Source organism: Allosalinactinospora lopnorensis, from assembly GCF_000981225.1.
Taxonomy (GTDB): Bacteria; Actinomycetota; Actinomycetes; order Streptosporangiales; family Streptosporangiaceae; genus Allosalinactinospora; species Allosalinactinospora lopnorensis.
This window is the reverse complement of the sequence record NZ_LAJC01000009.1, coordinates 56,416-105,007: the sequence shown is the minus strand read 5'-3', so window position 1 is coordinate 105,007 and position 48,592 is coordinate 56,416. Positions and strand designations below refer to the sequence as shown.

The window sequence follows — 48,592 nt, the reverse complement described above, 5'->3', positions numbered from 1 at the left end:
AATAGGGGCGCTCTGCGCGGCTCGCGGGCACGGAAAACGCCGCCCCCGTCCGCGCGCCGTTCACCCGTCCGAGCGCAGGGCCACGATGAGCCGACCCAGGTACACGGCGGCCGTCCGCAGCGACGCGTCGTCGGACGAGATCCGGCTGAGCACCTCGGCGCCCTCAAGCGCGCTGAGCACCGTGCACGCGGCCTCCTCGGCGGTCCGCGCCGGCATGCCGCAGGTGCGGAGCTTGGCCGCGATCTGCTCCTGCCAGGCGGCCAGCGACTCCTCCCAGGTCCGCTGGATTACCGGCGAGCGGCCGACTTTCTCCAGGGCGGTGGCCGCCACCAGGCAGCCGTCGAGCCAGTCCGACTCCTTCAGCCGGTCCGCGAGCAGGTGCGCGCACGCCGCGACCGCCTCCGCCGGATCGTCGCTGCTGCGCAGCCCGTCCCGCAGGAGCTCGGTGTAGTGTTCCGAGTCGCGCCGCAGCGCCTCCGCGGCCAACTGCTCCTTGCCCTCGGGGAAGAAGTGGTAGACGGACCCGAGCGTCGCACCGGCGTCTCGGGCGATCTGCTTGACGCCGGTGCCCTCATATCCCTGGCGCCGCAGCAGCGCAGCGGTGGCGTCCACGATCCGTGTCCGCGTGTCGCCCCCGGCCCGCGCCGTTCTGCCGCCCATACCCCGACTTTACTGGATAGAGCGGTCGTTCTAGAGTTCTAGAACGACCGCTCTATCCAGAGCTGAGAACCGTGGTATCGGAGACGGGACCTGCCATGACGGAACACCCCCCACCTCGGGCGACCGCCTGGGAATGGCTGGGACTCGCGGTGCTCGCCCTGCCCACCCTTCTCGTCGCCATCAACATGACGGTGCTCTTCCTCGCACTGCCCGAACTGAGCGCGGATCTCCAGGCCAGCGGTCCCCAGCAGTTGTGGATCACCGACATCTACGGATTCCTGGTCGCCGGCTTCCTGATCACAATGGGCACGCTGGGCGACCAGGTCGGACGGCGCCGGCTGCTGCTGGTAGGCGCCGCCGCCTTCGGTCTCACCTCGGTGCTCGCCGCCTACTCCGGCACCGCCGAGATGCTGATCGCCACCCGCGCGCTGATGGGGATCGCCGGGGCGACCCTGATGCCCTCCACGTTGTCCCTGGTGCGCACCATGTTCGCCGACCCGCGCCAGCGCACCGCGGCTATCGCCGTATGGATGGTCACCCTGTCCGTCGGTACCGCTCTGGGGCCGCTCCTCAGCGGAGTACTGCTGCAGTACTTCTGGTGGGGTTCGACACTCCTGGTCGGCGTTCCGGTACTGGCACTGCTCCTGGTGGCCGGGCCGGTGCTGCTGCCCGAGTACCGCGCCCCGGACGCGGGGACGCTGGATCTGGTCAGCGTGGCACTGTCGTTGGCCTCGATACTCTCGGTGGTCTACGGCCTCAAGCAGTTCACCACGGACGGGCTCACCGGGACGACCGCTCTTGCCGTGGTGATCGGCCTGATCACCGGGGCCGTGTTCGTGCGGCGGCAGCGCACGCTGCCCGATCCGCTGCTCGACCTCCGGCTGTTCCGCGACCGCGCTTTCAGCTCCGCCCTGGTCCTGATCACGCTCACGCTGTTCGCCTTCGCGGGAAACCAGCTCCTGTTCTCGCTGTACCTTCAGCACATAACGGGCCTGTCGCCGTTGTGGGCGGGGGTGTGGATGGCGCCCTCGGCCGCGGCTCTCCTCGTCGGCTCGCTGCTGGCCCCGCTGGCCGTGCGCTGGATGCGGCCCGCGTTCGCGGTCAGCTCCGGGCTGGTGGCCGCAGCCGCCGGCTTCGCCCTGCTCACCCAGCTCTCCGCTCCGTACGCGGGCGGCACCGCCTCCCTGTCCTTCCTCCTGCTCCAGATCGGCATCGCCGTCGCGTTCTTCGGCCTCGGTCCGCCTTTCGTCCTCGGAGCCGACCTGGTGGTCGGCACGGCACCGCCGGAGAAGGCCGGATCGGCCTCGGCGATGGAGGAGACCGCGGCCGAGCTGGGGGATCGCGCTCGGGGTCGCGGTCCTGGGCAGCCTCAGCGCCGCTGTGTACCGCGGCCGGATGGCTCCTCTCCTCGGTCCCGATGTGCCACCGGAGGCGGCCGGGCCCGCGCGCGACGGCATCGACGGTGCGATGGCCGCGGCCGACCGGCTGGAGCCGGGGCTGCTGGACGCCGCTCGCGCGGCGTTCACGGACGGCTTCGCGCTGGCCGGCGGTATCAGCGCCGTCGCCATGGCCGCGCTCGCCGTTGTCGGGACGGTTCTGCTGCGCCACGTGGGCGCCGAGGCCGGGCGCGGACCTTCGGAGAAGGCAGCGGACGAGGAGAGGACCGCGGCCGGGGAAGGGGCCGTCTCCTCCTGAGTGGAGCGCCAAGGGGCGCGGCCGTTCCGCCGGAAGGGGCACCGGCCGGACACAAGTGATGGCCCGCGCCGGACTCGCGGGCCATCACTTGGCTCTTGATGATCCGGCGGGACCTACTCCAGCCGCTTCAGCAGGGCGTTGTACTCGTCCCAGAGCTCGCCGGGCAGGCGGTCCCCGAAGATCTTGAAGAACTCGGGGATCATCGCCGCCTCCTGCGTCCAGGTGTCGCGGTCGACCGACAGCAGGAAGGCCAGTTCGTCCTCGTCGATCTTCAGCCCCTCGGTGTCGAGCGAGTCCCGGGTCGGGACGTTGCCGATCGGGGTCGGCTCCACGTCGGTGCGGCCCTCCAGCCGCTCGACGATCCACTTCAGGACACGGCTGTTCTCCCCGAAGCCCGGCCAGACGATACGGCCCGCGTCGTCCTTGCGGAACCAGTTGACGTAGAAGATCCGCGGCAGTTTCGCCTCGTCGGCGCTCTGGCCGATCCTCAGCCAGTGGCCGAAGTAGTCGCCCATGTTGTACCCGCAGAACGGCAGCATCGCGAACGGGTCGCGCCGCAGCTCACCGACCGTGCCCTCGGCCGCGGCGGTCTTCTCCGACGCGACGTTGGCACCGAGGAAGACCCCGTGCTGCCAGTCGAAGGATTCCGTGACCAACGGCACAGCGCTGGCGCGCCGTCCCCCGAAGAGGATCGCCGAGATCGGCACGCCCGTCGGATCCTCCCACTCGGGCGCCATGGTCGGCGCCTGTCCCGCCGGCGTGGTGAAGCGGGCGTTGGGATGCGCGGCCGGTTCGGGCGACTCCGGTGTCCAGGGCCGGCCCTTCCAGTCGGTCAACCGCTCGGGCTGCTCGTCCGTGAGCCCCTCCCACCAGACGTCGCCGTCCTCGGTGAGCGCGACGTTGGTGAAGATGCTGTTGCCCCAGAGCGTCTCGACGGCATTGGCGTTGGTGTCCGCGCCTGTGCCGGGGGCCACGCCGAAGAAACCCGCCTCGGGGTTGATGGCCCGCAGCCGGCCGTCCTCGCCGAAGCGCATCCAGGCGATGTCATCACCGATCGTCTCGATCTTCCATCCGGGGACGGTCGGCTGCAGCATCGCGAGGTTGGTCTTGCCGCACGCGCTCGGGAAGGCCGCGGCGATGTAACGAGGATCACCATCGGGCGGCGTGACCTTGAGGATGAGCATGTGCTCGGCCAGCCACCCCTCGTCCCGGGCCATGACCGAGGCGATACGCAGCGCGTAGCACTTCTTGCCGAGCAGCGCGTTCCCGCCGTAGCCGGACCCGTAGGACCAGATCTCGCGGGTCTCCGGGAAGTGGGAGATGTACTTGGTCGGGTTGCACGGCCACGGTACGTCGGCCTGGCCGGGCTGCAACGGGGCACCGACGGAGTGCACGGCCTTCACGAACGAGCCGCGCTCCTCGATCAGCCGCAGCGCGGGCTCGCCCATGCGGGCCATGATGCGCATCGAGACGACGACGTAGGGCGAGTCGGTGATCTCCACGCCGAGCTGGGAGATGTTCCCGCCCAGCGGCCCCATGCAGAACGGAACGACGTACATGGTGCGGCCCCGCATGCAGCCGCGGAAGAGCTCGCCGAACGTCGCGCGCATCTCGGCCGGGTCGATCCAGTTGTTGGTGGGACCCGCGTCCTCTTCGCGCTCAGAGCAGATGAACGTCCGGTCCTCGACACGTGCGACGTCGTCGGGGTCGGAACGGCAGTAGAAGCTGTTCGGCCGGAGTTCGGGGTTGAGTCGCGTGAAAGTGCCCTGTTCCACAAGAAGACCGGTCAGGCGCTCCCATTCGGCCTCGGAACCGTCACACCAGACGACCTTGTCCGGCTGGGTCAGGGCCGCGATCTCGCGCACCCAGTCGATCAACTCCTGATTGCTAGTGGCGATACCTTCATCCGGTACCAGGACAGACACAGCGGATCCTCCCAGACTGTCGAGTCCCCGCATCATCGACGACGATGCCCGCCCAAGGCCAGTTGGTCTGGACAGGTGGTATAGACCAATGGTCTATTCAAGCGCGGTATGCGGGTTCTTTGTTCGACAGTAACGGCCCGGCGGCCGGGAGGAAGAGTAAGGGCCGGCCGCCGGGCGTTTCCTGAGAGGGGGTTGTTACTGAGGGGCTACGAGCAGTCTTGGCCCTCGTTGATGCAGTCGACTGCCTCCTGCATGACGTCCTCCGGCATCACGTTGATGAAGTCGGAGTGGTCGGTGATGGGAGCGTGCTGCTCCTCAGGGAAGCCGTCCACCGCGAAGTTCGGCCCTTCCGGCACGTCATAGACCAGAGTCTGGCGCAGCTGCGGCACCGGCTGGGTGTCGTCCGGGCAGGAGCCGTCTTCCTCATCCGGGAACACGATGTGCGACCTGTTGTCCTCGCTCTCGATGTTCTCCCCGTCCCAGCAGCTCGGGAAGTCCATGATTCGCATCACATCGCTGCCCTCGGGGCACAGGGGGTACTTGTCCCCGCTGATCTGGTCTTCGAACCCGGTGCAGGTCCACTGGGCGTTGGCGTTCTCGCCGTCCGTGGTGAACGCGCGGGCGTTACCGGTGATGATCTGCAGGAACTCCGGCATCGGCACGACGTCTTCCTGGGCGTTGCCACGGAACTCGATCGTGGCCTCCAGCGGAGTGAGGATCCGGCCGACGTTGCCGTCCAGGCCGCCGCCCTCCTGGTTCGCGTCACGCCCTTCCTGGGTGCGGTCGCGCAACACCGGCCAGTAGTGCATGGACCGGTCGTTGTTGTCGCAGGTGGTGTTGCCCTGCGCCAGGATCTCGTTGTTCGCGTCGACGTCCTCGCTGAACCTGTTGACGTCCTGGTTGCCGACGTAGTCGTGGACGTGCTGGGCGCCGTTGGGGGCACCCGGGTTCACGATCACGTTCTCGGAGTTGAAGAGCCCGTTCGCGTTGACGCCGCAGTCGACGGTGAAGGTACCGGTGTCGCCCAGGTCGAGCTCGTCGTTGTCGGCTTCGATCTCCTCGATGTCGACGAAGTCGTCCTCGACGGGGCCTTCGTTCACGACCTCGCCGTCTTCTCCGTCGCCGTCGTTGTCCTGGTCGTCTCCGTCGTTGTTGTCGCCGTCGTTGTCCTGGTCGTCTCCGTCGTTGTTGTCGCCGTCGTTGTCCTGGTCGTCTCCGTAGCTGTTCTGGCCGCCGCCGGTCAGGAGTCCGACGCTTCCGTCACCACTAGGGGACGTCACGAGGAACGTCAGCCCCAGTACTCCGGCGGCGGCGGCCGCCACCACTGGTATGACAAGCCTCTGGCGAGGTCTTTTCCGGCTACTCCGGGTGGAACGGTTGGAATCAGGCATCTCCTTGTCCTTTCTCAGGGGGACATGCGTGCCTCAGGGGACACGCGTAACGGATCGGTCTGGTTCAGCGGCTGGGGCGCCGCTCAGGGGGAAGAGGTTCGGGGAGTTCCTCGAACTCGACTAGACCCGTACTTTCCAGATGCGTCATATGCCGCAGAACCACGACCAGTCCGTGCTGCACAAAGGAGCGGACGAGCTCGTTGCGGGTTCCCGCTCGTACCTCGGCGAGGAGTTCGAAGACCTGGCCGTGCGCCGCGCGCAGCCTGTTGGCGAACGCCAGGTCGAACTCATCGCCGGATAGTCCTTCGAGCTCATCCATCCAGCGCTGCTGCTGAGAGCTGGGCAGGCTGGGCAGCTCCACATCGAGCTGCGCCGCAACATCCCGCGTCTGTTTGTCGAGCAGGATGTGGTCTCTTGCGAGGAGGGCGCCGACCTCCCGGACGCGTTCACTGCGCCCGCGGTCCGCGGCTTGCTGGCCCGTCGGGATCTCCCACAGGCCGGCCTGCCTGACCTTGATCAGGATCTCCCGGTCGGCGGGGCCGAGGGGGCCGGAACTGGTCGTTCTCCAGTCTTGCCAGAACACCCCCTGTACCGAGGTGGCACCGTTCGGCATGATCATGAAGATGGTGACGGAGGAGACGATCAGGAATACCAGGACTCCGGCGTACTCAATTGATCTGAAGGACCTGACCTGCAACCGGCGCACAGCCCTCTTCTCCCTTCGGTCATCGTGAATCGGTCATGGGGAATCGTCAGTGAAGCCGTCATCGAGCTCCTCTTGCGCCCCCGTGTCGTCCTGGCCGTCACCGGTATCTCCGCCGCCGCCGCCGTCGTCGATCATCGAGCCGTCAGGAGCGAGCGCGAACCACTTGGCCGCATAGGCATGGCCGTTGAGGAAACCGGCCCCACCGTCGCCGGTGTAGGTATAAAGCGGCCACCCGTTCAGGGTGAGCTGCGAGTCACCTCTGGGATCGTTGTCCCGCGAGACCTCGCCAACGAGGCTCTGGTCCACTCCGTTCGTGCTGATCTCCCCGTTGGCCCAGACCGGCGGCCATTGCTCGGCGCACTCGCCTGCGCAGTTCGACGTGGGCGGCTCATTGGAGTCCTCCGTGAAGACGTAGACCGTTTGACCATTGGCATCAGCGATGACGTCGCCGAACGGTGTGCCTTCCTGGACGGTCAAAGCCGCGCCCGATCCGGTTTCGGGTGTCGGGACCTCCTCTTCGATGTCTTCGGCTTGAGCTCCAGGGCTGTCGGGAGCGCCACCATAGCCGCCCACCTCGCTACCGCCGCCGCCACAACCAGTGGCGGTCAGCAGCGCGACAAGCCCTCCTGCCAGGAGCAAGGTGCGTTTGCTGGGGGCTTCCAAGATCCTCTCCCGTTCAACTGTGGGTCGAGTTTTCGGCCCGCATTGCGGCCGTTATTGGTTAGAGATACGCAGCCGGGGCCCCACTGGTTCAACACGAGTGACGGAAATTCTGTCAAGTTTCTGGTGTGACCCCCCTTTGCGTAGAGGAGCCTGACCAGCTATAACAGGCAAGCGATCCCTATCGCCGCGGGTCAGCGCCGGGGGCGGCGACTGAGGACTTTGGTCCCGCCAATCCACACGATCGAGTGCTACTCTGCACACCGCGCGCAGCTCTTCACGTGGACCCGCGAAGGCATCTCGCGGTGCCCAGCCAGGAGGTTCTACCTACAGTTGTGGAGGGCAAGAGCAGTGTCCGCTGTGTTCAACGGGTTCCGCGAGCGAATGAACCCCACGGCGCCATCGCACCGGCGTCTCCAGAAACCCGTACAACAACCCTGGGTGCGAGCTTCTTTCCTGATCGGATTGCTTTTAGCCGCCACGGTGGTCGCCGTGGCGGCGCCTCAGCACATGAAATTCATGCGAGTGGCGCAGGATTTCCTCTGGGAACTCTCCGGCGTCCTCGCTCTTCTCGGCCTGACCGGGGCCGTGGTAGGGGGGCTCATCGCCACCGACCGCCTGGTGCTCTACTCGGAGCACCGGCTCCTCTTCCAGACGCTCCACCGCTCGGCCGCCATCGGGTCGGTGGGGTTCCTGTTCGCACATGTCACGCTGCAGATCGCCTTCGGGCAGGCGGGGATCGCCAACGTCCTCTCGCCTTTCGGCCTCAACGTGGCGGTGGCGTTCGGCGTAATCGCGTCCGACCTGATGCTTGTGATCATCATCACCGGGATCATGCGTCGACGCTTCGCCTCGGGCACCCGCCCGAGAGTCTGGCGGCTGATACACGCCACGGCCTACCTGTGCTGGCCGTTCGCGATCGTGCACGGCCTCACCGCGGGTAGGGCCCCCAACGGATGGGTGATCCTGGGCTACGCGCTGTGCCTCTTGGCCGTGGGGCTCGCCCTTGTGCTCCGGATGGCCGTGATCCTCCGCGGCGGGAACCCGCGCAGGAACGCGGAGGAGGCGTCCGGCAGGCGCAGGGAGCACAGCGCGGAGCAGACCGCGGTCGAGCAGCCCGTCCGGGAGCGGGAACGCAGGGTCGGTGTGCAGGCCGGCCAGGAATGGGAGCAGCCCCTCGGCGGCGCCCAACCCAACCGAGAACAGGAGCGCACCGTCGGTGTGCAGGCCGGCCAGGAATGGGAGCGACCCCTCGGCGCCCAACCCGGCCAGGAGCAGCGCACCGTCGGCATGCAGGCCGGCCAGCAGAGGGAGCGGCCCTTCGGTGCGGAGAACAACTGGGCCCGCGACCGGACGATCACCACGCCGCAGCCGAAGGTGCCTGACGACATCCTTGACGTCGGCAGTGCCGCGGAGGGATCGGCGCTCCAGAACGACCTGGAGTTCTGGTCCACGATCCGCGGGGAGAGGAATTAACCATGAGCATCCGCGACGGCGTGCCCCCCGTGCTCGCCATGGGGCCCCAGCGACTCACCGCCGGCTTGTCGGTGAGTGAGCGCCTCGACTGGGTGGCGCACCGCGCACTGCACGGGGATATCCCCGATCTGGCCGTTGACGATCTGGTCACGCTGGCCGGCATGGGCAACCTCCGCGGCCGGGGCGGCGCCGGCTTCCCCTTCGCCCGGAAGATCAACGCGGTCATGAGCGCGGCGGAACGGCGCAAGTCGCCGGTGCGGGTCGTGGTGAACGCCACCGAGGGCGAGCCGGCGAGCGCCAAGGACGCGATGCTCCTGACACGCGCGCCGCACCTCGTCCTCGACGGCGCGGAGCTGGCGGCACGGGCGCTCGGGGCCTCCGACATCACCATCGGCATCGAGAACGGCGGGCAGCGTGAGGAATCGCTGCGCAAGGCGATCAAGGAGCGGGACGGCAGGATACGCATGCGCGTGTTCCGCATGCCCGAGCGCTTCATCTCGGGCGAGGGGGGCGCGCTGATCCAGGGCATCAACGGCAGGGAGCCGATCCCGCCCGGACAAAAGACCCGGGCCAGCGAGAAAGGGGTCGCCGGAGTACCTACGCTGCTCTCCAACGCCGAGACCTACGCCCAGCTCGCCCTGCTCGCCCTGCTCGGCGCCGACCGGTACTCCTCGGTGGGGCTACCGACGGAGCCCGGAACGATCCTGATGACGGTGACCGGCACGGCCCGCACGCACACCGTGATCGAGGCCCCCAGCGGGGTGCCACTGCGCGAGGTGCTCGATCTGTGCGGGGCCACAGTGGGCCGGGGTGTGCTGGTCGGCGGATACCACGGTCGGTGGTTGGGCCCCGAGGCAGCGTCGGAGGCGACGATGTCGCGCGCCGGAATGGAGGAGGTCGGCGGCGCGCTCGGGGCCGGTATCGTCATCCCGATCGGCGACGGCTGCCCGCTGGAGGAGAGCACGCGCGTGCTGCGCTACCTGGCGGCTGAGAGCGCCCAGCAGTGCGGTCCGTGCATCCGCGGACTACCGGAGCTCGCCAACGCGTTCGCCGACCTCACCGCTGGCGAGGGGGACCGCGAGGCGGTCGTACAGGCCGCTGCGATCGGAACGGGCCGCGGCGCCTGCGCGCACCCCGACGGCGCCGGGCGGATGGCTCTGTCGGCGATCGAGACGTTCAGCGACGACATCAGCGTCCACGCGCTGGCCGGAACCTGCCGGGCGACGGCCAACGACGTGCTTCCCACGCCGGACGAGTCCAGGAACAAGCAGGAAGCGCGCCTGATGGTGGACTGGAGCCGCTGCGACGGCCACGGACTCTGCCTGCACCTGGCGCCCTCGCTGATCCAGCTGGACCCGAACGGGTACCCCGACAACACCTCGTTCCCGGTCCCGGATCAGTTCCTGGAGACCGCCGAGCGGGCGGTGCACATGTGTCCCGCCCTCGCTCTCCGTCTCGACAGGGGGTAGGTCGGCCAGGACGTCTTTCATCCGTCTCGACAGGGGGTGGCCGCCGGCCACCCCCTCTTCTTGTCCCGGCGGGCAGGTCGTCCCGGCAGGGGCCGGCGGGCGGGCAGGGCGGCTAGGCCGCTCCCTCCTCCCCCAACTGGGTGCGGAGGGCGCGCAGAGCGTAGTAGACGCGGGATTTCACCGTTCCCGGAGGCACCTCCAGCGACTCGGCCACCTCGTTGACCGTGCGGTCCCGCAGGTAGATCTCGACGAGTACCTCGCGGTGCCGATCGGAGAGGCCGAGCAGGGCCTGCGATACGACGAGGGACGACAGCATCGTTTCGGAGACGTCGGGAACGGGAGGCTCCTCCCCGCGCTCCGCCTCCACCTCGTGGGGGCGGGTTCCGCGGTACCGCCAGTCGTCGATCACGATGCGCCGGGCCACCGTCATGAGCCAGGCCCACAGCGAGCCGCGTTCCCATCGCAGCCGGCGCGCGTGCCGCCAGGCCCGCAGAACCGTTTCCTGCACGACGTCCTCAGCCCATTGCCGGTCTCCTCCGGTCAATTGGGACACGTTGCGCAGTAGGGGCACCCGGAACTCCTGATAAAGGGATCGCACCCATTGTTCTTCCGGGTCGTTTCTGAGAGTAGTTCTGTGATTACGGAAGTGGGTCTGTAGCCGCACAGGCACATACTGGCCGAAGCGTCAGGGCGAAGTAAAGGAAATCCGGAAATCTCGCCATTAGGAATGCTTACGGACTTTGAGCCTCTGAAGTGGGACGATGCAAACTTACTGAACGGTAAAACAGTTCACTACCAGCGTTTCTGTTGGGATTCCGGGAGCGTGGAGCCCCTTTACCGCACCGCAAGGCCAGAACGGAAAGCATCAGGGATTCCATCGCAACAATCTTTCCTCCGGCAGAGGTAAAACAGGCGTCGAGCAGCGTGGATGTGCTGCCCCGCAGGGCAAACGGCGGACAGGACGCCGCGCGGCCCCGGGTGACACTGTGTGATGCCTCTCATCGACGCCGAGGAGGCGGTCGGCTCCGCCGAAAGGGAGCCACGTCACCCCTCAAGGTGACCGGTGTTACTCCCGCTGTTCCTTACTGGCCAGGGGAAACGTCACCGCGGCGAGGGTGTGGAGCGCACCGGGGACGGTCGCGGAGACGTCCCCGCGCCGGCCGTGGCCGGGTGCCGGACCGCCGCGGGGCGGTCCGGCACCCGGTGCCCTCCCTGCCGTTAGGGCCCCGCCGAAAAACGGTGATCAGCTCCGGCCGGTCCCAGCGTTCCGGAGCTTGGCCCAGGCGCGGCGCATGCCGCCGATCCAGCGGTCGCGGTCCTCCACGCGCCTCAGCTCGTAGGCGGCGGCCTCGGGGTGCGGCAGGATCAGAAAGCGGCCCTCACTCAGGGCGACGGCGACCGACTCGGCGACGTCCTCCGGTTCGATGTAGTCGCCGCCCAGACGGGTCGCGGAGTCCGGGCCGTCCCCGGCGGTCATGTCGGTGTTCACGCCCTGGGGGCACAGGCAGGAGACGCCGATGCCGTCGTCGGCGTAGCGGATCGCCATCCACTCGGCGAGCGCGACCGCCGCGTGCTTGGTGGCCGAGTAGGGAGCGCTGTCGAGATTGGTAAGCAGACCCGCGGCCGAGGACGTGACGAGGAGGTGCCCCCGACCGCGTTCCGCCATGCGGCCGGCCAGTGCGCGGACGGCGTAGACGTGCGCGAGGACGTGGATCCGCCACGAGAGGTCCCACTCGGCGTCACCGCCGAGGTCGGCGCCCGAAGCGACGCCCGCGTTGGAGCACCACAGGTCGATCGGCCCGTGTTCCTCCTCTATCCGGGCGACCGTGTCGGCGACGGCGGCCTCGTCGGCCGCGTCGAAGGCCATCGGGTGCGCGCGCTCCCCCAGAGCGGAGGCGGCACTGCGGGCCTCCTCCGCGTCGCGGTCGGCGACCACCACACACGCGGCGCCGTCTTGGAGAAACCGTTCGGCCATCGCCCTCCCGATGCCTCTTGCTCCACCCGTGACAACGATCGTGGTACCGGGGACGGAGAACGGTCCGGCCATGTGCGACTCCTTATTTTCTCTGCGGCCTCTGCGGTTCGGGGCGGGGGACGGGCTCGCGGCTCAGCGCGCGGGCAGGAAGACCAGCCGGCCGACCGTCGCCCCGTCCGCCAGCCGCTGGACTCCATCCGCCAGCTCGGCCCGGCCAAGGCGTTCGCTCACCAGCGGCTTCACGAGCCCCTGCTCGGCGAGTTCGGTCAGCCGCAGGTGCGCCTGCCCGATGAGCTCCGGCGCGCGCTGCCGGTACAGGCCCCAGTGCAGGCCCAGTAGCGAGTAGTTCTTGACCAGGGCGTGGTTGAGAGCCGGTTGGGGGATGGTCCCGCTCGCGAAGCCGATGATGACGATGCGCCCCTCGAAGGCGATGCACTTGGTCGACCGCGTGAAGGAGTCGCCCCCGACAGGGTCGAACACGATGTCGGCGCCGCGTCCCTCGGTCAGCTCCTTGGTCACCGCCACGAAATCCTCGGTGTTCCGGTCGACGACGGTGTCCGCACCGAGGCCGGCGGCCACCTTCGCCTTCTCCGGACCGCCCACGACGCCGATGACCCGGGCCCCGGCCGCCTTGGCGAGCTGGACAGCGGCGCTGCCGACCCCGCCCGCGGCGGCGTGCACCAGCACGGTCTCGCCGGAGCGCAGGCCGGCCCTGCGGTGCAGCGCGAACCATCCGGTCTGGTAGCCGATGAACAGCGAGGCCGCTTCCTCGTCGCTGAGCGACGCCGGAGCCGGGAAGAGGGTGTCGGCGCTCATAAGGGCGTACTCGGCGAACGCGCCCGTCGGGAGCTCGGTGGTGCCGAGCACCCGGTCGCCGACACCGACACCGGTGACGCCGTCGCCGAGTTCGGCGACCTCCGCGCTCAGTTCCAGGCCGGGGGTGAACGGCAGCGGCGGTTTCGACTGGTACGTCCCCCGACACAGCAGGGCGTCGGGGAAGTTCACCGCGGCGGCGCGGACCCGTACCAGCACCTGGCCCGGCCCTGGGCGCGGGGGATCGACCGATTCGAGCCGCAGCACCTCTCCTGGCTCGCCCACCTCATGGACCCGAAACGCGTGCATTTCCGCCTCCACTCCTCGGATACCAACCGGTCGGTAGATCCTAACACCCCTCCCCGCCCCGGGTACGGGCCCGCGCCCAAGGCGGGGCACTCCCGGTCAGTGCACGACGGCGACCGGGCTGTGCGCGTTGTGCAGGACGGACTGGCTGACCGAACCGAGCAGCAGGCCGGTGACCCCACCCCGGCCCCGGGAACCGACGACGATCAGATCCGCCGGTGTGCTCTCCTCCAGCAGCGCCACAACAGGATGGGCCCGGACAGCCCGAACCGCGACGGCGACATCGGGGTAGCGCGGGCGCAGGTCGGCGAGCTCGGAGTCGAGCAGCCGCCGAGCCGCGGACGCCACGGCTCCGTCGTCGAACACCTCGGGCGGAACCGGCCCCATCGACGAACCGAACGCCGCCATGGGCTGCCAGGCACACACCGCGACGACCTCGGTACCGCGCCTCGACGCCTGGGCGAACGCGAACTCGGCGACGCGGCGTCCCGGCCCGGACCCGTCGACACCCGCGATGATCCGCCCCTTGATCCCCTCGGCCACCTCATGCGTCTTCGGCAGGACCACGACGGGCACGGGAGAGTGCGCGGCGAGTTCGACGCCCACCGATCCGAAGAACGCCGCGGCCAGCCCGCTCAGGCCGCGCGAACCGACGACGACGAGCGCCGCCTCCGGCCGCGAGGCCTCCGAAAGCAGCGCCCGGCCCGCGCGCCGCCGGGCCAGCCGTGTCTCGACAGCCAGATCGGGAAAGATCCGCCGGACCCGGTCACGCGCGTACTCCAGCAGCGACCGGGCCTCGTCGGGCTCGATCGCACCCGCGGTGCTGCCGTAACGCACGAGGCCACCGAAAGACCTGTGCGGCTCGGCCGGCGACGCGGCGGCGACGATCCGCAGCCCCAAGTCGTGCAGCGACGCCTGGTATGCCGACCATTCGAGGGCGTACCGGCTGGAATCGGAACCGTCCACACCAACGATCACCCAGCGAGGCTCAGACGCCCTCTCCATCCCGGGTTCCCTCCTTCGCCTGCCGCGCATTGCTCACCGCGGAGTCACTCGCCATGCCAGTGTCGGGACTGAGCACGGCCAGTGGGCGCAGTCGGCCTTTCCCGCCCCCTTGCGGTCCTCCTTCCCGGGCGTCTCAGCCGCTGAGTCGCCCGGGAGGCAATGGGCGCCGTGCGCTCCGACCTTCGTCGTGACCAGGGGCGAACCGCTGATCGGGACGCGGATGCGCCGGCCCACCGAATGTGGGGATTCTCACACGCGGATATCTGGTGCAACCTCTCGAAATCTCAAAGGACCTGCGAATACGCCGTGCGAGGGGTCATGTCTGATGCCGACGGCGGGACCTCGCGACCGGCATCCGGCTGTTGCCCTATGCATGCCGTTCCCATGGACGCGCAGGCGGCACGCGCCAACACGATGTCCGGCTGGAGCGGACCGCGCCGCAGGTTCGGGACGATCGCGCCCATCGAGTTCGAACCCGGCATCACGGCGTGGCTGCCGCTCGGATACGCCGAGAACCCGCGGGTGATTCGGGACTCCGGCAGCTTCGCCAGTGCCCCGCGCCAATGGCGGGCGCAGCAGGCGGGGCGGATCCCCGAGTGTCCTGTACCGGGTGTGATGGAGGCCGGCTACGAATCCACCGTCGCCACCATGGCCGGCACCCTGCGCGCGCTGCTGACGAATCCGCGGCTGCGCTCCGACCACGCCGCGTCGAGCCTGCCGATCGAGGAACCGCTCGACCACGTGTTCTGGACCGATCCTCCGCTCGGCATGCCGGCGGCCCGCTATGCCGAGCGCGACGTCGTGCTCGGTGGTGCGCCGGCCCGGAGCGGCGACGCCCTGGTGCTCTGCTGGACGGCGGCGCACTCCGATCCGGCGATGCGCCACATGAATCGCACCTCCTCCTATGGGATCGCCGACAGCCGGGCACACCTGGCTTGGGGGGCCGGAGCGCGCCACTGCCCCGGACAGGAGATCGCCGCGCGGATCGTCACCGCCGGGGCCGAGTTCCTCCTGGACCGGCTTCCCGACATGGCGCGCCGTCTCCGAGCAGGCGCTGGTCCCGCGTCCGGCACTGTTCTCCCAATGCCTCACCGGGCTGCCCGTCCGCTTCGCCCCCATCCGAGCGGGGACGCACCACCGGGCGGCGGGAGCCGGCGGCGATCTCCTTCCGGCCCACCCGGTGGAGGAGGACCTGCTCTCGCGCCTTCTCACCTGGCAGCGCTTCCCTCCGCGGCTGGAAAGGCGCGGATAATGGCGGGCCGATCGTCCGGTCGGGTGACCACGGCCGTGTTCGCCGGAGCACGGCATCCCTTACGTACCAACACGATCGACACCGCATTAGAGCGTGCGCCCTAAACCGCTACCGTCCGTACGGCAATCGCCTTTCCCTCTCTTAATTCTCCGTTCTTCCGTTCCCCCCGTGAAGCCGTCGGAAACATTAAGAACAGCACGTTTCACGCTATTCTCCTGTCACGGTCGAGTAAACAGCCAATCGTCTCCGAAGAACATTCATGAACAGTGTCTGACACGGGTATGCGACCGGTATTTCTGCCTTGGTGATTCGGAGGCACTAGTGACACCGGCAACGATCTTCGTGGGAGAGTTCTTCGGAACGATGCTCCTGCTCCTGTTCGGGTGCGGCTGTGTGGCCGCCCACGTGCTGAACAAGAGCAAGGCACAGGGAACCGGCTGGCTCCTCATCGCGTTCGGCTGGGGTTTCGGCGTTATGGTCGGAGCCTACTTCGCCCTCCCGCTCTCGGGCGGGCACATCAACCCCGCCGTGACCCTCGGCCTCGCCGCGTCCACCGGCGAATGGGTGAACGTCCCCGTCTATCTCATCGCACAACTACTCGGCGCGATGGTCGGTGCCGGGCTCGCCTGGCTGGCTTTCCTGGGCCAGTTCCGCGCCTCGTACGGTCCATTTCTCGGCATCTTCTCCACCGAACCGGAAGTCCGCAATCCGTGGATGAACCTGGCGACGGAGATCATCGCCACCGCCGCCCTGCTTTTCACCGTGGTGGCGACCGGCCAGAACGAGGCCCTGGCGCTGTCCGGACTGGGAATCCTGATCGTGGCCCTGGCGGTCGCCGGAATCGGTATATCGCTCGGTGGCCCCACCGGGTACGCGATCAACCCCGCGCGCGACCTCGGCCCTCGCATCATGCACCAACTGCTGCCGATCAAGGGCAAAGGCAGGTCGGACTGGAACTACTCCTGGATTCCGGTTGTCGGCCCGATCATCGGCGGCATTATCGGCGGCGTTCTCGGCACTCTGGCGCAGGAGATGATCTAGAAGCCGCACGGCGCCGAGCCCGGGGGCGGCGGACGGTTCCGCGGCCGCCCGGATTTCGTGTGCACGGAAGCAAGTACTACGCTATGTAGTGCACTTTGGCACACCGCCGGTACAATGCGCGCCGGAACGGTTCACACGGCAGCTCGAACGGCAGGGCGGAGGTACTCGTGATCGACGGGCTGACCACCACCATCCAGCTCGCATCGCTGGCCATGGCGGTATGGTGCCTGATCTCCGCTTTCCGCGGCCAACCGATGTTCGTGCCGCACCTGATCGGAATCGGCGTGCTGTGGCTGCTGCTTCTCGGTCAGGGGGTGGTCTCCGGCCTGCTGATGGCGAACGGCGAGCAGCCCGCTGAGAGGGTCGTCTTCATCGGCTACTTGGCCACCGTCATCCTGCTGCCGCCGGCGTGCGCCGTCTGGGGGTTCATGGAGCGCAGCCGCTGGGGGCCCGCGGTGATCGCCTTCGCCTGCTTCATCCTCCCGGTCCTGATGGTCCGGCTCGAGCAGACATGGAGCCCTGCTCTTGCCTGAGAACCCCGCTACGCGCAGCGGCCCGGGCCGGCTCCTGGTCGCGGTATACGCCCTCTTCGCGCTGGCCGCCACCGCCCGCGCCACCGTGCAGATCCTCACCCGGTTCGAAGAGGCGCCCCTCGCCTACCTCCTCTCGGCCCTCGCCGGGGGCGTCTACATCGTCGCCACGGTGGGCATCGCCCGCGCCGACCGCACATCGCACCGTGTCGCCGCGGTCTCCTGCACGGTGGAACTGCTCGGTGTGCTGATCATCGGCGCGCTCAGCCTGCTCGATCCGGCGGCCTTCCCCGACGACACCGTCTGGTCCCGCTTCGGCAGCGGGTACTTTTTCATCCCGCTGGTCCTCCCGGTGCTGGGCCTGCTGTGGCTGCGCCACGTGGAGCGGCTCGGCCGGACGCGGGTTTCCGGCGCTGTTACTGGCGAATCCTCCTGACCAGCGGAACCGGGCTGGTATAGCCTGGCGGCTATGGCACAGCAGGAAACCCCCTCCCCGTTCCCCGTCGCGGTCACTCCCGAGTGGCTGAACGAGAATCGGGTCGAGGGGAGCCGGATCGTGGTGGCCGACGTCCGCTGGTACCTCGACGGCAGGTCCGGGCACGCCGCCTATCTCAGAGGGCATCTGCCTGACGCGGTGTTCGTCGACGTGGACACCGACCTCGCGGGGCCCGCGACGGCCGAGGTCGGGCGCCACCCGCTTCCCGACCCGCAGATCTTCGCCACCGCTCTCGGCGAGCTCGGCATCGGAGACGACACGACCGTCATCGCCTACGACGACTCCGGAGGATCCACCGCGGCACGGCTGGTGTGGATGCTGCGGCTGATCGGCTCGCCCGCGGCACTGCTCGACGGCGGTATCCAGGCGTGGACCGGTCCCCTGGAAACCGGGCAGGTGACGCTGAAACCACAGCGCCGAACCCCGGTCCCCTGGCCCGGCGACCGCGTCGTGGACACCGCCACCGTGCACGCCGAGCTCGGCGACCCCTCCAGGATGCTGCTGGACGCGCGGGTACACGGCCGCTACACGGGTGAGGCGCCGGCCCCGGTCGATCCCCGCCCCGGCCACATCCCGGGAGCGCGCAGCGCCCCGTGGCAGGACAACCTCACCGAGGACGGCCGCCTCGCCGCGCCGGAGCGCCTGCGGGAACGGTTCTCCGCGCTGGGCGCCGACTCCGCCCGAACCGTCACCGCCTACTGCGGTTCCGGTGTGACCTCCTGCCTCGACCTGCTGGCCATGGAGCATGCGGGTCTCACCGGCGCCCGCCTCTACCCCGGCTCCTGGGGGGCGTGGGCCTCCGACCCGGAACTTCCCGCCGAAACCGGGACAGGCACCACGGGCTGACCGCGGCTCCACCGGTAAGAGCAGCGCCTCCTGTCATTGGACGCACGCCGCACCTCGCGGGTTCCCAGGTGACCGGCATCGGCCCAGGTGGTCTTCACACGGCGCAGGATCGGTAGGCTCTATGCGCCGATATGAGCTGATATGAACCGTGTCCGCGTCACGGGATCGGGCCGACCGGGAAGCGAGGCGTGGCAGTGGAGAAACTACTGCTGTTGTTGATCATCGGCGCACTGATCGCCTTCGTGATCTACCTCTGGCGCCCCAACCGCCCATCGTCACCCCACGCCGCCCCTCCCCCGCCGCCCCCACCGCAGGACCCGTTCGCCCAGACGCACGACCTGCAGGGCGACCCCCGCTCGCTCAAGGCCGGGGACATGCTGGACTTCGGCGTCGAACGCACCTGGATCCGCGGCACGCTGCGATTGTCCGAGGGCGGCTATGCGTGGGCCGAGCACTTCCTGGAGATACCCGAGGGCAAGCGCTGGCTGTCGGTCGAGGCCGACCCCGACGTCCAGATGGCGATGTGGACCGGCCGCCCCGAGCTGGACCTCACCCCCTACAGCGACACGATCGACTTCGAAGGCGCCCGGTACCGGATGGTCGAGCGCGGCTCCGCCGCCTACCGCTCCGAGGGCACCACGGGCCTCCCGGCCCAGGGCGGGATGGACTACGTGGACTACGAAGCGCCTGACGGAAGCCACCTGGCATTCGAGCGGTTCGACCACGGCCGCTGGGAGGTGGCCATCGGCACCACGGTGCCCAACGGCAGTTTCACGATCTACCCGGGAGGCTGAACCGTGCGCGCCGGAATCCGCGCGCCGTTCGTCGACACCCGTGCCGCCGATCTCACCTGGACGCTTGGACACGCGCCCATCGCCCCTCTCGCGACACGGGTGGTGCGCGCCGGCCCCGCCTTCGCCGAGCTCCGGGTGCTCGGCGCCTCCCACCAGGTGCGGGCCGGGATCAGCGACGACGGCCCGGAAACGCTGCTGGAGACCGTCGCTTGCCTGCCGGGGGCGAGCGGCGCCCTGCCGGAGCGGGCCACCGCCGATGTCGACGGCGCCTCCCGCTACCTGTTCGCCTCCACTGTCGAGACTCTCGCTCCCGGCGAGTTCACCGCGCGTGTAACCCGCCTGAGCAGGGCGATATCCGCGCACCCGGACGGGTTGCTCGCCACGTTCCCCGGCGACCTCCTCGCGATCACCGCCATGGCGGTGATCGCCGGCCCGGCGGAGAGGGAACCGCTCTCCTGGCGCACCTGGCACGCCTACCCCCAAAGCGGCGAGCTGGTCACGACCACGACCTCTATCGCCCTCGGGCGGCCACATCCCCGCAGCAGAGGACAGACCAATGGATGACAACCTGAACGAGGCCCAGAGGAAGATCATCACGGCTGTGGCCGTGGTCGCCGCGCTCTTCCTGCTCCTCATCCTGCTCGGCAGCTGCTCCAGCAGCAGTGGCGACAGCAGCGGCGGCGGTGGCGGTGGCGGAGGCGGAGGAGGATTCTTCTTCTTCGGCGGCATGGGCGGTGGAAACACCAGCACCACCGGCGGCGGCGGAAGCGACTACCGCGGCGGCGGCCCCGGCTTCGGCAAGTGACCCCTTCGCGCGCGCCCGGTCCCAGGTGAGCGGGAGGGCGGTCTGGCGCCGCCCGCCGCCTCCGGCACCAGGACGACCGCCTCCCGGTCCGGTCGGCGGTACCGGACAGACGAGACGCACTCCGGCCCCCGGCCTCCCCGTTGAGGCCGGCGCCGCGACGCCAGCGGCTCCGGAGAACAACCGAATGGCCCCTGACCCCTCACCCCAAGAATGACGAGGAACATATGGAAACCCTGTTCAACGTCGGTGCGGCGCTCGCCTACGGCGCCGTCGGCCTGCTGATCATGATCCTCGGTTACCTGTTGGTGGACCTCATCACCCCCGGCCGGCTGCACAAGCTCATCTGGGAGGAGCGGAACCGGAACGCGACCCTCATCCTCTCGGCCAACACCCTCGGCGTGGCGATCGTCGTCGTTTCGGCGATCTACGCGAGCGAGGTGGGGCTGGTGACCGGCCTGTTCACCACCGTCGTCTACGGCCTGGTCGGCCTGTTCATGATGACGGCCTCGTTCCTGATCATCGACCTGCTGACCCCCGCCAAGCTGGGCGACGTCCTCAGCGACTCCGAGCTGCACCCGGCGGCCTGGGTCAACGCCGCCACGCACTTCTCCATCGCGCTGGTCATGGCAGCGGCGATCTCCTGATGACCGATCCGGTCACCGTATCCGAGGAAGCGGGCCAGACCCGGCTGAGACTCCCCGTCCCGCCGCGGCCGGCCCGCTTCCTGGTGCTGTTCGCGGTCTTCGTCTGCGCCGCGTGCGGCCTCGTCTACGAACTCGCGCTGGTCTCGATCGGCAGCTACCTGCTCGGCGACACCATCACCCAGGCCTCGATCGTGCTGTCGGTCATGGTGTTCGCGATGGGAATCGGCTCCCTTGCCTCCAAGCGGCTGCAGGCCCGGCCCGCCTTCTCCTTCGCGGTGATCGAAGGGCTGCTGTCGCTCATCGGCGGCCTTTCGGTGCTCCTGTTGTACGCGGCCTTCGCGTGGTTCTCGATGTACCAGCCGGCGCTGGTCCTCCTGGCGTTCGCGATCGGGGCGCTTATCGGGGCGGAGATCCCGCTGCTGATGACCCTGATCCAGCGCATCCGGAAACAGGACGCCTCCCACGCGGTCGCCGACCTGTTCGCGGCCGACTACGTGGGCGGCCTCCTCGGCGGCCTGGCCTTCCCGTTCCTGCTGCTGCCGCTGTTCGGGCTGCCGAAAGGCGCCCTCATGGTCGGTGCGCTCAACGCGGTCGTGGGTGTGGCCGTCGTGCTGTGGCTGTTCCGCGAGGACCTGAGCGGCAGGGCGCGGCTGCTGCTGGGCGGCGGGCTCAGCGTGGTGCTGGTGCTGCTCACGCTGACACTGTTCGCTTCGGACCGGTTCGAACTCACTGCGCGCCAGGCCCTCTACCGCGATCCCGTCGTCTACGCGGAACGCACCGACTACCAGGAGATCGTCGTCACCGAGTCGCTGGACGGCAGGGACGTCCGGCTCTTTCTGAACGGGGACCTGCAGTTCTCCTCCCTCGACGAGTACCGCTACCACGAGTCGCTGGTCCACCCGGCCATGGCCGGGGAGCGCGAGGATGTACTGCTGCTCGGCGGCGGCGACGGCCTCGGAGTGCGTGAGATCCTGCGCTACGACGACGTCGAGAATGTCACGCTGGTCGATCTGGACCCGGAGGTGGTCCGGCTCTCCCGGACCGACCCGGTGATCCGCGAGCTGAACGACGGAGCGTTCGAGGACCCCCGTGTCGATGTGGTCAACGCCGACGCGTTCACCTGGCTGCGCGAGAACAGGCAGCGGTTCGACGTCGTCATCGGCGACCTCCCCGACGGTCAGGACGTCGGAACCTCGAAGCTGTACACCGTGGAGTTCTACTCCCTGGTGCGCGAAGCCCTCTCCGACGGCGGACGCGCCGCCATCCAGGGCGGCTCGCCGTACTTCGCCTCCGCTGCCTACTGGAGCGTGGGCCGGGCGCTGGAAGAGGCGGGCTTGCCCAACACCCCCTACAACGTGGACGTGCCCAGCTTCGGCAACTGGGGTTTCTTTCTCGCCACCTCTGGCGGGGCCCCCGATGTCGAACTCCCCGAAGACCACCCCAGACTGCGGTTCCTCGACAGCGATGTGCTGCGGGCCGCGCTCGTCTTCCCGAAGGACCGGCGCCCTGAGGACCCCAAGGCCTCCACTCTGCTGCACCCGCACATCATCGGCTACCACCAGCAGGGATGGCGCGGATACTAGACCGGCCGCTCCCGGCGGGCCAGGGCACCTCCGTTGTATGCTCGGCGCTGCTCTCCTGCGTTCCTGTTGTTTGAACACCGCGTGGCCTGCGGACCTCGGGTTGGTGGGCGGCCACGCGGCGGACCAGGTGAGAGGGGCGGGGGCACGCGTCCATGATCCGGCACATCGCCTCGTGCACAGCTACGACGCGCCGATTAGCGCTCTCACAGGGAGGAAACTCTCCCTTCCGGGCGCTACTGCCCCCGCAATGGCAGACTGTCTCGAAACCCCGCCTATCCGATGTCTCACCGCGTTCTTACTCGCCGCACGCATCATGGGTATTCATAGGTAAGAACGTGAAACCGCGAACACGGCGGGCGACCATTCCCGGAGGAGCACATGAGCGCGAGCGACCACACCGGCGGTGGCCGCGACGAAGCTGGAGGGCTCCAGGCGCGACGAGACGGCGCCGACCAATCCTCTGACCCCGGCCAGTGGCCCGCCGACAGCCGGCCCGGCCGGCCCCGACGTTCCCGGACAGCAGTCGGATCCGGCACGGCCGCCCAGGCAGACGTGGCAGGGAGGCTCCACGCAGTCCCCGTTCGACGCGCCGCAGGGCCCCGGAGGACCCGCCGCGCAGCGCCCCTTCATCGCGAACCTGATGCACAACCGGCGCTCCGCTCCCGGTGAGTACACCGGGTCCGCCGGCCACCCCCCTACAGGGCCGCAGCCCCCGTGGGGCGCGGTCGGCGGCGACCCGTACGCGTTCGGCGCGCATTCGAGCGGTCCGCAGCCGGGCATGGGAGGGCACGGCGCCGGCGGGTACGGCGGCGGCGATTCCGGTTTCGGTCCTCCGCCGGAGTCGGCCTCCGGTCTGCCGGCTCCGCAACCCGGCCACGGCGGACGCCGGGGGCGCGGCAGGGTCCTGATCGTGGCGGCGGTCACCGCGTTGGTCACCAGTCTCATCGTGGGCCCGGCCGCGACGCTCATCACCATGGAGTTCGCCCCGGGGCTCGGTGGACGGCCGCTCAGTTCGCTCACCGACGGGCAGGCGAGCTCGGTGTCCACCGGAAGCGTCAGCGAGGTCGCCGACAAGACCCTGCCCAGCGTGGTCTCCATCCAGGCCGGCCAGGGCACCGGAAGCGGGGTCGTCATCAGCTCCGACGGCCAGATCCTGACCAACGCCCACGTCGTCGCCCAGGCCGAGGGCGACACGACGCGGGTGCGCTTCCACGACAGCGAGGAGGCCGATGCGGAGGTGGTCGGCGCCGACCCGGTCTCCGACCTCGCGGTGCTGCAGGCCGAAGGGCAGAACGACCTCACTCCCGCGGTGTTCGGTGACTCCGAGAAGGTCGAGGTGGGGGCGGACGTCGTCGCCATCGGCTCGCCGCTGGGCCTCACGGGGACCGTGACCTCCGGTGTGGTCAGCGCGCTCGACCGGCCGGTGAACACCGGCGTGGTCGAGCAGGAGCGGCCGGAGCAGGAGGGGCAGCAGCAGCCGGACTTCCCGTTCCAGCCGCCGGAGGAGCCCGAATCGCAGCCGCAGGCGCAGACCTCGACGGTCATCAACGCCATCCAGACCGACGCCCCGATCAACCCCGGCAACTCCGGCGGGCCGCTGATGAACATGAACGGTGAGGTCGTCGGGATCAACACGGCCATCGCCGGCACCGGCGGCGCAGCAGGCGAGGTCGGGTCGATCGGCCTGGGCTTCGCCATCCCGATCAACCAGGCGCAGCCGATCGCCGAGCAACTGCTGGAGGACGGGCGGGCCAACTACGCGGCCATCGACGCCACCATCACCGCGACGGCCGACGGCGGCGTCGAGCTCGTGGAGGTCAGCGGGGAAGGCGCCGCGGGCGAGGCCGGCCTCCAGGAGGGCGACATCATCACCTCGGTCAACGACGAGGAGGTCACCAATCCCGACGAGTTGATCGCGACGGTGCGCTCCCACCAGCCCGGTGAGACGGTGACCATCGGCTACGAGCGCGGCGGGAACTCCGCGGAGACCGAGCTGACCCTCTCCGCCCAGTCCGCCGAGAGCATCGGCGAATAGCGCCGGGACCACCGCGAGGGCCACCGTCCATGTCCTCGCGGCGGCGCCGTGCCCGCCTCGCCCGGGGGACGCGAGGCGGGCACGGTTGCGTGATCGTGATGGAATCCGTCCCCCGATCGACGCATGAACGCCGAAATCGCGGGAATCCGATCCGCCAAGAACGGCGTTAACCGCGGGCCCTTCGCCGTCGGACCGGGCGGGAAGGGCGTGCACGGGCAGCGGGTGGTTCCCGGCCGAAGGTGCGGAAGGGTGTTCGCGCCGTGATCGCCGGAGCGCGAGCACACTCCCCGTTCCACGGGTCCCGGCGACCCATCGGCAGGCCGCCGTCGCTGCGCGGTCGCGGCTCGAACGGCACCCGGCCGCGACCACGGCGCACGGCCCGCCCGGAGAACCAGGACGGGGACGGCCCGCCGTTAACGCCTTCGTATCCGGCACCGCCCGGCACCGTTCCGGGCGCGGGGCGCCGCATACCGGCCGCGGCCGGCCGCCTGCGCGTTCCTTCCTCGCGCGCAGGCGGTCGGCCGCGCTTTCTCCCCTCTTGCGCCGCCGACCGTCCGCGCCATTTCTGCTCCGCATCCGAAGACACACGTATCCGCACCGTGTGTAACCAACCGCTGCGGGAGTATCGTTCTGGACACCGCGTGGTACTCAGCGGACTCCTTGCCGTCACCGTGCGGACGACGGCAGGCAACGGGGGGCCACAATCGTGGTGCGCGCCGCACCTCGCGCATTCACCGGGAGATCTGACCATGTCCGTGACCATCCCTTCCGCTCCTTCGAGCGGCGCCCGAGCACGTACCGCCACCCCGTCGCGCGCCGGGTCCGCGTGCCTGCGGGTACTCATCGGGACCGACACGTACCCGCCGGATGTCAACGGCGCCTCGTTCTTCACCGCCCGGCTCGCCGCCGGGCTCGCCGAACGCGGCTCCGATGTGCACCTCCTCTGCCCCGCACCGGACGGCCGCCCCCGGGCGGTGCGGCACGGCGACGTTCTCGAACACCGGTTGCGCTCAGTGCCGTCCCTGGTGCACGACACGGTCCGGCTGGCCGTCCCGCTCGGGGTCCCGGGACACGTCGACCGGCTGCTGGCGCGGCTGCGCCCCGACGTCGTCCATCTCCAGAACCACTTCGTCGTGGGCCGCCTGCTCCTGAGGGCCGCGCGCCGGCACGGCGTCCCGGTCGTGGCCACCAACCACTTCATGCCGGAGAACATGTTCAACTACCTGCACGTCCCCGTGCCACTGCGGAACCGGATCGGCCGGCTGGCGTGGCGCGACTTCGCCCGGGTGCTGGCCGAGACCGACCACGTGACGACGCCGACGCGCACCGCGGCCCAACTGCTGGTCGACCAGGGGCTCCAGCGGCCGGTGGAGGCGGTCTCCTGCGGGATCGACACGTACCGGTTCCGTCCTATGTGGGAGGAGGCCGACGGATCCATCCTGACGTCACGCGCCCGGTTCCGCGCCCACTTCGGCGTGCCGGACCGGCCCACGTTCGCCTTCGTCGGCCGGCTGGACGAGGAGAAGCACATCGAGGACCTCGTCTCCGCCGTGGCGCGGATCACCGTCGACGGTGCCCAACTGCTCCTGGCCGGCACCGGGGCGCAGCGGAGGCGGCTGGAGCGGCTGGCCGCTGACGAGGGGGTGGCCGACCGGGTGCACTTCCTGGGCTTCGTGTCCGACGACGACCTCCCCCTCGTCTACCGCGCGGCGGATGTCTTCGCCATCGCAGGAACCGCGGAGCTCCAGAGCATCGCCACCCTGGAAGCGCTGGCCAGTGGCCTGCCGGTGGTCGCCGCCGACGCGATGGCGCTGCCGCACCTGATCGAGGAGGGGCACAACGGGTACCTGTACCGGCCGGGCGACATAGACGGTCTCGCCGCGCGACTGAGCCGCCTTCTCGCCTCCCCGGAGGAGCGCGCCGAGATGGGCGCCGCGGGACGCGCGATCGCCTCCCGGCACCGGTACCAGAGGTCGCTGGTGCGCTTCGAGCAGATCTACCACGACCTGACCGGGAGCCCAACGGCGAGCACCGGGTGATCCGGAGGAGACACGCGGGCCGGCACCGCCGCCGGAAGCGCCCCGGGCCGCCTCACTCCGGGCCGGAGGAGGCGGGCCCCTCCGGCGGCGGTCCGCCGCCCCCGGTCGGAGACACCGGCAGTACGAAGCCGACAACGGCGCCGCCGCCCTCGCGGTTGCGCGCGAACACCTCGCCCCCGTGCGCCTCGGCGATGTCGTGCACCATGGACAGCCCCAGCCCGGAACCGGGCAGGCTGCGCGCCGAGGTCGCCCGGTAGAACCGCTCGAACACGTGCTCCAGTTCGCCGGGGTCGATCCCCGGCCCGCGGTCGCGGACCTCCATCCGCCCTTGCCGGACGACGATCTCGATCGGTTCCGCGCTCTCGGGGCCGAACTTGGCCGCGTTCTCCACCGGGTTGGCCACCGCGCGCTCCAGGGCCTGCGGGCGGCCGTAGACAACGCTGTCGTCGGCGTCGACGACGATGTCCCGTCCGGTGCGCCGGCGCGTGCGCTCCGCCACGTTCTCAGCGACCTCGCGCAGCCCCACCTGCTGCCACGGCTCGTCCTCCCGCCTCTCGGTGGCCAGCTCCACCAGCTCGTTGACCAGGTCGGTCAGCTCACGCGTCTCGCCCTGCAGGTCCTCGATCAGTCGGTCGCGGGCGCCGGGGGAGAGCCGGTCGAACCGCCGCATGACGCTGACGTTGGTGCGCAGGCTGGTCAGGGGGGTGCGCAGCTCGTGCGAGGCGTTCTGCACGAGGCGGTGCTGCTCCTCCTTGGCCGCCGCGAGACGGACCAGCATCGCGTCGAACGCCTTGCCGAGCCGCCCGACCTCGTCCTTGCCCCCCGTTTCACCGTCCTGGGCGAGGAGGTCGAGCCGCCCCGTGGAACTCACGTACTCCGCGGCCTCGGTGAGCCGCACCAGCCGGCCGGTGACCCGCCGGCCCACGAGCCATCCGGCGAACCCGGCGCCCGCCAGCACCGTCAGCGCCACACCGGACATCTGCAGAGCGAGCCGGTCTAGCATCCGCTCGGTCGGCGACAGGCGCTGGCCGACCTGGATCGCGCCTTCGCCGCCGCCGAGGGAAACGGTGGCGATGCGGTACTCCTCGCCGTTGGCCGCGTCCTCACGGGTGTGGACCACGCCCGGCTCACGCTCCGCCGCGATGTCGCGGTCCGCGGCGACGACCGGCAGCACCTCGATCCGGTCGGGCTCCCTGAGTGGGACGGAGACGCCGCCGTCCGACCGGATCCCCTGGAAGGTGAACGTGTCCGAATGCAGGAACCTGAGCGTGTCGCTGCTGTACCCCCCCTGACCGGAAGGCGGATCGCGCAGGGGGCCGGCGAGACTCTCAACAGTGGCGTCGAACTCCTGCTGGGCGTCGGTGCGCACCATGAGAGCCGCGGTGTTGTAGGCCAGGGAGCCCACAAGGGCGATGACGACCGCCGCGACGAGCGCGAAGGACACCGCGAACTTGGTGCCCAGCCGCCATTCGCCCCAGGACGGGATCCGCCACCGCCGCACGGACGCCCCCCGCGTCTCCCCTGTCATCTCGGCCGCCGTACCATCGCGCTCATCGCGGCGTCTGGGGCCGCAGCGTGTACCCCACGCCGCGCACCGTCTGGATCAGCGGCGGAGTCCCCTCGGGTTCGAGCTTGCGGCGCAGGTAGCTGATGTACACGGCGAGGTTCTTGGACTCGGGGCCGAAGTCGTAGCCCCAGATGCGGTCGTAGATCGTCGCGTGGTCGAGCACGATGCCCGCGTTCCGGACCAGCAGCTCCAGCAGGTCGAACTCGGTCTTGGAGAGCTCCGCCTCGTGCCCACCCCGCCACACGCGGCGCGCGCCGGGGTCCAACCGCAGGTCGCCGACCTGGAGCGGGGGTTCGGGGCGGCCGTCGTCGGTGACCGGCACGGCGCGGCGCAGCAGGGCCCGCAGCCGGGCGAACAGCTCGTCGAGCTCGAAGGGCTTGGGCAGGTAGTCGTCGGCCCCGGCGTCGAGACCGGCCACCCGGTCCGCGGTCTCGACCCGCGCGGTGAGCATCAGGATGGGGGTCCGGTCCCCCTCCGCGCGCAGGACCCGGCACACCCCGAGCCCGTCGACCCCGGGCATCATGACGTCGAGAACGAGCAGGTCCACCGGTTCGGAGTGGGCGGTGGCCAGCGCCTGGACGCCGTCGTGGGCCGTTCGAACCTCGTAGCCTTCCAGTTCCAGGGCGCGTTCGAGGGAGTCCCGGATGGCACGGTCGTCATCGGCGACGAGCACGCGGCTTGCTGAGCTCATGTGACCATCCTTTCCTACCCGGGTTAGTCGACGGTAAGAGGACACGAGGAGCACCGTTAGACCCCCGGGTATGGGACCACTGGACCTGTCCTCGGCCTCACCTGCTGTGATGAAATGGATGTGCGTCCGGCCACTGTCCGGCCCCGGACACGCCCGCACTGTGGGAGCAGCCGGTGACCGAGTCCACCAAGATCGAGGCGACCTATCGGGTCAGCGCGGACTTCCAACTGCCGGACCTGCGGGAGCTGGCACCCGGCGGAATCGAGACCCGTGCGCACCGCCTCACCGCCACCTACTTCGACACGCAGGACCTTCGCCTGGCCGCGCGCCGCATCACGCTGCGCCGCCGCACCGGGGGAACCGACGCCGGGTGGCATCTGAAACTCCCGTGGGGGAGCAACGGCAAGCGGGAGTTCCACGCCCCATTGGGGACGCACGCCCGCCGCGTTCCGGCGCGGCTGGCCCGTCTCGTGGCCTCCGCCTCGCGCGGCGCGGCGCTGTTCCCGGTGGCCCGCATCCTGACGGACCGCACCGAGCACGCTCTGCTCGGCAAGGACGGCGAATCCCCGGATGCGCTGGTCGCCGACGACCGCGTCACCGGTGAGGTGCTGATCGCCACGGAGAACGAGACGGTAAAACTGTCCTGGCGGGAGATCGAGGTCGAACTGGCCGGCGGGTCGCAGGATCTGCTCGTGCGGACCGGCGGCCTGCTGGCCGCGGCCGGCGCGCGCCCGTCCGGTGTGGGCACCAAGCTGCTGTACCTCCTCGGCGACCGGGTACCGGCACCGCCCCTCCGGCCGGAGGGGACGAGCGCGGGCGATGTCGTGCTCGGCTACCTGTGGGACCAGATCGAACAGATGCTGAACCACGACCTGCAGGTACGGCTGGCCGAGGAGGACTCGATCCACCAGATGCGGGTGACCACCCGCAGGATCCGCACCGTTCTGCAGACCTTCCCCTCGGTCATCGACCGGCGGCAAGTGTACCCGATCGCCGACAGCCTGCGCCGCTTCGCGAACGCGCTGAGCGCCCCGCGCGACCTGGAGGTCCTGCGGCACCGGTTCGCCGGCCGGATCGCCGTCCTGCCGCCCCAGGTCGCGGGTGAGAACGTCACCGACGGCTGGCTGGACCTGCTCGACAAGCAGCAGCGGCGCACGCGCTCCCAGGTCTCGCGCGAACTGTCCAGCGAACGCTACTTCGCCCTGCTCAGCGCCCTCGATGAGCTGCGCGTCTCCCCTCCCCTGCACAGGCGGGCCTGGCAGGCGGCGGGCCCTGTGCTGAGCGACGACCTGGACCGGGCGCTTCGGCAGTTGGCCAGCGATCACGAGCAAGCACGGACCGCGGAGGACACCGAGACCCGCGTGGTCGCCTGGCACGACGTCCGCAAGGCGGCCAAGCGCGCCCGCTACGCCGCGACACTCGCCGAACCCGCCCTGGGCGAACCCGCCACGCGGATCCGCTCGTGGGCGGCGCGGCTGCAGGAGGTGCTCGGCGACAACCAGGACAGCGTGGCGGCAATGGGCTACCTGCAGACCTACGGGCGGCAGCTGGTCCGGGCCATGCCGAAGGAGCACAACGCCATGCTGGTCACCCTCGGCGCCTGATGGGAATCGAGCAGGTCACCGGGCAGGCGCTCTTGGAGGAGGCCGAGCGGATATGGCGGGGCGGCCCGGCGTTCGCGACCGGCGACCCGTGAGGACGCCGGCGGCGCGCCGGAGGATCAGGCGGTCCGGCGGGCCTCGGTTCCGGCCGCGTCGAGCTCCGGCCCGGCCTCCCGACAGCCGTGCCGCTCCCCCCTGCTCCGGCGGTCGGCCGGGACGACGAGAGGGGTGCCCGTCTCCGGGTCGGGGATGACCCGCACCGGAAGCCCGAAGACCTCCTCCACCAGGTCGGCGGTGACGATGTCGCGCGGGTTCCCCTCTGCCGCGACCCGGCCGTCCTTCATCGCGATCAGGTGGGTGGCGTACCGGCAGGCGTGGTTCAGGTCGTGCAGTACCGCCACCAGCGTGTACTCCCTTTCCCTGTGCATCTGCGCGCACAGGTCGAGCACGTCCATCTGGTGGGCGATGTCGAGGTAGGTGGTCGGTTCGTCCAGCAGTAGCAGCGGCGTCTGCTGGGCCAGCACCATCGCCAGCCACACCCGCTGGCGCTGGCCGCCGGAGAGCTCGTCGACCATCCGGTCGGCCAGCTCGCGCACGCCCGTGGCGTCCATGGCCTCGTCGATGACGCGCTCGTCGGTGCGCGACCACTGCTTGAGGAGCTTCTGGTGCGGGTAGCGCCCGCGCGACACCAGGTCGGCGACGGTGATGCCGTCCGGGGCGATGGAGGACTGCGGCAGCAGGCCGAGCCGCCGCGCGACCTCCTTGGAGGGGTAGGAGCCGATCAGCCGGCCGTCGAGGTGGACGGCGCCCGCGGCGGGTTTCAGCATCCGCGACAGCGCGCGCAGCAGCGTCGACTTGCCGCAGGCGTTCGGGCCGACGATCACGGTGAAGGAGTTGTCCGGGATGCTGATACCGAGATCCCGGGAGATGACGCTCTGGTCGTAGGCCAGGGTGAGGTTTTCCCCCCACAACCGCGACGACTCGGGCATGTGCTCTCCTCGATGTGCTTCGCGACCGGGAACGGACTGTCTTCCGCCCTGGTCGAGGCTACTGGGCGGCGACCGCACCCGGAATGCGGGGGCGCGGCACCGCCGGCCGCGGCCGGGGCGCACCGATGAGTTCCGCCCGCCGGGACGGTCCGTAGAGGTACACCTGTCCACGGAGACGGCTTGGGGGACTCATGGGAAAGCTCATCGCGTCGATGTTCGTGACGCTTGACGGGTACACGGCCGGGCCGAACGGGGAGATGGAGTGGTTCACCGATGCCGCCGACCCGGAGGTCGACGGCCACATGACGGGCGTCCTGCGCGGCGTCGACGCCATACTGCTCGGGCGCGTGACCTACGAGCTGCTGGGAAGCTACTGGCCAACAGCGGAGGGGCAGGCGACAGGCCCCGATGCCGAGAACGCCCGGCTGCTGAACACCATTCCAAAGGTCGTCGTCTCGACGACTCCGGTGCCGCTCGACTGGATGCCGGCGACCCGGATCGGCGGCGACGTCGCGGACGGGGTGGCGGAACTGAAGCGGAGAACCGGCAGGGACGTCGTCGTGTTCGGCGGCGCCCGGACGGTCCAGAGCCTGATGGAGCTGGATCTGGTCGACCAGTACCACCTCGCTGTGCATCCCGTCCTGCTGGGCGCCGGCCAGTCGCTGTTCGGGGCGTCCGACCGCCAGCGAGACCTTCGCCTTGTGGATGTCACGGCGTTCGAGAAGTCCGGCGCGGTCATCCTGCACTACCAGGCATAACCGTGGTGATCTGAGCGGACGGCCGGAGCGTCCGCGCTCGTGCCGCGGTTGCGGGGAGCGACCGCGAATAGGGGCGGTCCCGGCCGCGCCTGCAGAGTGGGAGGCGCGGCCGGGGCCGGTCGCCCGCCTGGCACGGAACCGCTCCACTCAACCGGATGCGGCGCGGCCGGCGGCTTCCAGGGCCGGGACGTTGAAGGCGAGGCACAGGCAGCCGCCATGGGCCCCCGGGACGTAGGACCAGTAATGGGTGAGCCGGGAGATCAGGAACAGGCCGCGGCCGCGTTCGGCACCGAGATCGAGGGCGTACGGGTCGACGGCCGGCCGGTCGTCCTCCTTCAGCGGGCCCTCGTCGAGGACGTCGATGTAGAGCGGGCCGCACCACAGGGCGTACAGCCGCAGCGTGACGCGGCCGCCCGGCGTGCCGCTGCGCGTGTGGACCAGCGCGTTGGTGAACGCCTCGTCCACGCACAGTTCGGCGTCGTCGAGGATCTGGGGGTAAATGGGGACCAGCGCGCGACGGGTGCGGCGGCGGCTCTGCCGCAGCCCTTCGTGGTCACCCGGGAAGCGGCACTCCTCGTTGACGACGAACATGCCCATGGTCACCCCACCGCCCGCAAGCGCTGCCGTCGCGGGGCGACCGGGGTGGAGTCCACGTCCGGCGGTGGCGGATGGAAAGCGGTGGCCAGCCGCCGCGCGGCGTTTCCGGGATCGACGATGTCGAGCCGCACACCAGGGGCGAGGAAGGTCCAGCCGTCCGGACTCTCGGCGACGAGGACGGCGACGGTACGCCCACCGGTCCGTACATAGAGGACCGGTGCGTCCTTGTGCCCTACCGGCAGCAGCGCCCGGACGCCCAGACAGAACAGGGCTTCGGCGAGGGCGGCGAGGTAACGGCGCTTGGCCTGGAAGGAGGTCGGCCGGTCGGAACCGAGAGTAGCGAGGGAAGGCATAGCGCTCTCCTGAAAGATGAGTAGGGGGCACTCCATGATTCCGCTCCGCGACGGAGCGTGAAACAACGTCTCCAAGACAGAAGAGATCCGGTAAATTGCGAAGCGCTTCAGAACAATAGAAGCGCTTCATTCTATGCCATGCGTATGCGACCGGTGACGCCCCGAAACCCCGATAAGGGCTCGACGAGGAGGATGTCGTTGATGACACAGAAGCTGAACTCGACAGGACCCGCGCGCCGTTTGCGCCGCGAGCTGAAGCAGCTTCGGAACACGGCTGGACTGAGCACGGACGCCGTCGGCGAACGAGTCGACATGTCCGGCCCTACGATCAGCCGTATCGAAAATGGTAAACGCGGTATAAGCGTGGATGAGACGGAACGGCTGCTCGATTTATACGAGGTGCCGCCGCCCCGGCGGCGCGAGCTGTTGGAACTGGCCGAACGCGCCAACGAACCCGGCTGGTGGCAGGCGTACGCGGGGCGGCTCAGCACCGAAGCGCAGACGATGATCGCGCTTGAGGAGGAAGCGGCCACGATCACGAACTTCGAGCTGGTCCTCGTCCCCGGCCTGCTGCAGACGGCCGAGTACGCTCGCGACATCATCCGGGCGAGCAGGTTCGACGATCAGCCTCGCGACATCGAGGCCAAGGTCGCGGTACGCATGGCACGGCAATCGGTCCTTACGCGCCCCGATCCCCCGGAACTGCGGGCGATCATCGACGAAGGGGCCCTTCGCCGGTTCCGCGATCCGCAGATCATGCGCCGGCAGCTCCACCAACTCGTCGATGCGGCATCGCGACCGAACATCACCTTCCGGGTGATTCCCTTCGCCGCCGGGCACCACGCGAGCGCCGAAGGTCCGTGCACGCTGTTCGAGTTCCACAACGGGCCGGGGGCCGTCCACGTGGAGGGCAAGCTCTCCTCCGTCTTCCTCGAAGACCCGCGGGAAATCGCCACCTACCAGGAAACCGTCCGGTGCCTACTCCACGTGGCGTTGGAACCGTCCGCGTCGATCGAACTGGTCGAGGGCATGATCAGAGAGCTGCCTTGACGCCCCCACCACCTACCGCGGCCTCGACTCGGCCTTCTGGTGCCGCGACGGCGAGCAGGACAGCAACGGAACGGGCGGCTGTTGGAGGTCCTCCGCGCCGAACTCACCGCCCGGCGCGCAGCCCTGACCGTTGAGGATCTGGTTGCCCCTTGACCTCTGATCAGGGTCGGATCTCCTGCTGCACGCGCTGGATGAGCATCCGGGAGTCGTCCTGGGAGAGCGACTTGGCCAGGATGAGGTCGAAGGCCAGCCGGTGCCTGCGCAACTGCTCGGAGTCGCTGGTCATGTGGCCGTTGACGAACGCCTCCGAGTACAGGACGTCCGCCCCCTCGCCGAACCCCATGATCCGGAACGGCCGCAGCCCCCCGGGGTGCTCCTGGGTGCTGAACGGGATGACCTGCAGATGCACGTTCGGCAGTTCGGCTACCGCGACCAGGTGCCTGAGCTGCTCGGCCATGACGCTGTTCCCGCCGATCCGGCGCCGGATGACCCCCTCGTCCAGGGTGAAGACCAGATGCGACGGGGTCCGCTTGGTGAGCAGTCGCTGGCGGTAGGTGTGCGCCTCTATGAGCTCGCCGATCTCCTCATCGGAGACCGTCGGGTGGGTACAGGCGAAGAGAGCGCGCGCATAGCCCTCCGTCTGGAGCGGTCCAGGGATTGTGATCGTCTCGAACTCGTGGATGACGACGGCGCTCTGTTCGAGCTCGAGCATGGGCCGGAACCAGTTCGGGCGGGCGGAGTCGGTCAGCAGGGGCCAGAGTTTGGCCAGAGCGCCGTTGGCGTGGAGTACCTGGTCGGCCTGCTCGGCGAAATCCGGCGAGGGGATACGCTTGGCGTTTTCGATGTGTCCGACCATCCCGGCGGTGTAGTGGGTGAGCTTGCCCAGGCGCTCCTGGCTGAGCCCGGCCGCGAGTCGGTAGCGGCGTACTTCACTACCGAAATACGACAACAGCGATGTCGTGCTCTTATCACTTGAGGCGACCTGCATATGAATTCCTCGGCTGTGAATCCGGTAATGACTGCCAAGCGGTGGACTGCGGCTGTTTCCGCGGAGGCGTCCGCGCACCGTGTTCTGCGTGGGCAGAGGGAAGGTGTGTTCACGGCCGCGTCGAGTGCGAGCCGCGGCGGACGACCATCGTCGTTCCGGTCGTAGAAGGCGGCACGGCGCCGGGAGAATCGCGATCAGCGAAGCCGGCACGGGCACGGCGGCCACTGCAGCAGGAACAGGGCAAGCGGACCGTCCACCCGCACCTGTCCCCCGGTTCTTCGAGGGGAGACCATGTCCTGCCGGTCCATTGTTCGGACGCACAGGTCCATACGGTGGAGCCGCACTGTCCTCGTCCCCCCTTCCGATTCATGCGTCCAGCCCCCGCCATCCCGTCAGCTTCAGGCGGAATGAACGCATTCGACTGCTTGGGCCCCTTATGGGCGGCAGCAGCCCTAGGATGGCCGATCAGGTATGAGGACAAGGTTGAGGAAACCTTGAACCGGCTCGTCAGGCCGGGAATCCGAAGGGACGGATCCCGTCCGGGAAGGGGGGTGCTCCGGTGGCGGTGGAACTCGGTGTCCTGGGCAGCGTCGAGGTGTGGTGGGAGGGCCACCCCATCGACGTGGGTCATCCGCGGCAGCGGCTGGTACTGGTGGCGCTGCTGGTGGACGTCAACCGCGTCGTCTCCGTCGACCAGCTCCTCGACCGCGTGTGGGAGGAGGACCACGGCGCGTCCCGGAACCGCAAGACGCTCTACACCTACCTGTCCCGCCTGCGTCGGGTACTGCCGGCGGAAGGCGTCGCCATCACGCGGCAGGCGGGCGGCTATGTGCTGACCGCTGACGCCGAGGCGGTGGACCTGCACCGGTTCCGCCACCTGGTCAGCCGGGCCCGCGCGGCCGACGAGGACGACCACGCCGCGGCCCTGTTCGAGCAGGCGTTCCGCCTGTGGCGGGGGGAGCCCTTCGCCACCCTGGACACCCCGTGGATCAACTCCCTGCGCAGCGGCCTGCGGCGGGAACGGCTCGCGGCCGAGTTGGACCGCAACGACGTCCAGTTGCGCCGCGGCCGGCACACCCAGATGCTCGCGCCGCTGACGGACCTGGCGGCGGAGCACCCGCTGGACGAGCGCCTCGCAGGCCAGTTCATACTCGCTCTGCACCGTTGCGGCCGCACCGCCGATGCCCTGGAGCACTACCGGTACACCAGGCTCCGGCTGATCGAGGAACTCGGCATCGAGCCCGGTCCCGCGTTGCAGCAGATGCACCAGCAGATCCTGACCGCGGACCCGAACCTCGACCCCGCTCCGGCCGCCCCCGCGGCGGCGGTCCCCGCAGCGGCCGTGCCGTCGGTGGTGCCGCGCCAACTGCCCACCCCGCCGGCGTTGTTCACCGGCCGCGGCCAGGAGCTGGCCCGCCTCTCCGAGGCGCTGGCCCCCCGCGATGAGGAGGGCGGGACGGTGGTGATAGCGGCGGTCGGCGGTATCGGCGGTACCGGCAAGACCTATCTGGCGCTGCGCTGGGCCCACGAGCACCGCCAGTGGTTCACCGACGGGGAGCTGTATGTGAACCTGCGCGGCTTCGACCCCTCCGGGCCGCCGGTGCCACCGGCGGAGGCGCTGCGCGGCTTCCTGGACGCTCTGGGGGTGGAGCCGGCGGCCATCCCGCGCGAGGTGGAGGCCCAGACCGGGCTGTACCGCAGCCTGGTCGCCGACAGGCAGATGCTGATCGTGCTGGACAACGCCCGCGAAACCGCCCAGGTGAGTCCGCTGCTGCCGGGCAACTCCGGCTGCACCGTGCTGATCACCAGCCGCCACCAGATGGCCGGCCTGGTCACCGAACACGCGGCCACTCCGCTGGCCCTGGGGATGCTGAACCAGAGCGAGGCCCGTCAACTGCTCGCCCGCCGACTCGGCGAGGCCCGCATCGCCCAGGAACCCGAAGCGGTGGCCCAGATCCTGCAGCGTTGCGCCGGGCTGCCGCTGGCCCTGACCATCGTGGCCGCCCGCGCCGCCGCCCAGCCCGACTTCCCGCTCGCCGTGCTGGCCGCGGAGCTGGAGGAGAGGGCCGACCGCCTGGATGCGTTGGACGCCGGCGATCTGAGCGCCGATGTGCGCGCGGTGTTCTCCGCCTCCTACCAGGCCCTGGAACCGAAGGCCGCGCTGGTGTTCGCCCTGCTGGGGCTGGCCCCAGGCCCCGACATCAGCCTGGCGGCCGCCGCCGCCCTGACCGCCCGGACCCTGCCGGCCACCCGCGCCCTGCTGCGCACTCTGGAGGCCGCCCACCTCATCCGCCAGCACACGCCCGGCCGCTACCAACTGCACGACCTGGTCCGCCTGTATGCCGCCGAATGCGCCCACCGGGAGCAGGACCAGGCCGAGCGCGATGCCGCACTGCGCCGCCTGGTCGACTTCTACCTGCACACCGCCGACCAGGCCCGCCGCATGTTCGACCCCTACCAGCCGGGCCGCGGCGACAACGCCTGGACGGTCCGCCTGGAACTGGAGGAGCCGACCGAGGGCTGCACCCCGCACCGGTTCGCCGGCGCGACAGCGGCCCGGCAGTGGTTCGAGACCGAACTGCCCTGCCTGCTGGCCGCCCACCAGATCGCCTGCGAGCTGGGCTGGCACGGCCTGGTCTGGCGACTGCCCGGGGTCCTGCTGGACTTCAGCGGGATGCGGGGCCGCCTCGGGGAGGATGTCGGCATGTGGCAGGCCGCCCTGGAGACCGCCGGACAGCTCGGCGATCCGGCCGTGCAGGCCCTGGCCCGCCTCGGGTTGGGGATGTCCTCCAGCGCGGCGGGCCACTTCACCGAGGGGCAGACTCACCTGGAGCGGGCCGCCGCCCTGTTCGACCGGACCGGCGACGCCGAAGGCCAGGGCCAGGCGCACTACCGGCTCGCCAAGACTTGGGAACGCCAAGGCGACCACCATCGGGCGCTGTGGCACGCCGAGCGCGCCCTGGAGCTGTACCGCTTGGCCGGCCAGAGGCTGTGGGAGGCCAAGAGCCTCAGCGCGGTCGGCGGGTGCCACGCCCAACTCGGCGACCACGACCAGGCGCACCGCTACTGCGAGCAGGCCCTCGCCCTCTCCCGGGCCGAAGGCGACCGCCGCGGCGAGGCCGACGCCTTGGGCAGCCTGGGCTACATCGCCCACCACAGCGGCCAGCACCGCCACGCCCTCGACTACCACCACCAGGCGCTCGCCCTGAGCAGAGAGATCGGCCACGTCTGGAACGAGGCCGAACCCTTGGAGCGTCTCGGCGACGTCCACTTTGCTTTGGGCGAGAACGCTACAGCTTACGAGTTTTGGCAGCAGGCCCTTGACCTCTACCAGACCCACCACCGCACCGCGGAGGCCGCCCGCGTCCAAAAACACCTCGACTCCCTCGACGCGCCCCGGCAATGATCCTGGCGGGGGTCGTTCCTCCAGGCCGCATGGCGGTTGAAGACCCGAATCGCCAGCAGCAGGAGCAGCGCGTTGCAGACCAGGCCGGCCGCCGCGCGGGGTCAGAAGTCCGCGCCTTCGGCGGCCGGCCAGTAGACCTTGTTGGGCCATTAACTGGGCAGCGGCCCGAACGCCACCCGATCGCACAGCTCCTCGGCGGTGGCCGTGTCGTGCGTGGTCAGGAACACCGTGCGGCCCTGGCTCTTCAGGTCGAGCACGAGGTCCTTGACGATGCGCGCGTTGCGCGGGTCCAACCCGGAGGTGGGCTCGTCCGGGAACAGCAGATCGTGCCGGTTCAGCAGGGAACGCACGAACACCAGCCGCATCTGCATTCCCTTGGAGAACCGCGCCGCCCGGGCGCCGGCGCCGATTGTCGTTGTTGACAACCCCATTGTCGACAACTTCTCCGGGGACTGGCAGGTGCTGCGGTGTCAGGCGGCGTCTCCCTTCGAGGCTGGTAGGCGAAAACAATGAAGCTCGGTCTTCAGGCCAGGGAGAGGTCACGGTCGGGCAGTTCGCACCAGATGGTCTTGGCGAGCCCGGGCTCAGCGGTGGGCAGGCAGCCCCAGCCGTCGGCGAGGGCCTCGACGATGAGCAGGCCGCGTCCGGAGGTGTCGGTGGGCCGCACGCCGTCGCGGCGACGGGCGAGGGCGGCGGAGGGAACGCTGACCTCGATACGCAGCGCCCCCGCGAGGATCCCATCAAGGATGAGCCGGGCCGGCGGGGTGCGCGAGAGCATTGGTGACCAGTTCGCTGACCAGCAGCCGCGCCGTGGCGATGGAGCCGGCGTCCGCCCCAGTGCCGCATCCGGGCGTAGACGAAGGCCCGCGCCACCGAAATGTCCCTGGGTACGTCGAGTACCCGCTCAGCGTTGCGGGGGCTCACGGCTTCCCTCCGAGGAGGTGCCGGGGTGGCCACCGGGGGGATCGTTGAGCCGGTCCTCCTCGGCCATGCGGTGGACCGGGTCGCCGTGACCGGAGGGGGACGCACCCCCGTCGACGTCCTCGACGGCCCCGCCGGCGATCCCGCCCGTGTCCAGGTCTGCGGCGACGGCGAAGTGGGACTCCATGTAGGTCACCTTCAGCACCTGGCGCAACCGGTGGCTGGGGGCCACCAGCACCAGGTGGGATCCCATCTGGAGGAGTTCCTGCCGCAGGCCTACCAGGGCCCCAAGTCCGGCGGCGTCGCAGAACCTCAGACGGGCGCACACCACCAGCACATGCCGCGGCTGCGCCGCGTTCACCGCTGTCACACGGCGGCGCAGCAGCGGGGCACTGGCCATGTCGAGCTCCCCGTTCATCTCGACCACGAGATCGCGGCCACGCCACCAGGCGCTGAGAGCCAGATGCACCGCTGGTCGCCTCCCTCGGCACGCAGCTCCCGCGCTCGCCCCAGGGCTTGACTACGACATGCCGTCCCAAGAGGACGATGCTAGTGAGGGGCCGACGATCGGCCCGGGGCGCAGCGCGGAAGACATCGTTGTGGAACATCGCGGTGCCGCCGTGGGACACCTTCAGCCGCGCGAGGTCTGGACGCTGGCCAGTCACGGGGTGCCATCGCCGACCGGTAGCACCGCCCTCAGCGCCGGCTCAGGACGGGCGCAGCCCCAATGTCCGGCCTCGCTATACAGGATAAGCTTTTTTCCGCTCAAAAACTTCCTTTTCGGAGGACGCCGGATCCGTCCGCCCCGAAGTTCCGGCGCGGTCACCGGCTCTCCCGAGCCTCGTCCGAACCGGAGAGGCGTTCGACCACCCGGGCAAGCGCGGCGTGGTCGGCGTCGCCGTCGCCCGTGGCGATCAGCGAGCCGAGGAACTGCCGCACCAGCGCCGTTGTGGACAGCGGAACGCCCGCCTCGGTCGCGGCCTCCAGGGCGATACCGAGATCCTTGTGGTGCAGCCGGGTCTTGAATCCGGGCTCGAAGGTGTCGTCGAGCATGCGCCGGCCGTGCACCTCGAGGATCTTGCTGCCCGCCAGCCCGCCGAGCAGCGCGTCGCGGACATGCTCGGGGTCGACCCCGCTGTGCCGCGCCAGGGTCAGCGCCTCGGCCACCGCCTGGATGGTGCCGGCTACGATCACCTGGTTGCACGCCTTGGCGACCTGCCCCGCTCCACATTCCCCGATCAGGGTCACCTTCGCCCCCAGCATGGAGAGGATCGGCCGGGCGCGTTCGAAGTCGGGCTCCCGACCACCGACCATGATCGTCAGCGCGGCGTCCACGGCTCCCTGCTGCCCGCCGCTGACGGGGGCGTCGAGCATCCGCACGCCCTGCCGCTCCAGCGTCTCGGCCAGTTCCCGGGTCACCCCCGCCGAGATCGTGCTCATGTCGATGAGCAGCCCGCCCTCGCGCAGGGCGGTGGCGACGCCGTTCTCCCCCAGGACCACCGCGCGAACATCAGCGGCGTCGGGGAGCATCACGATGACGACGTCGGCGGCGGCCGCGGCCGCCGCCGGGCTGCCCGCGGGCTTCGCTCCCGCGGTGACGAGCCGGTCGACCGCCTCCCTGCTCCGGTTGTGCACGGTCACGTCGAATCCGGCCGCCATCAGGTTGCGCGCCATCGGTTCGCCCATGATCCCGAGACCGACGAACCCGATCCTCGTCTCCCCCGGGCTGTACTCCACTGCGCTCACTCTCTCGCTCCCTTGCGGTTCGCTGCTTCGTCGCGGGGCCGGCGCCCGACCGCGCCCGGTAGGGTGCGCTCGTCGAGCGGGGACGTTCCGCGCAGGGGCCGGCGCTCAAGGGATCGTGGGCGCCGCCCGTACCTTCTAGAATGCCGTTATGGCCATGCTGGCGGACGATGCGCCTCCCACGCGGCGACTGTCCCCGCCCGTCCGGCTGCCCACCAGGTTCCCAGAGCGCCCCACGCGGCGCCGGCCATGCGGCGATGGCCGACCGGCACGCCAGTGGCGGGTAGGGCCTCGCATCCTCACACCTCTTCACAGCGCAGCACCTTCACGATCCGGAGGATTCCCATGGCAGACGTTCCTTCTTCCGCCGGCCCGGGCCGGCGGCCGCCCGAGATCGACACCTCTGTCCCGCACTCGGCCCGGATCTACAACTACTGGCTGGGCAGCAAGGACTACTATCCGATCGACCGCGAGGTCGGCGACCAGATCCAGGCGTTTTTCCCCGGCATCGTGGACCTCGCCCGCGCCCAGCGGGCGTTCCTCGTCCGCGCCGTGACCTACCTCGTCCGCGAGGCGGGGATACGCCAGTTCCTCGACATCGGCACCGGGCTGCCCACCTACAACAACACCCACGAGGCCGCCCAGGCCCTCGCTCCGGAGTCGAGGATCGTCTACGTCGACCACGACCCCCTCGTCCTGGCGCACGCCCGCGCCCTGCTGGTCGGCACGCCCGAGGGCGCCACCGACTACGTCGACGCCGACCTGCGCGACCCGGAGACCATCCTGCGGGAGGCCGCCCGGACGCTGGACTTCAGCCGGCCCATCGCGCTCACGCTGCTGGGAATTATGGCCCACATCCCCGACAACGACGAGGCGCACGCGATCCTGGCCCGGCTGCGGGAGTCCCTGCCCTCCGGCAGCTACATCGCCATCTCTGACGGCGCCGACGTCGCCGGCAGCGAGACGCGAGAGGCGTACAGCAAGACCATACGGCTGTGGAACGAGACCAGTTCCAACCCGCGCCGCAACCGCACTCCGCAAGAGTTCGAGCAGCTCTTCGCCGGGACCGAACTCGTGGAACCCGGCGTGGTGTCGACCCCGCTGTGGCGCCCGGACTCCACCGACATCGGCTCCCCCCGTCCCCTGGACGTCTACGCCGGTCTGGGCCGCGTCCCCTGAGTCCCGCCAGGGCTGATACGCGGCGGCTCGAACGCCCGGACGGGGGGCGGCTCGCCCCGGTACCCCTCCACCTCGACGAGCACGTGCTGCCCGGTGCAGCCCTGGCTGAGCCGGGAGGTGCCAACGTCCGCGGTGAGCACGTTGGGGTTGCCGTGGGCGCAGGTCGCGTCGGCCGCTGACGGGTCGAACCAGGCGCCGGTGGACAACTGGGCCACCCCCGGCCGCAGCTCCTCGCTGACCCGCAGCCCGGCCAGGCAGGAACCGCGGTCGTTGCGGACCCGGACGAGGTCTCCCGGGACGAGCCCGCGCGCCCTCGCGTCGTCGGGGTGCAACCGGAGCGGGGCGCGGCCGCCGATCTTCTCGGACCGGCTGTGCGCCCCCATGTCCTGCTGGCTGTGCAGCCGCCCGCTGGGCTGGTTGGCGATGAGCAGCAGCGGCCACCGGCGGGAACGCTGCGACCCGAGCCGCTCCTCCGGGGGCAGCCAGACCGGGTGTCCCGGGCAGTCGGCGTAGCCGAAGCCGGCGATCGTCTCGGAGAACAGCTCGATCCGGCCGCTCGGGGTTCGCAGCGGCGCGGCGTCCGGGTCCCGCCGGAACTCCGCGAGGAGGGCGCGGTCGCGCACCCGCCCCGGGATGTCCACCGCGCCCGCCGCCCAGAACCCGTCGAAGTCCGGCAGATCCGCGTCCTGGCCGCCGCGCCACTCCTCGTAGATGTGCCGCAGCCACGCGCCGGAGCTCCGCCCCTCGGTGAACGCGCGTTCCGCCCCCAGCCGCCGGGCCAGGGCCGCGTACGTGTCGTACTCGTCGCGCGCCTGACCGCGCGGGGTCACGGCCTGGGGCATGCTGCGCAACCGCAGGTCGCCTTGACTGGCGGCGATGTCGTCGCGTTCCAGGGCGGTCGTGGACGGCAGCACGATGTCGGCGTGCCGCGCGGTCGCGGTCCAGTGCGTCTCGGCGGCGAGGACGGTGTCGGGGCGGCCGAACGCGCGGCTCAACCGGGCCAGGTCCTGGTGGTGGTGGAAGGGGTTCCCGCCGGACCAGGCGACCAGCCTGATGTCGGGGTAGTTCCGGCGTTCCCCGTTGTAGTCGTAGGGCCGTCCGGGGTTCAGCAGCATGTCGGCGACGCGCGCCACCGGGATGAACGAGTCGATCGGGTTCCCGCCCCGCGGGAACCTGGGCAGCCCGCCCGGGGTGGCGCCGCCGCCGTAGCGGCCGGTCGACCCGTAGCCGGAGGCGAAGCCGCCGCCGGGCAGGCCGATCTGGCCGAGGCAGGCGGCCAGCGCGATCCCCGCCCACAGCGGCTGCTCGCCGTACCGGGCGCGCTGCACCGACCAGCCGACGTTCAGCAGCGTCCGCCCGGCCGCCATCCGCCGGGCCAGATCGCGCAGCGCCGCGGAGGGCAGACCGCACAGCTCCGCCGCCCATTCCGGGTCCTTGGCGATGCCGTCGGCCTCTCCCCGGACGTAGCGCCGCAGCGCCGCGGCACCCACGGTGTAGCGGTCCAGGAAGCCGGTGTCCGCCAGCCCCTCGTCGAAGAGCACATGGATCAGGGCGAGCAGGATCGCCGTGTCGCTGCCGGGTGCGGCGGGCAGCCATTCGGCGCCGATGTCGCCGAGGGTGTCGTCGCGCAATGGGCTGACGGAGACGGAGCGCACTCCGTTCTTGGCCGCGGCCCGCATGGCCGGCTCGGCGGTCTGCGCGGCGCGGCCGCCCGATGAGTTCCACGTGTTGGAGACGCGCAGCCCGCCGAACGACACGACCAGGTCGGTGTGCTCGGCGACGGCCTCCCATGCGGGAGGCCGCTCCAGCAGGTCGTGGGCGCCGCGGTCACCGAGGACGTGCGGAACCAGCACCTCGACGGCGGCGTGGCTGTAGGTGTCCCTGCTGCGGGTGTAGCCGCCGATGCTGTTCAGGAAGCGGTGCAGCTGGCTCTGCGAGTGGTGGAAGCGCCCCGCGCTCGCCCAACCGTAGGAGCCGCCGTAGATGGCGGCGTTGCCGTACTCGCCGCGGACCCGGTCGAGTTCGCGGGCGAGCAGGTCCAGAACCGTCTCCCACTCCACGGCGACGTACTCGTCGTCGGGGGCGCCGCGGCGGTCGTCGGGGCCCGGCCCGTTCTCCAGCCAGCGGCGGCGCACCGCGGGGAGCGCGACGCGCGTGGCGTGGTGCTGCGCCCCGGGCGTGTTGCCGATGATCGGGGAAGGGGCGGGGTCGTCCGGGTCGGGGCGCGCGCCCACGACCCGGTCGCCGGCCACCAGCACCTGGTAGGCCCCCCAGTGCGCGCTGGCCGGGCGGGCCGTGGCGTCCGCGTTCGACCGGTCCATGGCTGGTCTTCGACTCCTCTGCGTTCCGGTGTCCCGGTAGGCACCCTACGACCGCCGCCAGGCCCGTTGCCACGCCGCAACCGCGGCCGGGGTGAGGTGAAGCGCGCGGCGTTTGGCAGGATGATCGCCGCGGTACCCGACGAGCGTGGGGAGGAGACATGAGTGCGGTGACGTCACGATCGCGCCGGTCGGTTCTGGCGGTTCCCGGGTCGAACCCGCGGTTCGTCGAGAAGGCGCGCGGCCTGCCGGTGGACGCCTTCTTCCTGGACCTGGAGGACGCGGTCGCCCCTTCCGAGAAGGAGAGGGCCCGCGACACCGTCGCCGCCGCGCTGAACGAGGGCGGCTGGGAGGGCAGGATCCGCACGGTCCGGGTTAACGACCTGACCACGGAATGGACCTACCGCGACGTGATCACGGTGGTGGAGCGGGCGGGGGCGAACCTGGACTGCCTGGTCCTGCCGAAGGTCACCGAAGCCGCCCAGGTGCGATGGCTGGACATCCTGCTCACCCAGATCGAGAGCGCCGTGGGTCTGGAGCGCGGCCGTATCGGCATCGAGGCGCAGATCGAGGACGCCCGCGGCCTGGTCGCCGTGGACGAGATCGCGGCCGCCTCCCCCCGCCTGGAGACCCTCGTCTACGGGCCGGCCGATTTCATGGCCTCGATCAACATGAGGACACTGGTGGTCGGCGAGCAGCCGCCCGGCTACGACACCGGGGACGCCTATCACTATGTGCTGATGCGCATCCTGATGGCGGCCCGCGCCAACGACCTGCAGGCCATCGACGGCCCCTACCTGCAGATCCGGGACGTCGAGGCGTTCCGCCGCTCGGCCGGGCGCACGGCCGCGCTGGGCTTCGACGGCAAGTGGGTCCTGCACCCCGCCCAGGTCGACGCCGCCAACGAGGTCTACACGCCGAGCCAAGCGGACTACGACCACGCCGAACTGATCCTGGACGCCTACGAGCACGCCACGAAGGTGCGGCACCAGGGAGCCGTGATGCTCGGTGACGAGATGCTCGACGAGGCCTCGCGCAAGATGGCTCTGGTGGTCGCCGGGAAGGGGCGAGCCGCCGGACTGCGGCGGACGGCGGCGTTCACCCCGGAGGAAGAGTGAACCGGGAAAAGGCCCCCGTCGCACCGCGCGGGTGGGTAGTGTGCCGCAATACGCCCCTTCAGCGGCCTCCCCGGAAAACCCCATGACGTGTTACCCGGCCGTTACCGCAAGGGGTCGCGGAAGCTGATACAACTGAGGCTTTCTTCGAGAACGCGGGAATCGCGTCCCTCATCCTCATTCATGTTCCTGATTTCCCCCTTAGGGAGCACTCTCTTGCACCCCAATCCGTGGCACACCCGTGTATCGCGCCTGCTCGGCGGAGCCCTGCTCCTCGCCGCGGCGCCTTTGGCCGTCACCGGCGCCGCCGCGTCGGCCGCACCGGTCCCGGCCGGTTTCAGCGCCCCCGCTGCCGGCCCGGCCGACCTCAAGGAGGAGAAGGAGAAACTGAACGGCCCGCCCGGCGACAACGGGACGGTCAAGGTCCACGACACCGAGACCTCTCCGGAGGACATGCGCAACGAGCCGCATGTCTGCGTGTTCAACCTAGTCGGCTCCAAGTTCGACGGGGAGCAGGAGGTCTGGTGGAAGATCCGCGCCTGGCCTCCGGGGGAGGACGCTCAGGACCGCCCGGTCGTCCTGGAGGGCGAGCTGACGCTCGACGAGGACGGCCACGGGGTCACTGAGGACCACACCCTGCCCGACGGGCACTACAAACTCTTCTGGAATTTCGACGGAGAGAAGGGCGCGGCCAAGCACAAGGTCTTCTGGGTCGACTGCGACGAGGAGAGCCCGGAACCGGACACCCCCGCCGAGGAGGCTCCCGAGGAGGGCCAGAAGCCCGACGACGATGAGAAGGAGACGGACGAACAGGCCCCGCCCGAGAAGGCGGCGCCGGAAGAGTCCGAAGAGGAGGCGGAAGCATCCGAGGAGTCTCCTTCGCCCGAGCCGGCAGGTGAGTCCGAGGAGGCCGACGAGAGCGCGGTCGGCAAGGACGAGGCCAGTAGCGACCTCCCGGTGACCGGTGCGGCACTCGCCGGGCTGGTGGCGGCGGCTGCCACCGCCCTCGGCGGTGGCGGTGCGGCCATGTTCCTCGCCCGCAAGCGGAAGAGCCAGGACGAATCCGTCGAGGAGTCCTGACGCGGAACGCGTCGGCCCGCCGGGGCGTACATCAAACCGGGGCGGGCGCCTACCGGCGCCCGCCCCTCTCCCGACTCCGCGACGGTGAGAGGGGCGGCATGATCCCGAACCGGCTGATCCAGTGGTTGATGGGCCTCACAGTGCTGGTCATCGCGGCCAATCTCGCGGTGAAGGCCTACCACGCCTACATCGCCGAGGTAGCGCATATCGTTCCCCTCGTCGACACCGGCGCGGAACGCAACATCCCCACGGCGTGGAACGCCGCGCTGCTGCTCGGCGTCGCCGTCGTGGCGGCGCTCGTGGCCCGGGAACAGGCGCGCGGCCCCGGGCCGCGCGCCGCGCTGCCCTGGTCGGTGTGCGCCCTGGCCGCGTTGGCGATGACCATCGACGAATCCCTTGAGCTTCATGAACGTCTGGGGCCTTGGATGCATGACCACCTGGAGACCCTGGCACTGGACGTCCCGACCTATGCGTGGCTCGTGCCCGGCTCGATCATCGCGGCGGGCGGCGCTGTGTCGCTCATGCTCTGGACGCGCGGGCTGCCGGCGGATGTGCGTTCGCCTCTGCGCTTCGCCGTGCTGCTCTACGTGTTCGGAGCGGTCGTGCTGGAAGGCGTCTCAGGGCTGGTCAAATACGCCGACGCGGGCACCGAGCTCTACGTACTGCTGAACGCGTCGGAGGAGGGCGCGGAGATGGCGGCCGCCATCGTCGCCATCGCGGGTGCGGGCCGCATGCTCCACCGGGACGGCTCCGAAGGCGCCGGACTCCGCCCGGACGGTTCGGCCGCGGCGGAACGGGCGCACGTGGCCCCGTAAAGGCCCGCCGGCCGGAGGTACCCGCGTTCTCCTGCCCGCACCATCCGCCCCTCCCGATCGGTATCCCGTTCCTGGACGCGGGCCGGGTGCCCCCTTCCGGTTTCCGGCGTCCCAAGCTAAATTGATTGTCAAAGTCAATCATTTCGGTGAGGTCGTCATGGATTCCCAGGTCTCCGCGCACGTTCCGCCGGAGGATGTCGCGGCCGTGCGGTCGTTCAACAGGTTCTTCACCCGCAGGGTCGGGGTACTCCGCACCGGGCTCCTCGACTCGCCGTGGTCGCTGACCGAAGTGCGGATCCTCTACGAGCTGCTGCGCCGCGAACACGCCCAGGCGGCCGAACTGCGCCGCGAGCTCGCCATGGACGCCGGCCAGCTCAGCCGGGTGCTCGCGAAGCTGGAGGACAACGGGCTGCTCACGCGGTCGCCCTCCCCCGAGGACGGGCGCCGCCAGGTGATAACGCTGACCGCCGCCGGCGGCCGTGCCGCGTCGATACTGGACGATCGCTCCAGCGCCCAGATCCGCGCGCTGGTCCGGCACCTGTCCGCGGGCGAGCGCCGCCGCCTGGTCGCGGCGATGACCACCGTCCGGCACCTGATGGAGGACCCCGGGGAGCGCCGCCCTTCGACAGTGGTGCTGCGCCCGCTCCGGCCGGGCGACCTGGGGTGGGTGGTCGAGCGCCACGGCGCGCTCTACGCCGAGGAGTACGGATGGGACCAGACCTTCGAGGCCCTGGTGGCCGGGATCGCCGCCGACTACGGCCGCTCGCACGACCCCCGTACGGAGAGCGCGTGGATCGCGGAGGTCGACGGGGAGCGGGTCGGCAGCGTGTTCTGCACACGCGAGGGCGAGGCGGTGGCCAAGCTCCGGCTGCTCCTCGTCGAGCCCTCCGCGCGCGGCCACGGGATCGGCAGGCGCCTGGTGGACGAGTGCCTGTCTTTCGCGCGTTCCGCCGGCTACGCACGCATGACACTGTGGACCAACAACTGCCTGGACGCCGCCCGGCACATCTACCGGCGCACCGGTTTCCGGCCGGTCCGCTCCGAGAAGCACCACAGTTTCGGCCGCGATCTGGTCGGCGAGGTCTGGGAACGGGACCTCTAGCCTCCGGCGGGAGCCGGACCCCGCCCCACGCAATGATCCGGCCCCGCGGGTGTCCCGCGGGGCCGGATCATCGGGGGGTACCCGTTACTGAAGGTTCACTAGCCGCGGTAGTGCAGGATGCCCCACGCCAGGTCGCCGGACTTGCCGCCGTTGACCCAGTTGCGCAGGCCGGT

45 protein-coding genes (1 of these 45 cut by a window edge) are annotated in these 48,592 nt (G+C 70.1%); 24 read left to right on the top strand and 21 right to left on the bottom strand.

All coding sequences use genetic code 11. The annotated features are described in order from the left end of the window. Positions 1-60: 60 nt before the first annotated feature. Complete coding sequence (locus VS93_RS05420; protein ID WP_046468898.1) at positions 61-660, bottom strand: TetR/AcrR family transcriptional regulator; 600 nt, start codon at positions 658-660, stop codon at positions 61-63. Between the two features lie 95 nt (positions 661-755). Here VS93_RS05420 and VS93_RS05415 point away from each other — a divergent pair, with 95 nt between their 5' ends. Continuing rightward, a complete protein-coding gene (locus VS93_RS05415; protein ID WP_236700357.1) occupies positions 756-2,414 on the top strand; it encodes an MFS transporter in 1,659 nt (552 codons plus the stop codon). Between the two features lie 54 nt (positions 2,415-2,468). On the opposite strand, the gene VS93_RS05410 is transcribed toward VS93_RS05415, so the two are convergent. From VS93_RS05410 to VS93_RS05395, 4 genes are all read right to left on the bottom strand, one after another. Continuing rightward, positions 2,469-4,313, bottom strand: a complete 1,845-nt coding sequence (locus tag VS93_RS05410) for a phosphoenolpyruvate carboxykinase (GTP) (RefSeq protein ID WP_082126641.1) — start codon at positions 4,311-4,313, stop codon at positions 2,469-2,471. 173 nt (positions 4,314-4,486) lie between these two features. Beyond that, positions 4,487-5,605, bottom strand: coding sequence for a DUF1996 domain-containing protein (locus VS93_RS05405; RefSeq protein WP_046468896.1), 1,119 nt, complete (start codon positions 5,603-5,605; stop codon positions 4,487-4,489). 130 nt (positions 5,606-5,735) lie between these two features. After that, complete coding sequence (locus tag VS93_RS05400; RefSeq protein ID WP_236700356.1) at positions 5,736-6,377, bottom strand: DUF4142 domain-containing protein; 642 nt, start codon at positions 6,375-6,377, stop codon at positions 5,736-5,738. A gap of 33 nt (positions 6,378-6,410) precedes the next feature. Next, complete coding sequence (locus tag VS93_RS05395) at positions 6,411-7,040, bottom strand: hypothetical protein (RefSeq protein ID WP_046468894.1); 630 nt, start codon at positions 7,038-7,040, stop codon at positions 6,411-6,413. Between the two features lie 507 nt (positions 7,041-7,547). On the opposite strand from VS93_RS05395, the gene VS93_RS26715 reads away from it, so the two are divergent. Both VS93_RS26715 and VS93_RS05385 read left to right on the top strand, forming a co-directional pair. Then, positions 7,548-8,513 (top strand): ferric reductase-like transmembrane domain-containing protein, encoded by a 966-nt coding sequence (locus tag VS93_RS26715; protein WP_156184693.1) that lies wholly within the window; start codon positions 7,548-7,550, stop codon positions 8,511-8,513. A gap of 2 nt (positions 8,514-8,515) precedes the next feature. After that, positions 8,516-9,982 (top strand): NADH-quinone oxidoreductase subunit NuoF family protein, encoded by a 1,467-nt coding sequence (locus VS93_RS05385; protein ID WP_046468893.1) that lies wholly within the window; start codon positions 8,516-8,518, stop codon positions 9,980-9,982. 112 nt (positions 9,983-10,094) lie between these two features. Here VS93_RS05385 and VS93_RS05380 read toward each other — a convergent pair whose 3' ends face one another. From VS93_RS05380 to VS93_RS05365, 4 genes are all read right to left on the bottom strand, one after another. Further along, positions 10,095-10,580, bottom strand: coding sequence for a sigma-70 family RNA polymerase sigma factor (locus VS93_RS05380; RefSeq protein WP_052745551.1), 486 nt, complete (start codon positions 10,578-10,580; stop codon positions 10,095-10,097). 645 nt (positions 10,581-11,225) lie between these two features. After that, on the bottom strand, positions 11,226-12,029 hold the full coding sequence (locus VS93_RS05375; RefSeq protein ID WP_046468891.1) for an SDR family oxidoreductase: 804 nt from the start codon (positions 12,027-12,029) through the stop codon (positions 11,226-11,228). 60 nt (positions 12,030-12,089) lie between these two features. Continuing rightward, complete coding sequence (locus VS93_RS05370) at positions 12,090-13,079, bottom strand: NADPH:quinone oxidoreductase family protein (protein ID WP_046468890.1); 990 nt, start codon at positions 13,077-13,079, stop codon at positions 12,090-12,092. A 96-nt stretch (positions 13,080-13,175) separates the two neighbouring features. Continuing rightward, the gene (locus VS93_RS05365; RefSeq protein ID WP_046468889.1) at positions 13,176-14,081 is read right to left on the bottom strand and encodes a universal stress protein; all 906 of its coding nucleotides are present in this window, start codon (positions 14,079-14,081) and stop codon (positions 13,176-13,178) included. A 384-nt stretch (positions 14,082-14,465) separates the two neighbouring features. Between VS93_RS05365 and VS93_RS26710 the strand changes: the two genes are divergently transcribed. From VS93_RS26710 to VS93_RS05305, 12 genes are all read left to right on the top strand, one after another. Further along, positions 14,466-15,437 carry a cytochrome P450 family protein gene (locus tag VS93_RS26710; protein ID WP_156184692.1) on the top strand — a complete coding sequence of 324 codons (972 nt, stop codon included), beginning with the start codon at positions 14,466-14,468 and terminating at the stop codon, positions 15,435-15,437. Positions 15,438-15,654: 217 nt separating this feature from the next. Continuing rightward, positions 15,655-16,374: an MIP/aquaporin family protein gene (locus VS93_RS05355; protein WP_046468888.1), complete on the top strand. Its 720-nt coding sequence runs from the start codon at positions 15,655-15,657 to the stop codon at positions 16,372-16,374. 167 nt (positions 16,375-16,541) lie between these two features. Continuing rightward, a complete protein-coding gene (locus tag VS93_RS05350) occupies positions 16,542-16,907 on the top strand; it encodes a hypothetical protein (protein WP_046468887.1) in 366 nt (121 codons plus the stop codon). Next, on the top strand, positions 16,900-17,340 hold the full coding sequence (locus tag VS93_RS05345; protein WP_046468886.1) for a hypothetical protein: 441 nt from the start codon (positions 16,900-16,902) through the stop codon (positions 17,338-17,340). The genes VS93_RS05350 and VS93_RS05345 overlap by 8 nt, the downstream gene beginning before the upstream one ends. 33 nt (positions 17,341-17,373) lie before the next feature. Beyond that, the gene (locus tag VS93_RS05340; RefSeq protein WP_046468885.1) at positions 17,374-18,246 is read left to right on the top strand and encodes a sulfurtransferase; all 873 of its coding nucleotides are present in this window, start codon (positions 17,374-17,376) and stop codon (positions 18,244-18,246) included. Between the two features lie 188 nt (positions 18,247-18,434). Continuing rightward, positions 18,435-19,040, top strand: coding sequence for a DUF4178 domain-containing protein (locus VS93_RS05335; protein ID WP_173434261.1), 606 nt, complete (start codon positions 18,435-18,437; stop codon positions 19,038-19,040). A gap of 3 nt (positions 19,041-19,043) precedes the next feature. Then, on the top strand, positions 19,044-19,604 hold the full coding sequence (locus VS93_RS05330; protein WP_046468883.1) for a DUF2617 family protein: 561 nt from the start codon (positions 19,044-19,046) through the stop codon (positions 19,602-19,604). Next, a complete protein-coding gene (locus VS93_RS05325) occupies positions 19,597-19,845 on the top strand; it encodes a hypothetical protein (RefSeq protein ID WP_046468882.1) in 249 nt (82 codons plus the stop codon). Before VS93_RS05330 ends, VS93_RS05325 begins: the two co-directional genes overlap by 8 nt. A 224-nt stretch (positions 19,846-20,069) precedes the next feature. Continuing rightward, positions 20,070-20,489 (top strand): DUF350 domain-containing protein, encoded by a 420-nt coding sequence (locus VS93_RS05320; protein WP_046468881.1) that lies wholly within the window; start codon positions 20,070-20,072, stop codon positions 20,487-20,489. Then, positions 20,489-22,072: a polyamine aminopropyltransferase gene (locus VS93_RS05315; protein ID WP_046468880.1), complete on the top strand. Its 1,584-nt coding sequence runs from the start codon at positions 20,489-20,491 to the stop codon at positions 22,070-22,072. Before VS93_RS05320 ends, VS93_RS05315 begins: the two co-directional genes overlap by 1 nt. 403 nt (positions 22,073-22,475) lie before the next feature. Further along, a complete protein-coding gene (locus VS93_RS05310; protein WP_052745549.1) occupies positions 22,476-24,107 on the top strand; it encodes a S1C family serine protease in 1,632 nt (543 codons plus the stop codon). A 749-nt stretch (positions 24,108-24,856) separates the two neighbouring features. Beyond that, positions 24,857-26,146: a glycosyltransferase gene (locus VS93_RS05305; RefSeq protein ID WP_046468879.1), complete on the top strand. Its 1,290-nt coding sequence runs from the start codon at positions 24,857-24,859 to the stop codon at positions 26,144-26,146. A 52-nt stretch (positions 26,147-26,198) separates the two neighbouring features. Here VS93_RS05305 and VS93_RS05300 read toward each other — a convergent pair whose 3' ends face one another. Next, positions 26,199-27,674, bottom strand: coding sequence for a sensor histidine kinase (locus tag VS93_RS05300; protein WP_046468878.1), 1,476 nt, complete (start codon positions 27,672-27,674; stop codon positions 26,199-26,201). 22 nt (positions 27,675-27,696) lie between these two features. Then, the gene (locus VS93_RS05295; RefSeq protein WP_046468877.1) at positions 27,697-28,404 is read right to left on the bottom strand and encodes a response regulator transcription factor; all 708 of its coding nucleotides are present in this window, start codon (positions 28,402-28,404) and stop codon (positions 27,697-27,699) included. Between the two features lie 173 nt (positions 28,405-28,577). Here VS93_RS05295 and VS93_RS05290 point away from each other — a divergent pair, with 173 nt between their 5' ends. After that, positions 28,578-30,008: a CYTH and CHAD domain-containing protein gene (locus VS93_RS05290; protein ID WP_156184691.1), complete on the top strand. Its 1,431-nt coding sequence runs from the start codon at positions 28,578-28,580 to the stop codon at positions 30,006-30,008. Positions 30,009-30,124: 116 nt separating this feature from the next. On the opposite strand, the gene VS93_RS05285 is transcribed toward VS93_RS05290, so the two are convergent. Further along, the gene (locus VS93_RS05285; protein WP_046468876.1) at positions 30,125-30,994 is read right to left on the bottom strand and encodes an ABC transporter ATP-binding protein; all 870 of its coding nucleotides are present in this window, start codon (positions 30,992-30,994) and stop codon (positions 30,125-30,127) included. 191 nt (positions 30,995-31,185) lie between these two features. Between VS93_RS05285 and VS93_RS05280 the strand changes: the two genes are divergently transcribed. Next, complete coding sequence (locus VS93_RS05280) at positions 31,186-31,752, top strand: dihydrofolate reductase family protein (protein WP_046468875.1); 567 nt, start codon at positions 31,186-31,188, stop codon at positions 31,750-31,752. A 147-nt stretch (positions 31,753-31,899) separates the two neighbouring features. On the opposite strand, the gene VS93_RS05275 is transcribed toward VS93_RS05280, so the two are convergent. Further along, positions 31,900-32,349: an ATP-binding protein gene (locus VS93_RS05275; RefSeq protein WP_046468874.1), complete on the bottom strand. Its 450-nt coding sequence runs from the start codon at positions 32,347-32,349 to the stop codon at positions 31,900-31,902. Between the two features lie 2 nt (positions 32,350-32,351). Further along, positions 32,352-32,702 (bottom strand): hypothetical protein, encoded by a 351-nt coding sequence (locus tag VS93_RS05270; RefSeq protein WP_046468873.1) that lies wholly within the window; start codon positions 32,700-32,702, stop codon positions 32,352-32,354. Positions 32,703-32,903: 201 nt separating this feature from the next. Here VS93_RS05270 and VS93_RS05265 point away from each other — a divergent pair, with 201 nt between their 5' ends. After that, positions 32,904-33,752, top strand: a complete 849-nt coding sequence (locus VS93_RS05265) for a helix-turn-helix domain-containing protein (protein WP_052745548.1) — start codon at positions 32,904-32,906, stop codon at positions 33,750-33,752. A 160-nt stretch (positions 33,753-33,912) separates the two neighbouring features. Here VS93_RS05265 and VS93_RS05260 read toward each other — a convergent pair whose 3' ends face one another. Next, entirely contained in the window at positions 33,913-34,740 is an 828-nt protein-coding gene (locus VS93_RS05260) for a helix-turn-helix domain-containing protein (protein ID WP_046468872.1), read from the bottom strand. A gap of 559 nt (positions 34,741-35,299) precedes the next feature. Here VS93_RS05260 and VS93_RS05255 point away from each other — a divergent pair. After that, a complete protein-coding gene (locus VS93_RS05255; protein ID WP_046468871.1) occupies positions 35,300-38,146 on the top strand; it encodes an AfsR/SARP family transcriptional regulator in 2,847 nt (948 codons plus the stop codon). Between the two features lie 149 nt (positions 38,147-38,295). On the opposite strand, the gene VS93_RS05250 is transcribed toward VS93_RS05255, so the two are convergent. The 4 genes from VS93_RS05250 to VS93_RS05235 all read right to left on the bottom strand — a co-directional run bounded on the left by VS93_RS05250 (position 38,296) and on the right by VS93_RS05235 (position 40,813). Next, entirely contained in the window at positions 38,296-38,577 is a 282-nt protein-coding gene (locus VS93_RS05250) for an AAA family ATPase (RefSeq protein WP_156184690.1), read from the bottom strand. Positions 38,578-38,669: 92 nt separating this feature from the next. Beyond that, positions 38,670-38,924 (bottom strand): ATP-binding protein, encoded by a 255-nt coding sequence (locus tag VS93_RS30030; RefSeq protein ID WP_052745547.1) that lies wholly within the window; start codon positions 38,922-38,924, stop codon positions 38,670-38,672. A gap of 126 nt (positions 38,925-39,050) precedes the next feature. Continuing rightward, entirely contained in the window at positions 39,051-39,536 is a 486-nt protein-coding gene (locus VS93_RS26705) for an STAS domain-containing protein (protein WP_052745546.1), read from the bottom strand. A 353-nt stretch (positions 39,537-39,889) separates the two neighbouring features. Continuing rightward, entirely contained in the window at positions 39,890-40,813 is a 924-nt protein-coding gene (locus VS93_RS05235) for a 2-hydroxy-3-oxopropionate reductase (protein WP_236700355.1), read from the bottom strand. 342 nt (positions 40,814-41,155) lie between these two features. On the opposite strand from VS93_RS05235, the gene VS93_RS05230 reads away from it, so the two are divergent. After that, positions 41,156-41,989, top strand: coding sequence for an SAM-dependent methyltransferase (locus tag VS93_RS05230; protein WP_046468869.1), 834 nt, complete (start codon positions 41,156-41,158; stop codon positions 41,987-41,989). Here the strand turns inward: VS93_RS05230 and VS93_RS05225 are convergent. Further along, positions 41,962-44,310: a molybdopterin-dependent oxidoreductase gene (locus VS93_RS05225; protein WP_046468868.1), complete on the bottom strand. Its 2,349-nt coding sequence runs from the start codon at positions 44,308-44,310 to the stop codon at positions 41,962-41,964. The genes VS93_RS05230 and VS93_RS05225 overlap by 28 nt on opposite strands. Positions 44,311-44,468: 158 nt before the next feature. Between VS93_RS05225 and VS93_RS05220 the strand changes: the two genes are divergently transcribed. The 4 genes from VS93_RS05220 to VS93_RS32425 all read left to right on the top strand — a co-directional run bounded on the left by VS93_RS05220 (position 44,469) and on the right by VS93_RS32425 (position 48,419). After that, positions 44,469-45,425 carry an HpcH/HpaI aldolase/citrate lyase family protein gene (locus VS93_RS05220; protein WP_046468867.1) on the top strand — a complete coding sequence of 319 codons (957 nt, stop codon included), beginning with the start codon at positions 44,469-44,471 and terminating at the stop codon, positions 45,423-45,425. A gap of 213 nt (positions 45,426-45,638) precedes the next feature. Further along, entirely contained in the window at positions 45,639-46,502 is an 864-nt protein-coding gene (locus tag VS93_RS05215; protein ID WP_052745545.1) for a hypothetical protein, read from the top strand. A 98-nt stretch (positions 46,503-46,600) separates the two neighbouring features. After that, complete coding sequence (locus VS93_RS05210) at positions 46,601-47,317, top strand: hypothetical protein (protein WP_046468866.1); 717 nt, start codon at positions 46,601-46,603, stop codon at positions 47,315-47,317. A 157-nt stretch (positions 47,318-47,474) separates the two neighbouring features. After that, positions 47,475-48,419: a bifunctional helix-turn-helix transcriptional regulator/GNAT family N-acetyltransferase gene (locus VS93_RS32425; protein ID WP_046468865.1), complete on the top strand. Its 945-nt coding sequence runs from the start codon at positions 47,475-47,477 to the stop codon at positions 48,417-48,419. A 98-nt stretch (positions 48,420-48,517) separates the two neighbouring features. Here VS93_RS32425 and VS93_RS31075 read toward each other — a convergent pair whose 3' ends face one another. Next, on the bottom strand, positions 48,518-48,592 hold the final stretch of the coding sequence (locus tag VS93_RS31075; protein ID WP_236700359.1) for an SAM-dependent methyltransferase. The gene runs 675 nt beyond the window's last position; only the last 75 of its 750 coding nucleotides appear in the window; its start codon lies off the right edge, out of view; the stop codon is at positions 48,518-48,520.

What these genes read in the sequence shown, in the direction of transcription:
- VS93_RS05420 (WP_046468898.1), bottom strand. Translation starts at nt 660, where the DNA reads ATGGGCGGCAGAACGGCGCGGGCCGGGGGCGACACGCGGACACGGATC.
- VS93_RS05415 (WP_236700357.1), top strand. Translation starts at nt 756, where the DNA reads ATGACGGAACACCCCCCACCTCGGGCGACCGCCTGGGAATGGCTGGGA.
- VS93_RS05410 (WP_082126641.1), bottom strand. Translation starts at nt 4,313, where the DNA reads ATGCGGGGACTCGACAGTCTGGGAGGATCCGCTGTGTCTGTCCTGGTA.
- VS93_RS26715 (WP_156184693.1), top strand. Translation starts at nt 7,548, where the DNA reads ATGAAATTCATGCGAGTGGCGCAGGATTTCCTCTGGGAACTCTCCGGC.
- VS93_RS05385 (WP_046468893.1), top strand. Translation starts at nt 8,516, where the DNA reads ATGAGCATCCGCGACGGCGTGCCCCCCGTGCTCGCCATGGGGCCCCAG.
- VS93_RS05375 (WP_046468891.1), bottom strand. Translation starts at nt 12,029, where the DNA reads ATGGCCGGACCGTTCTCCGTCCCCGGTACCACGATCGTTGTCACGGGT.
- VS93_RS05370 (WP_046468890.1), bottom strand. Translation starts at nt 13,079, where the DNA reads ATGCACGCGTTTCGGGTCCATGAGGTGGGCGAGCCAGGAGAGGTGCTG.
- VS93_RS05365 (WP_046468889.1), bottom strand. Translation starts at nt 14,081, where the DNA reads ATGGAGAGGGCGTCTGAGCCTCGCTGGGTGATCGTTGGTGTGGACGGT.
- VS93_RS26710 (WP_156184692.1), top strand. Translation starts at nt 14,466, where the DNA reads ATGGACGCGCAGGCGGCACGCGCCAACACGATGTCCGGCTGGAGCGGA.
- VS93_RS05340 (WP_046468885.1), top strand. Translation starts at nt 17,374, where the DNA reads ATGGCACAGCAGGAAACCCCCTCCCCGTTCCCCGTCGCGGTCACTCCC.
- VS93_RS05325 (WP_046468882.1), top strand. Translation starts at nt 19,597, where the DNA reads ATGGATGACAACCTGAACGAGGCCCAGAGGAAGATCATCACGGCTGTG.
- VS93_RS05320 (WP_046468881.1), top strand. Translation starts at nt 20,070, where the DNA reads ATGGAAACCCTGTTCAACGTCGGTGCGGCGCTCGCCTACGGCGCCGTC.
- VS93_RS05315 (WP_046468880.1), top strand. Translation starts at nt 20,489, where the DNA reads ATGACCGATCCGGTCACCGTATCCGAGGAAGCGGGCCAGACCCGGCTG.
- VS93_RS05305 (WP_046468879.1), top strand. Translation starts at nt 24,857, where the DNA reads ATGTCCGTGACCATCCCTTCCGCTCCTTCGAGCGGCGCCCGAGCACGT.
- VS93_RS05300 (WP_046468878.1), bottom strand. Translation starts at nt 27,674, where the DNA reads ATGACAGGGGAGACGCGGGGGGCGTCCGTGCGGCGGTGGCGGATCCCG.
- VS93_RS05295 (WP_046468877.1), bottom strand. Translation starts at nt 28,404, where the DNA reads ATGAGCTCAGCAAGCCGCGTGCTCGTCGCCGATGACGACCGTGCCATC.
- VS93_RS05285 (WP_046468876.1), bottom strand. Translation starts at nt 30,994, where the DNA reads ATGCCCGAGTCGTCGCGGTTGTGGGGGGAAAACCTCACCCTGGCCTAC.
- VS93_RS05280 (WP_046468875.1), top strand. Translation starts at nt 31,186, where the DNA reads ATGGGAAAGCTCATCGCGTCGATGTTCGTGACGCTTGACGGGTACACG.
- VS93_RS05275 (WP_046468874.1), bottom strand. Translation starts at nt 32,349, where the DNA reads ATGGGCATGTTCGTCGTCAACGAGGAGTGCCGCTTCCCGGGTGACCAC.
- VS93_RS05270 (WP_046468873.1), bottom strand. Translation starts at nt 32,702, where the DNA reads ATGCCTTCCCTCGCTACTCTCGGTTCCGACCGGCCGACCTCCTTCCAG.
- VS93_RS05265 (WP_052745548.1), top strand. Translation starts at nt 32,904, where the DNA reads ATGACACAGAAGCTGAACTCGACAGGACCCGCGCGCCGTTTGCGCCGC.
- VS93_RS05260 (WP_046468872.1), bottom strand. Translation starts at nt 34,740, where the DNA reads ATGCAGGTCGCCTCAAGTGATAAGAGCACGACATCGCTGTTGTCGTAT.
- VS93_RS05250 (WP_156184690.1), bottom strand. Translation starts at nt 38,577, where the DNA reads ATGGGGTTGTCAACAACGACAATCGGCGCCGGCGCCCGGGCGGCGCGG.
- VS93_RS30030 (WP_052745547.1), bottom strand. Translation starts at nt 38,924, where the DNA reads ATGCTCTCGCGCACCCCGCCGGCCCGGCTCATCCTTGATGGGATCCTC.
- VS93_RS05230 (WP_046468869.1), top strand. Translation starts at nt 41,156, where the DNA reads ATGGCAGACGTTCCTTCTTCCGCCGGCCCGGGCCGGCGGCCGCCCGAG.
- VS93_RS05225 (WP_046468868.1), bottom strand. Translation starts at nt 44,310, where the DNA reads ATGGACCGGTCGAACGCGGACGCCACGGCCCGCCCGGCCAGCGCGCAC.
- VS93_RS05220 (WP_046468867.1), top strand. Translation starts at nt 44,469, where the DNA reads ATGAGTGCGGTGACGTCACGATCGCGCCGGTCGGTTCTGGCGGTTCCC.
- VS93_RS05210 (WP_046468866.1), top strand. Translation starts at nt 46,601, where the DNA reads ATGATCCCGAACCGGCTGATCCAGTGGTTGATGGGCCTCACAGTGCTG.
- VS93_RS32425 (WP_046468865.1), top strand. Translation starts at nt 47,475, where the DNA reads ATGGATTCCCAGGTCTCCGCGCACGTTCCGCCGGAGGATGTCGCGGCC.